Source organism: Nocardioides sp. (genome assembly GCF_014360585.1).
Taxonomy (GTDB): Bacteria; Actinomycetota; Actinomycetes; order Propionibacteriales; family Nocardioidaceae; genus Nocardioides.
The window spans coordinates 1-51115 of the sequence record NZ_JACIXG010000035.1 but is presented as its reverse complement, the minus strand read 5'-3'; the positions used below and the strand labels follow the sequence as shown (position 1 = coordinate 51115).

At 68.5% G+C, this 51115-nt stretch carries 58 protein-coding genes; 36 read left to right on the top strand and 22 right to left on the bottom strand.

The annotated features are described in order from the left end of the window. Positions 1-301: 301 nt before the first annotated feature. From H5T77_RS13525 to H5T77_RS13515, 3 genes are all read left to right on the top strand, one after another. A complete protein-coding gene (locus H5T77_RS13525) occupies positions 302-1564 on the top strand; it encodes an HNH endonuclease signature motif containing protein (protein WP_292650032.1) in 1263 nt (420 codons plus the stop codon). Positions 1565-1720: 156 nt separating this feature from the next. After that, a complete protein-coding gene (locus H5T77_RS13520) occupies positions 1721-1891 on the top strand; it encodes a hypothetical protein (protein WP_292650030.1) in 171 nt (56 codons plus the stop codon). Positions 1892-2129: 238 nt separating this feature from the next. Next, positions 2130-2870 (top strand): aspartate/glutamate racemase family protein, encoded by a 741-nt coding sequence (locus H5T77_RS13515; protein WP_292650028.1) that lies wholly within the window; start codon positions 2130-2132, stop codon positions 2868-2870. Here the strand turns inward: H5T77_RS13515 and H5T77_RS13510 are convergent. Together H5T77_RS13510 and H5T77_RS13505 are read right to left on the bottom strand one after the other, a co-directional pair. Then, positions 2828-3418: a GNAT family N-acetyltransferase gene (locus H5T77_RS13510; protein ID WP_292650027.1), complete on the bottom strand. Its 591-nt coding sequence runs from the start codon at positions 3416-3418 to the stop codon at positions 2828-2830. The genes H5T77_RS13515 and H5T77_RS13510 overlap by 43 nt on opposite strands. Then, positions 3415-5496 carry a HelD family protein gene (locus tag H5T77_RS13505; RefSeq protein WP_292650025.1) on the bottom strand — a complete coding sequence of 694 codons (2082 nt, stop codon included), beginning with the start codon at positions 5494-5496 and terminating at the stop codon, positions 3415-3417. Before H5T77_RS13505 ends, H5T77_RS13510 begins: the two co-directional genes overlap by 4 nt. A gap of 140 nt (positions 5497-5636) precedes the next feature. On the opposite strand from H5T77_RS13505, the gene H5T77_RS13500 reads away from it, so the two are divergent. From H5T77_RS13500 to H5T77_RS13450, 11 genes are all read left to right on the top strand, one after another. Continuing rightward, on the top strand, positions 5637-6011 hold the full coding sequence (locus H5T77_RS13500; protein ID WP_292650024.1) for a hypothetical protein: 375 nt from the start codon (positions 5637-5639) through the stop codon (positions 6009-6011). 57 nt (positions 6012-6068) lie between these two features. Continuing rightward, positions 6069-6998, top strand: a complete 930-nt coding sequence (locus tag H5T77_RS13495) for an ABC transporter ATP-binding protein (RefSeq protein WP_292650022.1) — start codon at positions 6069-6071, stop codon at positions 6996-6998. Further along, entirely contained in the window at positions 6998-7828 is an 831-nt protein-coding gene (locus H5T77_RS13490; RefSeq protein ID WP_292650020.1) for an ABC transporter permease, read from the top strand. Before H5T77_RS13495 ends, H5T77_RS13490 begins: the two co-directional genes overlap by 1 nt. Before the next feature lies 1 nt (position 7829). Continuing rightward, the gene (locus tag H5T77_RS13485) at positions 7830-8642 is read left to right on the top strand and encodes an ABC transporter permease (RefSeq protein WP_292650018.1); all 813 of its coding nucleotides are present in this window, start codon (positions 7830-7832) and stop codon (positions 8640-8642) included. Between the two features lie 158 nt (positions 8643-8800). Beyond that, entirely contained in the window at positions 8801-9067 is a 267-nt protein-coding gene (locus H5T77_RS13480) for a hypothetical protein (protein WP_292650016.1), read from the top strand. After that, a complete protein-coding gene (locus H5T77_RS13475; RefSeq protein ID WP_292650014.1) occupies positions 9048-9557 on the top strand; it encodes a DUF6879 family protein in 510 nt (169 codons plus the stop codon). Before H5T77_RS13480 ends, H5T77_RS13475 begins: the two co-directional genes overlap by 20 nt. Positions 9558-9568: 11 nt before the next feature. Then, positions 9569-10420, top strand: coding sequence for a helix-turn-helix domain-containing protein (locus H5T77_RS13470; RefSeq protein ID WP_292650012.1), 852 nt, complete (start codon positions 9569-9571; stop codon positions 10418-10420). Positions 10421-10543: 123 nt separating this feature from the next. After that, positions 10544-11230 (top strand): TetR/AcrR family transcriptional regulator, encoded by a 687-nt coding sequence (locus tag H5T77_RS13465; protein WP_292650011.1) that lies wholly within the window; start codon positions 10544-10546, stop codon positions 11228-11230. Positions 11231-11340: 110 nt separating this feature from the next. Further along, positions 11341-12507, top strand: coding sequence for a methyltransferase domain-containing protein (locus H5T77_RS13460; protein WP_292650010.1), 1167 nt, complete (start codon positions 11341-11343; stop codon positions 12505-12507). A gap of 25 nt (positions 12508-12532) precedes the next feature. Next, positions 12533-12727 (top strand): DUF3046 domain-containing protein, encoded by a 195-nt coding sequence (locus H5T77_RS13455; RefSeq protein WP_179658405.1) that lies wholly within the window; start codon positions 12533-12535, stop codon positions 12725-12727. A gap of 1 nt (position 12728) precedes the next feature. Continuing rightward, the gene (locus tag H5T77_RS13450) at positions 12729-13973 is read left to right on the top strand and encodes an MFS transporter (RefSeq protein ID WP_292650009.1); all 1245 of its coding nucleotides are present in this window, start codon (positions 12729-12731) and stop codon (positions 13971-13973) included. Positions 13974-14024: 51 nt separating this feature from the next. Here H5T77_RS13450 and H5T77_RS13445 read toward each other — a convergent pair whose 3' ends face one another. Continuing rightward, on the bottom strand, positions 14025-14666 hold the full coding sequence (locus H5T77_RS13445; RefSeq protein ID WP_292650008.1) for a DUF305 domain-containing protein: 642 nt from the start codon (positions 14664-14666) through the stop codon (positions 14025-14027). Positions 14667-14760: 94 nt separating this feature from the next. Beyond that, entirely contained in the window at positions 14761-15213 is a 453-nt protein-coding gene (locus H5T77_RS13440) for a DUF6153 family protein (RefSeq protein WP_292650007.1), read from the bottom strand. Positions 15214-15464: 251 nt separating this feature from the next. Between H5T77_RS13440 and H5T77_RS13435 the strand changes: the two genes are divergently transcribed. From H5T77_RS13435 to H5T77_RS13400, 8 genes are all read left to right on the top strand, one after another. Beyond that, entirely contained in the window at positions 15465-16052 is a 588-nt protein-coding gene (locus tag H5T77_RS13435; protein ID WP_292650006.1) for a DUF4396 domain-containing protein, read from the top strand. 248 nt (positions 16053-16300) lie between these two features. Further along, on the top strand, positions 16301-17362 hold the full coding sequence (gene recA, locus H5T77_RS13430; protein WP_292650005.1) for a recombinase RecA: 1062 nt from the start codon (positions 16301-16303) through the stop codon (positions 17360-17362). Positions 17363-17384: 22 nt separating this feature from the next. Continuing rightward, positions 17385-18134, top strand: coding sequence for a regulatory protein RecX (locus H5T77_RS25760; protein ID WP_472850346.1), 750 nt, complete (start codon positions 17385-17387; stop codon positions 18132-18134). Beyond that, complete coding sequence (locus tag H5T77_RS13420) at positions 18131-18631, top strand: phosphoribosyltransferase (RefSeq protein ID WP_292650003.1); 501 nt, start codon at positions 18131-18133, stop codon at positions 18629-18631. The genes H5T77_RS25760 and H5T77_RS13420 overlap by 4 nt, the downstream gene beginning before the upstream one ends. Positions 18632-18654: 23 nt before the next feature. Beyond that, the gene (locus tag H5T77_RS13415) at positions 18655-19428 is read left to right on the top strand and encodes a GNAT family N-acetyltransferase (RefSeq protein ID WP_292650002.1); all 774 of its coding nucleotides are present in this window, start codon (positions 18655-18657) and stop codon (positions 19426-19428) included. Between the two features lie 83 nt (positions 19429-19511). Further along, positions 19512-20354 (top strand): PPK2 family polyphosphate kinase, encoded by an 843-nt coding sequence (locus tag H5T77_RS13410; protein WP_292650001.1) that lies wholly within the window; start codon positions 19512-19514, stop codon positions 20352-20354. A 79-nt stretch (positions 20355-20433) separates the two neighbouring features. Beyond that, positions 20434-21294, top strand: coding sequence for a HipA family kinase (locus H5T77_RS13405; RefSeq protein WP_292649999.1), 861 nt, complete (start codon positions 20434-20436; stop codon positions 21292-21294). Continuing rightward, positions 21294-21704: a DUF3037 domain-containing protein gene (locus H5T77_RS13400; protein ID WP_292649997.1), complete on the top strand. Its 411-nt coding sequence runs from the start codon at positions 21294-21296 to the stop codon at positions 21702-21704. Before H5T77_RS13405 ends, H5T77_RS13400 begins: the two co-directional genes overlap by 1 nt. A 121-nt stretch (positions 21705-21825) precedes the next feature. Here H5T77_RS13400 and H5T77_RS13395 read toward each other — a convergent pair whose 3' ends face one another. From H5T77_RS13395 to H5T77_RS13380, 4 genes are all read right to left on the bottom strand, one after another. After that, complete coding sequence (locus H5T77_RS13395) at positions 21826-22569, bottom strand: sirohydrochlorin chelatase (protein ID WP_292649995.1); 744 nt, start codon at positions 22567-22569, stop codon at positions 21826-21828. A gap of 79 nt (positions 22570-22648) precedes the next feature. Further along, a complete protein-coding gene (locus H5T77_RS13390) occupies positions 22649-23392 on the bottom strand; it encodes a phosphoadenylyl-sulfate reductase (RefSeq protein WP_179658394.1) in 744 nt (247 codons plus the stop codon). Beyond that, a complete protein-coding gene (locus H5T77_RS13385) occupies positions 23389-23556 on the bottom strand; it encodes a hypothetical protein (protein ID WP_292649992.1) in 168 nt (55 codons plus the stop codon). The genes H5T77_RS13390 and H5T77_RS13385 overlap by 4 nt, the downstream gene beginning before the upstream one ends. Before the next feature lie 76 nt (positions 23557-23632). Then, the gene (locus H5T77_RS13380; RefSeq protein WP_292649990.1) at positions 23633-25357 is read right to left on the bottom strand and encodes a nitrite/sulfite reductase; all 1725 of its coding nucleotides are present in this window, start codon (positions 25355-25357) and stop codon (positions 23633-23635) included. Between the two features lie 464 nt (positions 25358-25821). On the opposite strand from H5T77_RS13380, the gene H5T77_RS13375 reads away from it, so the two are divergent. Together H5T77_RS13375 and H5T77_RS13370 are read left to right on the top strand one after the other, a co-directional pair. Beyond that, on the top strand, positions 25822-27279 hold the full coding sequence (locus tag H5T77_RS13375; RefSeq protein ID WP_292649988.1) for a glycine hydroxymethyltransferase: 1458 nt from the start codon (positions 25822-25824) through the stop codon (positions 27277-27279). Between the two features lie 4 nt (positions 27280-27283). After that, positions 27284-27820 (top strand): GNAT family N-acetyltransferase, encoded by a 537-nt coding sequence (locus H5T77_RS13370; protein WP_179658390.1) that lies wholly within the window; start codon positions 27284-27286, stop codon positions 27818-27820. Positions 27821-27876: 56 nt separating this feature from the next. Here the strand turns inward: H5T77_RS13370 and H5T77_RS13365 are convergent, their stop codons facing one another. From H5T77_RS13365 to H5T77_RS13350, 4 genes are all read right to left on the bottom strand, one after another. After that, positions 27877-27999 (bottom strand): hypothetical protein, encoded by a 123-nt coding sequence (locus tag H5T77_RS13365; RefSeq protein ID WP_292649984.1) that lies wholly within the window; start codon positions 27997-27999, stop codon positions 27877-27879. A gap of 102 nt (positions 28000-28101) precedes the next feature. After that, the gene (locus H5T77_RS13360; RefSeq protein ID WP_292649983.1) at positions 28102-28842 is read right to left on the bottom strand and encodes a class I SAM-dependent DNA methyltransferase; all 741 of its coding nucleotides are present in this window, start codon (positions 28840-28842) and stop codon (positions 28102-28104) included. 43 nt (positions 28843-28885) lie between these two features. Further along, positions 28886-29578, bottom strand: coding sequence for a response regulator (locus H5T77_RS13355; RefSeq protein WP_292649982.1), 693 nt, complete (start codon positions 29576-29578; stop codon positions 28886-28888). Further along, positions 29575-31179, bottom strand: a complete 1605-nt coding sequence (locus tag H5T77_RS13350; protein ID WP_292649980.1) for a sensor histidine kinase — start codon at positions 31177-31179, stop codon at positions 29575-29577. The genes H5T77_RS13355 and H5T77_RS13350 overlap by 4 nt, the downstream gene beginning before the upstream one ends. Before the next feature lie 143 nt (positions 31180-31322). Here H5T77_RS13350 and H5T77_RS13345 point away from each other — a divergent pair, with 143 nt between their 5' ends. Continuing rightward, positions 31323-32675: a cation:dicarboxylate symporter family transporter gene (locus H5T77_RS13345; RefSeq protein ID WP_292649978.1), complete on the top strand. Its 1353-nt coding sequence runs from the start codon at positions 31323-31325 to the stop codon at positions 32673-32675. 50 nt (positions 32676-32725) lie between these two features. Here H5T77_RS13345 and H5T77_RS13340 read toward each other — a convergent pair whose 3' ends face one another. Next, entirely contained in the window at positions 32726-33061 is a 336-nt protein-coding gene (locus H5T77_RS13340) for a hypothetical protein (RefSeq protein ID WP_292649976.1), read from the bottom strand. A gap of 257 nt (positions 33062-33318) precedes the next feature. On the opposite strand from H5T77_RS13340, the gene H5T77_RS13335 reads away from it, so the two are divergent. The 5 genes from H5T77_RS13335 to H5T77_RS13315 all read left to right on the top strand — a co-directional run bounded on the left by H5T77_RS13335 (position 33319) and on the right by H5T77_RS13315 (position 38185). Beyond that, positions 33319-34620, top strand: a complete 1302-nt coding sequence (locus tag H5T77_RS13335) for an ABC transporter substrate-binding protein (protein ID WP_292649974.1) — start codon at positions 33319-33321, stop codon at positions 34618-34620. Next, complete coding sequence (locus tag H5T77_RS13330; protein ID WP_292649972.1) at positions 34617-35612, top strand: carbohydrate ABC transporter permease; 996 nt, start codon at positions 34617-34619, stop codon at positions 35610-35612. Before H5T77_RS13335 ends, H5T77_RS13330 begins: the two co-directional genes overlap by 4 nt. After that, positions 35612-36457, top strand: a complete 846-nt coding sequence (locus H5T77_RS13325; protein ID WP_292649970.1) for a carbohydrate ABC transporter permease — start codon at positions 35612-35614, stop codon at positions 36455-36457. Before H5T77_RS13330 ends, H5T77_RS13325 begins: the two co-directional genes overlap by 1 nt. Before the next feature lie 158 nt (positions 36458-36615). Beyond that, positions 36616-37710 (top strand): potassium channel family protein, encoded by a 1095-nt coding sequence (locus H5T77_RS13320; RefSeq protein ID WP_292649968.1) that lies wholly within the window; start codon positions 36616-36618, stop codon positions 37708-37710. A 190-nt stretch (positions 37711-37900) separates the two neighbouring features. Then, on the top strand, positions 37901-38185 hold the full coding sequence (locus H5T77_RS13315; RefSeq protein ID WP_292649966.1) for a DUF3263 domain-containing protein: 285 nt from the start codon (positions 37901-37903) through the stop codon (positions 38183-38185). A 302-nt stretch (positions 38186-38487) separates the two neighbouring features. On the opposite strand, the gene map is transcribed toward H5T77_RS13315, so the two are convergent. From map to H5T77_RS13300, 3 genes are all read right to left on the bottom strand, one after another. Further along, the gene (map, locus tag H5T77_RS13310; protein WP_292649964.1) at positions 38488-39255 is read right to left on the bottom strand and encodes a type I methionyl aminopeptidase; all 768 of its coding nucleotides are present in this window, start codon (positions 39253-39255) and stop codon (positions 38488-38490) included. A 67-nt stretch (positions 39256-39322) separates the two neighbouring features. Beyond that, on the bottom strand, positions 39323-40603 hold the full coding sequence (locus H5T77_RS13305; RefSeq protein ID WP_292649963.1) for an RNA polymerase sigma factor: 1281 nt from the start codon (positions 40601-40603) through the stop codon (positions 39323-39325). After that, positions 40600-41043 carry a YciI family protein gene (locus H5T77_RS13300; RefSeq protein ID WP_292649962.1) on the bottom strand — a complete coding sequence of 148 codons (444 nt, stop codon included), beginning with the start codon at positions 41041-41043 and terminating at the stop codon, positions 40600-40602. Before H5T77_RS13300 ends, H5T77_RS13305 begins: the two co-directional genes overlap by 4 nt. 114 nt (positions 41044-41157) lie before the next feature. On the opposite strand from H5T77_RS13300, the gene H5T77_RS13295 reads away from it, so the two are divergent. Continuing rightward, on the top strand, positions 41158-41928 hold the full coding sequence (locus tag H5T77_RS13295; protein WP_292649961.1) for a GNAT family N-acetyltransferase: 771 nt from the start codon (positions 41158-41160) through the stop codon (positions 41926-41928). On the opposite strand, the gene H5T77_RS13290 is transcribed toward H5T77_RS13295, so the two are convergent. Together H5T77_RS13290 and H5T77_RS13285 are read right to left on the bottom strand one after the other, a co-directional pair. Further along, the gene (locus H5T77_RS13290) at positions 41929-42873 is read right to left on the bottom strand and encodes a D-2-hydroxyacid dehydrogenase family protein (RefSeq protein ID WP_292649959.1); all 945 of its coding nucleotides are present in this window, start codon (positions 42871-42873) and stop codon (positions 41929-41931) included. A 20-nt stretch (positions 42874-42893) separates the two neighbouring features. Then, complete coding sequence (locus H5T77_RS13285) at positions 42894-43610, bottom strand: hypothetical protein (RefSeq protein ID WP_292649956.1); 717 nt, start codon at positions 43608-43610, stop codon at positions 42894-42896. A 120-nt stretch (positions 43611-43730) separates the two neighbouring features. On the opposite strand from H5T77_RS13285, the gene H5T77_RS13280 reads away from it, so the two are divergent. Both H5T77_RS13280 and H5T77_RS13275 read left to right on the top strand, forming a co-directional pair. After that, positions 43731-44363: a ClpP family protease gene (locus tag H5T77_RS13280; RefSeq protein ID WP_292649954.1), complete on the top strand. Its 633-nt coding sequence runs from the start codon at positions 43731-43733 to the stop codon at positions 44361-44363. Further along, positions 44360-44965, top strand: a complete 606-nt coding sequence (locus H5T77_RS13275) for a ClpP family protease (protein WP_292649952.1) — start codon at positions 44360-44362, stop codon at positions 44963-44965. Before H5T77_RS13280 ends, H5T77_RS13275 begins: the two co-directional genes overlap by 4 nt. Positions 44966-44980: 15 nt before the next feature. Here H5T77_RS13275 and H5T77_RS13270 read toward each other — a convergent pair whose 3' ends face one another. The 3 genes from H5T77_RS13270 to H5T77_RS13260 form a co-directional block, all read right to left on the bottom strand. After that, positions 44981-45301, bottom strand: coding sequence for a helix-turn-helix domain-containing protein (locus H5T77_RS13270; protein ID WP_292649950.1), 321 nt, complete (start codon positions 45299-45301; stop codon positions 44981-44983). 328 nt (positions 45302-45629) lie between these two features. Further along, entirely contained in the window at positions 45630-45851 is a 222-nt protein-coding gene (locus H5T77_RS13265) for a hypothetical protein (RefSeq protein WP_292649948.1), read from the bottom strand. After that, positions 45852-46052 carry a hypothetical protein gene (locus H5T77_RS13260; protein ID WP_292649946.1) on the bottom strand — a complete coding sequence of 67 codons (201 nt, stop codon included), beginning with the start codon at positions 46050-46052 and terminating at the stop codon, positions 45852-45854. A 122-nt stretch (positions 46053-46174) separates the two neighbouring features. Here H5T77_RS13260 and H5T77_RS13255 point away from each other — a divergent pair, with 122 nt between their 5' ends. Continuing rightward, positions 46175-46687, top strand: a complete 513-nt coding sequence (locus tag H5T77_RS13255; protein WP_292649944.1) for a hypothetical protein — start codon at positions 46175-46177, stop codon at positions 46685-46687. Between the two features lie 16 nt (positions 46688-46703). Here H5T77_RS13255 and H5T77_RS13250 read toward each other — a convergent pair whose 3' ends face one another. Continuing rightward, positions 46704-47387 carry an MBL fold metallo-hydrolase gene (locus H5T77_RS13250; protein WP_292649943.1) on the bottom strand — a complete coding sequence of 228 codons (684 nt, stop codon included), beginning with the start codon at positions 47385-47387 and terminating at the stop codon, positions 46704-46706. A 149-nt stretch (positions 47388-47536) separates the two neighbouring features. Here H5T77_RS13250 and uvrA point away from each other — a divergent pair, with 149 nt between their 5' ends. Both uvrA and H5T77_RS13240 read left to right on the top strand, forming a co-directional pair. Beyond that, positions 47537-50506 carry an excinuclease ABC subunit UvrA gene (gene uvrA / locus H5T77_RS13245; RefSeq protein ID WP_292649941.1) on the top strand — a complete coding sequence of 990 codons (2970 nt, stop codon included), beginning with the start codon at positions 47537-47539 and terminating at the stop codon, positions 50504-50506. A gap of 76 nt (positions 50507-50582) precedes the next feature. Beyond that, on the top strand, positions 50583-51011 hold the full coding sequence (locus H5T77_RS13240) for a Rieske (2Fe-2S) protein (protein ID WP_292649939.1): 429 nt from the start codon (positions 50583-50585) through the stop codon (positions 51009-51011). Positions 51012-51115: the final 104 nt, after the last annotated feature.

Sequence of the window (51115 nt, the reverse complement as noted above, 5' to 3'; positions counted from 1 at the left end):
GGACGGCCTTCGGCCGCCGGCTACGCCGGCCGCTACGCGGTCCTTGACACCGGGCTCCCTCGAGAAAGAATTGGCTGGCTATCGGGGCGGCGGCCCGGGTGTGGCGCAGCGCATTCGTTCCTGGGAACGGTGGTGTTCGTGGGGTGGGAGGGTGGCCCTTCGGGCCACTTACCATCCACAGGTTTGGAGTCGTTCGCTGCACGCGAAAAATGGGTTTGACCTGGGCAAATAGGTGTTCAAGAAGGCGTGGTTGGAGTAGAATCAGAGGCACTACGACACGCCTTGAAGGGATGTGACAGCCATGAGCATCGACCACTGGGGCACCAACCCCGGAGACCTTGTCTCGTCTGCTCTTGCTGCCATCGAAACCTCCCTTGAAGAGCTCCTCGCGATGGACCCGATCTACTGGCGCACCAGCCAGAAGAAGGACTACCTCGCCAAGGCGGAGAAACTCCAAGCCCAACAGGCTGCGTTGACGCTGCGAGTGCTGGCCGTGTCGGGCGATATTGCCGCCGAGACCGGAGACAAGGACGCCTCCGCGTGGATGCGCGCAGAGCTGCTGGTCGACAAAGGCACCGCCCGGGCCCATATCAAGCTCGCCACTGCGGTGACGAAGTACGAGCTGGTCTCTGCCGGCCTCGCTGCCGGTGTCCTCTCCGAGGCGAAGGCCACCGTGATCACCAAAGCCCTGGACAAGATCGAGGCTGACCCGGTCGCCACGAGCGAGGACCTGGTCCTGGCCGAGAAACTGCTGGTCGAGTACGCCACCCTGGCCACGGCCAAGGAAGTCCAGACCGCCGGTAGACGGGTCCTGGCCAAGATCGACCCCGACCGGTTCGAAGAAGCCGAAGCCAAAGCCCTCCTCGCCGAAGAAGAACGAGCCCAGCAGAAGACCGCGCTGCGGGTGTGGGACAACCACGACGGAACCATCGGGTTCGACGGGGTTCTCCCGACATCGATCGGGATGAGGTTCAAGAAGCAGGTCGAGGCCTGGGCCCAGCCCCGTAAGCAGCAGCTCGTCGAGAAGGGTGCCCCGCTCCCGCCGTGGGAACGACTCATGGGCCAGGGCCTCGCCCGCCTGGTCGAGACCATCGACCCGACCGCGCTGCCCCGCCACGGTGGCGACGCGACCGTGGTCAACGTCGTGATCTCCCTCGAGGAGCTCCGCAAGGAACTCGGCACCGCCACGCTGGGGTTCGATGAGACCAACGGCACCACCATCACCGCAGCCGAGGCCCGGAGGATGGCATGCAACGCCACCATCATCCCGTGGGTGTTGGGTGGTGACAGTGAGGTGCTGGACATGGGCCGGGCCAGCAGGGTCTTCGTGCCGGTCCAGCGCAAAGCGCTCCGTTTGCAGCAGAAGTGCTGCCAAGCCGAGGGCTGTGACATGCCACCGGAATGGTGCGATGCCCACCACTTCAAAGCCTGGGCAGCAGGCGGGAAGACGGACCTGAAGGACGGGGTCTTGCTCTGTCCGCACCATCATCGTCTGGCGCACAGCCCTGCCTATGTTCATGAACGGTTGCCCGACGGCACCGTCCGGTTCACCCGCCGGCCCTAGACCGACGGGCTGAGACCGACCCACCAAGTTCCCGCCCAGCGGGCACTTTCTCCTGCCCTCGACCAGGGCGGCTCTGCTCGGGGCGTCGATACGGACCTGGGTGACATCGCGTCAACGGGTTCAGCCCCTCGTCGGCGCAGTTCGTCGAGACGCGAAATGACTCGCACCCTCCTGCAGGCGCCTACTGCGCTCGAGCTGGCCACGCGCAACCACGACGCGCTCATCGACACCGCGAAGAACGACGCCGACAAGATCGTCGGCGAGGCCCGCGCCAAGGCCGAGCGTCTCGAGGCCGAGTCGAAGGCGAAGGCCGTGATGACTCCCTAGGTTTGTGACCGCCTCCCAGGCCCGGTGATCCCGACCGAGGCGCTTCCTCGCCCCCAGCAGCACACCGGCCACGATTCCCACGCCTGCCCCCAACTGACGACGCTGCGCCAAACCCCGCCGCCGAAGGCCGTCGTCTCGATAAGCTCGATACATCGCCTTGACTCCGGGGTTCGGCGTACGCGTACGACCCCTGCGGCAGCGACCACGAACGGGTTGGCGGCACCGGGACACTGAGAGTATGCGACGGATCGGTTTGCTGGGCGGGATGAGCTGGGAGTCGACGGCGGAGTACTACCGCCTGCTCAACGAGATCGCCGCGAAGCGGCTCGGCGGGCTGCACTCGGCGGACCTCATCGTACGGTCGGTGGACTTCGCGGAGATCGAGGAGATGCAGGCCGGAGGGGAGTGGGAGCGGGCTGGGGCTCGCCTCGCGGCGGAGGCGGCCACGCTCAGCGACGCCGGGGCCGAGGTGATCGTGCTGGCGACCAACACGATGCACAAGGTGGCCGGGCCGCTGGAGGAGACGTACGGGGATCGGTTCCTGCACCTCGGGGACACGACGGCGGCCGCGGTCGGTGCGGCAGGGGTCGGGCGCGTGGGGCTGCTCGGGACCGGGTTCACGATGTCGCAGCCGTTCTATGCCGACCGGCTCCGCGGCCACGGTCTCGAGGTCACCGTTCCCGCCCAGCGTGACCAGGACACGGTGCACCGGATCATCTACGAGGAGCTGTGCCTGGGGACGTTCCTCGACAGCTCCCGGCAGGCGTACCTCGCGGTCATCGACCGGCTCGTCGCCGACGGGTGCGAGGGCGTCATCCTCGGGTGCACCGAGATCGAGCTGCTGCTGCCGATGGAGACGTACGCGGGGGTGCCGTTGTTCCCGACGACCCGGCTGCACTGCGAAGCGGCGGTCGAGATGGCCCTCAGCCCCCGGGATCAGCGCTGCGTCGCAGCCCACTCCTCGGCGAGGATCGCGTAGGAGAGGCCGTCGAGCCAGCCGCGGGTGCGGTGCAGCGAGTCCTTGATCGTGTGGGACTCGCGGCGCATCCCGAGGCGCTCCATGAGCCGCCAGGAGGCCTCGTTTTCGGCGAAGCACTCCGCGACGACGCGACGCAGACCCAGAGGGCCGAAGCAGACGTCCAGCACAGCGCGGACGGCCTCGGTGGCGTAGCCGTTGCCCTGATGGGCGGGGGCGATGGTCCAGCCGAGCTCGGCCTGGGTGCCGTTGCCCTGCTCGCGCACCTCGGTCTGTGACCAGGGGTCGGTGATCAGCAGCATGAGGTCGCCGACGATGACGCCGTCGTGCTCGATCACCAGGCCGGACTCGAGGACGTCGGGGCGCTCGAAGACCTTGCGATAGGCGTCGATGTCCGCGAACGCGCTCGTCACCCACTCGGACACCTCGGGGAGGCTCCGGAAAGCCCAGGTCGGCTCGATGTCGGCGAGAGTCATCCGACGGATCACGAGCCGTTCGGTGCGCAGCGGCCACTCGGCCTTTCCCCGCAGATCAGGACGCGTGTCGATCATGTGCCAACCTTGGCATCAACCGGCTCCAGGACGCCACCGAGTTCTCCGGGACCGAGTTCCTCGGGTAGGGCGTCGTGGCGTACGACCAGCGAGGTGACCGCGCGGGTGAGGCAGACGTAGAGGCGGCGCAGCCCGGTGCCGCGGTCCGGCTCGCCGGCGACGATCGCCGTGGGGTCGGAGACGACCACGTGGTCGAACTCGAGTCCCTTCGCCAGCGAGGCAGGGACCAGGTCGAGATGGGCGTCGAACTCGGTCTCCTCGTCGGCGGGCACCCCTATCTCGGCATAGGCTAGTCCGGCCTCGGTGAGCTCGGCGCGCACCTCCGGGAGCGAGGCGTCGGGCGCGATCAGGCCCACCGACCCGGGGCGTTCCAGGGCCTCGGCGAGCGCCGCCACCACCGACGAGGTGGTGAAGGTGAGGTCGCCGCGGGCCCGGCGCACCGCGACCGGCGGCTCCAGGTCGGGCGCGATGTGGGGGAGGAGCCGGGCGGCGTACGCGATCACGTCGGCCGGCACCCGGAAGCCGCGGGTCAGCTGCTCGACATGACCGTCCGGCTTTCCCAGATGCGCCAGCGCGTCGGTCCAGGACGACGAGGCCCACGGCGTGGTCGCCTGGGCGAGGTCGCCGAGGATCGTCAGCGACCCGGTGGTCGAGCGGCGGCCGAGGGCGCGCAGCATCATCGCGGAGAGGTCCTGGGCCTCGTCGGCGACGATGTGGGCCACCGATGGCGTGCGGTCGAGCAGGTCGGCGATCTCGTCGAGGAGCACCAGGTCGGCCAACGACCAGCGAGCCGCACCGGCCGAGCGGGGCGGCTTCGCCCACAGCAGCGTCTCCTGCTCTGCCTCCGAGAGCAGCCCGTCGGCGACCTCCGCCAGCCAGGTCGCGTCGGTGAACAGCCGGAACAGCACCTTCGCCGGTTTGAGGTCCGGCCACAGCGCGGCCGCGTAGTCCTTCACCGGCTTGGCCCGCGCCACCGCGTCGTGCACCCGGTCGTCGGGTGAGTCGCCCGACCGCTCCATCTGCACCAGCACCCGGTGGGCCAGGGCCCGCGGCAGGAGCGCCCGGCCCGCGGCGTACCGCAGATCGTTGGCGCGCAGCCCCTCCAGCGCCTCGCGCGCCTCGTACGAGGGCACCCGCCACCGCCGCGAGCCGCGCGGGATGACCAGGGCCTCCTCCGGCTCACCGACATGCGACCAGACCGCTCGGCGGAGCACCTCGGCCATGCGTACGTCGCCCTTCAGCGTCGCCACCGAAGCGGGCTCCTCCGCCCGGAGAGCGCCGTTGACGGCGACCAGCTCCGCGATCGTCGCCTGCTTGGCCTCGATCTCGCCGAGCGCGGGGAGCACGTCGCGGATGTAGCGCAGGAACGAGGCGTTGGGGCCGATGATCAGGACCCCGCGCCGGGTCAGCTGGTCGCGGTGCGCGTAGAGGAGGTACGCCGCGCGGTGCAGCCCCACCGCGGTCTTCCCGGTCCCGGGCGCACCCTGCACGACGATCGTCTGCGACAGGTCGGCCCGGACCAGGACGTCCTGCTCGGGCTGGATGGTGGCGACGATGTCGCGCATCGGTCCCACGCGGGGCCGCTCGATCTCGGCCTCGAGGAGTGCCGAGTGCTCCTGCTCGGGTCCGCCGCCGGTCAGCGACTCGTCCTCGAACCCCGTCAGATCGCCGTGGGAGAACCCGTAGCGACGCCTCCGCGCCAGCCCCATCGGCTCCGTCCGTGACGCCCGGTAGAACGGGACGCTGACCGGAGCGCGCCAGTCGACCACCATCGGGTCGCCCGCGCTGTCGGAGATGTGCCGCCGGCCGATGTGGAACGATTCGCCACCCGCAGCAGCGGCCCGGTCGACGCGACCGAAGAAGTGCGGCACGTCCGGATCGTCAGCGAGCTGCTCGAGCCGTCGGGCGAGGGTGGCGTCCAGGATCTCGGCGCTGACCCAGTTGCCGGCCGTGGAGGAGTCCAGCGACTCCACCCGCTGCCTCATCCGGGCCAGATCCTGCCGGGACGCGGCCAGGTGCGCTCGCTCCGCGTCGAGGTCGTCGAGGTCGTCGGGGGAGTAGGTCCCGTCTATGGACATGGCTGATTCATCGCTTCTCCGTCGGCAGCAGGGTTCGCTGGGGGCGCAGGGTCAAAGGCTCCAACATAGGCGACCGCGGAGCGGCGGCCCAACAGGTTTATCGGCACCCCTGTTGGGGGAGGGGATGCAACAATTGGCGCGTGAGCCTGTTCGATCGTTTCCGACGCCGCAAGACGCGCATGAGCCGTCCGACGGGCGAGAGCTACACCGGATCCACAAGGGTGCGCGCCGCGGACTCCACCGACCAGAAGCATCTCGTGCAGTTCGTGACGACCCGACGCGGTGTCGAGGGGTTCGTCGAGCCGCGCACCGTCGTCAGCGAGGTGACCCTGCTCCTGGTCGCCCACGATGGCGAGTGGACCAGGCGGCGCGTGCCGTCGGCGCAGTGGGCTCACAAGTTCGCCAATCAGCACCAGGTCCCGTCCTACGATGCCGCGGTGGTCGGCGTACCGCAGCGGATGCGCGACTACAACCGACGCCAGAAGCAGCAGAGCCAGAAGCAACAGGGTCAGTAGGCCCCGAGCCCGGACCTCGGTCGAAACTGTCGGCGCCGGCATCTAGTCTTTGCCGACGTGGGTGAAGACCTGATGATCTCGGCGCACGGGCTGCGCAAGTCCTTCGGCGACTTCGAGGCGGTGCGCGGCATCGACGTGACCGTACGGCCCGGCGTCGCCTTCGGTTTCCTGGGGCCCAACGGCGCCGGCAAGTCCTCGACGATGCGGATGATCTGCTGCGTCTCACCGCCGAGCGCGGGCGAGCTGCGGGTCTTCGGGATGGATCCTGCCAAGGACGGCCCGAAGATCAAGGCGCGCCTGGGGGTGTGCCCGCAGGAGGACACCCTCGACGTCGAGCTCAACGTCTACGACAACCTCTACGTCTACGGCCGCTACTTCGGGCTGCCGAGAGCCGAGGTGAAGGGCCGGATCGAGGAGCTGCTCGACTTCGTCCAGCTCACCGACAAGGCCAAGGCGAAGGTCGATGACCTCTCCGGCGGCATGAAGCGACGCCTCACGATCGCCCGGAGCCTGATCAACCGGCCCGAGATCCTGGTCCTCGACGAGCCGACCACGGGGCTGGACCCGCAGGCCCGCCACGTCATCTGGGACCGGCTGTTCCGGCTCAAGCAGGCCGGCGTGACCCTGCTGCTGACCACCCATTACATGGACGAGGCCGAGCAGCTGTGCGACGAGCTCGTGGTCATGGACCAGGGCCGGATCGTGGCCCACGGCACGCCTCTGGGGCTGATCCACGAGCACTCCACCCGCGAGGTCGCCGAGCTGCGCTTCGGCGTCGGCGAGCACGAGGCGCTGGCCGCCAAGGTCGAGGACCTCGCCGAGCGGATCGAGGTGCTGCCCGATCGGCTGCTGCTCTACAGCGACGACGGCGAGTCGGTCATCGAGGCCGTCCACAGCCGCGGCCTGGCGCCGGTGGCCACCCTGGTGCGGCGCGCGTCGCTGGAGGACGTCTTCCTGCACCTCACCGGCCGGACGCTGGTCGACTGATGGTCGACTACGCCGGTTCGGGGCCGGCCACCCCACCGACCGCGCCCTCGGGGCTGGTCTCCGGTGCGCTGCGGATGGGCGACTACTGGCTCACCGTCCTGGCGCGCACCTGGAAGGGCGGGGTGATCACGACCTTCGTGACACCGTTCTTCTACGTGCTGGCGCTGGGCGTGCTGCTGGGCGGCTTCGTGGAGGCCGACTCGACCACGCTGGAAGGCGCCGACTCCTATCTCGCGTTCGTCGCGCCGGGCATGGTCGCCGCCCATGCGATGACGATCGCCTTCTCCGAGATGACCTATCCCGTCTACGGGATGGTCAAGTGGCAGCGGATCTACTTCTCGATGATCGCCTCGCCGCTGACCGCCTCCCATATCGTGCTGGCCCAGCTCGGCTTCCTGATGCTGCGTACGCTGTTCGCCTGCGGTGTCTTCCTGCTGGTCCTGACCCCCTTCGGGGTCTTCGAGACGTGGTGGGGCGTGCTCGTGGCATGGCTGGTCCAGGGTCTGGTGGTGCTGGGCTTCGGGACACCGGTGATGCTGTTCTCGCTCTCGATCAAGGGCGAGGAGTCCTTCGCGCTGATCTTCCGGCTGGGGATGATCCCGCTGACGCTCTTCTCCGGCACGTTCTTCCCCGTCGCCAACCTCGGTCCGGTGCTGGAGAAGATCGCGATGGCATCGCCGCTGTGGCAGGGCGTGAACCTCACCCGGATGCTCGCACTGGGGGAGATCGACTGGGGCCTGGCCGCGATCCACGTCGGCTATCTCGGCGTGCTCGCTGGGGTGTGCTGGTGGCTCGCGGTGCGCCGCCTGGGCGAGAGGCTGGTGTCCTGAGATGGCGCTCTTCAACGCTGCCCTGGGGACCACCGTCGCCCGGCCGCTGCGGGGCGGCGAGGCCGCCCGGATGCTGCTGTGGCGCAACATCCTGGTCTATCGACGCGCCTGGCTGGTGTTCATCACCGGGTTCCTGGAGCCGGTCTTCTACCTGTTCTCGATCGGCATCGGCGTGGGCGCGATGGTGGTCGGCTTCGAGTACGCCGGGAAGCCGGTCGACTACCGCGAGTTCGTCGCCCCAGGAATGATCGCGGCCTCGGCGATGAACGGGGCGCTGCTGGATGCGACCTTCAACTTCTTCTTCAAGCTGAAGTACAACAAGCTCTACGACCAGATGCTGGCCACGCCGCTGCGCACCGCCGACATCGCGATCGGCGAGATCCTCTGGAACCAACTGCGCAGCGGGATCTACGTGACCGCCTTCCTGCTGATCATGGTGGCGATGGACCTGGTCCACTCGTGGTGGGCGCTCCTGGTGGTGCCGGCCGCGCTGCTCATCGGGTCGGCCTTCGGAGCCGTGGGCATGGCCCTGACGACCTACATGAGCTCCTGGCAGGACTTCGAGAAGGTCACCCTCGCGATGATGCCGATGTTCCTGTTCAGCGCCACCTTCTTCCCGGTCACGGCCTATCCGGAGTGGCTGCGCTGGATCGTGGAGTTCACCCCGCTCTACCGCGGTGTCGTGCTGTGCCGCGAGCTGACGCTCGGGGTGCCGTCCTGGGGATCGCTGCTCTCGGTGGTCTACCTGCTGGCGTTCGGCGCGATCGGCCTTGTCGTCGTGCGACGCCGCCTCGACTCCCTGCTGCTCACCTGATCTCAGGTCGCGATTACGGCTTGGAGTATTCGATGTACGGCTTGCGAATTCGAGAAATCTGGAGCAATTTTCTGGCAGCTGGCGCGTGAGCCGGACAAGACTGGTCGATCGAGCCCGCAAGGATGGGGCATCTCGGCAGTCCGACCAGGAGGAAGAACATGGACCACATCCCGGGACAGGGCGACGACCTGATCGCGACCTTCTACATCAAGGACCCGGACTCGACCGGCAGCGAAGGGTGTGAGACGTTCTACGAGACGGATCGCAGATCCTGGGTTGTGCAGGGCAAGAGTCGCGGCCCGCAGGTGGCCGAGCAGCTCGTGGCCCTTGCTGATGATGAGACCTACCTGGAAGTCTCCGGCCGGACCATGGATGCGTTCGTCCGTAAGTACGTGAAGGAGAACCATGGAGTTGATCTCGCGTGAGCAGCGTTCGGCCCTCCTCTGGGCTGGCCGTCCGTTCCTGAAACTGGAGTTGCGAGACAGCTACGCCATCGACGATGACCTGTTCGCCGCATGGCGACGAGGGGATGACCGGGCGGTTGCCGAGTCCATGGCCCCGTGGCTGAAGCAGGTTGAGACGGAGATTGCCGCGGGCCGCCGCCTCCGGAGAGTTCGGGTTGTCTCCGAGCCGCTCTCGGAGTACCAGCGAACACTCTTCGACATCAGTCAATTCGGCGTCGATGCCGGTGAGGAGCTGCGCTGGCTCTCGCGACGGCTGGTCTCTGGTCTTCCGCTCCCCGGCAACGACTGCTTCGTGATGGAAGACCTCGTGATGTTCAACGTCCACGGCGGCAACGACGAGCAAGTCGAGATTCAGCTGGACCGCGATCCGGACCTGGTGGAGTTCTGTCGGAACGCCTTCGAGTCAGCCTGGGACCTCGCCACGCCGCATCACGAGTACAAGCCCGCCTGACGGGCTCGGCCATGGCCGACATGACGCCGTCGAATGCGGCGAAGAGAGCGTTTGCCGTACGTCTCCGAGATCTCCGACTCGACGCCGGCCTCAGCGGCGCAGCGCTCGCCGAGCGCTGCAGCTGGGGCCGGTCGAAGGTCTCGAAGATCGAGCACGGCACCCAGAACCCAACTGATGCCGACGTCAGAGCCTGGGCGGTAGCGTGCAACGCCGAGGATCAAGTTGCGAACCTGATCGCTGCCCATCGCGAAGTCGAGCAGATGTGGATGGAGTGGCGCCGGGATCATCGCGCCGGTATGAAGCACATCCAGATCCGCAATATGCCGCTCTACGAGCGCACCAAACTGCTCCGCGTCTATGAAGCAGTGAACTTCCCCGGCTATCTCCAGACCTTCCGCTACGCCGCCACACAGGGCACGATTCATGCTCACCAATTCGGCCTTCCGGTCGACGACGTCGAGCAGGCTGCTCGGAACCGGCTGGAGCGGCAACGCTTCCTAGGAACGGGCACGAACTCCTTCGTGTTCGTCCTGGAGGCGGCGATGCTCTACACCAACGTCGGTGGCGCCGACGTGATGGGCGAGCAGCTCGACCGGCTGCTCGAGGTAGCCGCGATGCCGTATGTCTCGATCGGCATCATCCCGCTCGGACAGCCCCGGTCGCTCTTCCCTGGCGAAGGGTTCTACCTGTTCGACGATCAGCTGGTTGTGCAGGAATTCTGGTCGGGATCACTGCGCTCCTCACGCCCCGAGGACATCAACTACTTTCTTCGCACTTTCGAGGCGCAAAGGGATCAGGCGGTCTTCGGTGCCGCTGCTGTAGAGCAGGTCGAGACGGCACGGGCGCGACTTCAGGAAACCTGAAGCAACTTCCTGGCAGCGGGCCCGCGAGCCAGATGAAACTGGCAGAGCCCGGGGCGCCGAAGGGTTTCCACCGATTTCGGTCGCCCCGGGATCCAACTCGCCAACCACCTGCGACGGAGCACCATGAGTTCCGCAGACGACCGACGCCCTCGACCTGGACGACCACGGCACATCTCCGGGCCGAACAGCAGCCTCTCGCCCCGCGATCAGATCCTCGATGCGTCCGCCCGCCTGTTCGTGCACCAGGGATTCGCTGCCACGTCGACCAGGGAGATCGCAGAAAGGGTCGGCATCCGCCAGGCGTCGATCTACTACCACTTCCCCTCTGGCAAGGACGAGATCCTCGGAGAGCTCCTGGAGAAGTCCGTGCGTCCCACGGTCGACAAGGTGGCTCAGATCGAGGGCATGTGCCCGCCGGAGGCACCCGAGACGGCGCTGTACGTCCTGATGCTGCTCGACGTACGCACGTTGGTGTCGCTCCCTCACAACACCGGCTTTCTAGCCCAACTGCCCGAGGTCACCAGATCGCCCGCGTATGAGCAATACGACAAGACCCGTCGGGGGCTTGAAGATGCCTACGAGCGGCTGGGCTGTCAGGTCGTGCGCCCGGGTGTGATCGTTCCTGGGAGTGCGGGTGAGTGGCTGCTGAACCATGCGGAAACCGTGATCTTCATGCGCAGGTCAGGGGCCACGCTCGGCAGGGCCGCAGAGGCTGCGATCGCTGCTTCTGGGATCCGGATGTGTGGCGCCGGCCAGGACCAGATCGACCATGCGGGCCAGCGGGCAGCGGAGGTTCTCGCCAGCCTATGAGGTCCCACGTCCCCGGCCCGTGCGCGTAGCGCCTTCTGACTGGCGGCATCTCGCGTCTCAAGGGCAGGATCTCCCTCGTGGCGGCCTTGGTGGGCCGTCAAGATTGACGTATGACATATGAGGCGCCTGCCGGAGCGGAGCTCGAGACGATCGAGCCCGACACCAAGGACTGGACCTGGGTCCTCGATCGGGCCTGCCCCGAGTGCGGCTTCGTCGCCGGTGCCGTGACCGCGGACCGGCTCCCCGAGATCGTGCGGGACAACGCGACCTACTGGGAGGTCTACCTCGCCGCCGACAACGCGCGCGAGCGCACCCGGCCGGGGGTCTGGTCGGCGTTGGAGTACGCCGCACACGTCCGCGACGTCCACCGCATCTTCGGTGAGCGGCTGAGGCAGATGCTGACCGAGGACGAGCCGCGGTTCGCGAACTGGGACCAGGACGCGGCCGCTGTCGAGGGCGACTACGCCGGCCAGGACCCTGCGGTCGTGGCCGAGGAGCTGATGGACGCCGCCGACGAGGTGGCCACGATCTACGAGAAGGTCCCGCCGGACGCGTGGGGCCGTCGCGGGACGCGTTCCAACGGCGACGTGTTCAGCGTCGAGTCGCTGGGCCGCTACCACCTCCACGACGTCGTCCACCACCTGTGGGACGTACGCGCCGCCGCCAAGCGGGCGACGGTCGCCGCCTACGACGCCAGCGTCGCGACGTACGTCGAGAGCACCTCCTTCTCGGAGGAGAACCGTTCGCTCCTCGACCGGTTCCTGGCCGAGCTCGAGCCCGGCGACCACGTCCTCGAGATCGGCACCGGGCCCGGCCACGACGCGAAGGCGCTCGAAGCCGGGGGAGTGCGGGTGCGGCGTACCGACATCAGCGAGGGGTTCGTGGCGCACCTGCGGACGCAGGGCTACGCCGCGGCCTGCCTGGACCCGCTGACCGACGACCTGCGTGATCCGGTCCACCCCGACGTCCCCTACGCCGCGGTCTGGGCCTCGGCGACGCTGCTGCACGTGGCCCGCGACGACTTCGGGACCGTGCTCGGCAGGCTCGCCGAGGTCACTCGCCCCGGCGGTGCGCTGCACGTGTCGCTGAAGGAGGGCGAGGGAGAGGAGTGGATCAACCGCGGCCACGTCGAGGCTCCCCGTCTCTTCGTCTACTGGCGTGAGGCAGAGCTCCGGGCGGCGCTGGACGAGGCCGGCTGGGACGTGCTCGAGGTCGGGCACGCGGACGGGCCCCTCGGGGACGTCTGGCTCGATGTGCTCGCTCGTCGGCGCGGCTGAGAGCGGCTGAGTAGCATTCGGGGCGATGAGGCACACGGAGTTCTGGTCCCGGATGGAAGACGCGCTCGGCGCGGGCTATGCGCGTGCGTGGGCGCGCCAGTTCGTGATGGGCGAGCTGGGCGGCCGCACCGCGCAGGAGGCGCTCGACGACGGCGTCTCGCCCAAGGAGGTCTGGGCCGCGGTCTGGAAGACCCTGGAGCTGCCGGCGCGGGAGCGGTGAGGTGACCTCGGGCCTCGCCGCCCCGCCCTCGACCGCGGCGATCCAGAAGCGCACCATCCTCACCCTGGTCGCCACCCAGGCGGTCGGCGCGATGGGCATCACGATCGGGATCGCGACCGCCTCCCTGCTGGCGCGTGACCTGTCCGGCTCGGAGTCGATGGCGGGGCTGTCCCAGACGACCCAGGTGCTGGGCGCCGCGGTGGCCGCGTACGTCCTGGGGCGGGTGATGGACGCCCGCGGACGCCGGTTCGGGCTGCTGGCGGGATATCTGCTCGGTGCGGCCGGGAGCCTGCTGGCCGTCCTGGCGGGCGTGGTCGGCTCGATGACGCTGCTGCTGGTCGGCGCGGTGCTGCTGGGCGCGACCACCGCGGCGAACAACGGCGCCCGCTACGCGGCCACCGACCTGGCTCCTGCGGCCAGGCGCGCGCGAGCGCTGTCGGTCGTGGTCTGGGCGACGACGTTCGGCGCGGTCATCGGACCCAACCTGACCGGGGTCGCCGAGCTCTTCACCGATGCCGTCGGGATCCCGGTGCTCACCGGTCCGTTCGCCCTCGGTGCGGTCGCGATGCTGGCCGCCGCGCTGGTGGTCGGGGTCTTCCTGCGGCCGGATCCACTGCTGGTCGCCCGGGAGGGCGCTCCGCCCGCGGAGGCGCCGAAGGGAACGAGCTGGCGCCGGGCGCTCGCCATGATCCGGGAGCGTCCCGCGCTCGCGGCGGCGGTGGTCGGACAGGCCGCGGCGCACGCCACGATGGTCGCGGTGATGGTGATGACCCCGCTCCACATGGAGCACGGCGGCGCCGGGCTGGAGGTCATCGGTCTCGTGATCAGCGGGCACGTCCTCGGCATGTTCGCCTTCGCTCCGGTCGCCGGCTGGCTCGCCGACCGCGTCGGCCGAGCCGACGTGATGGCGCTCGGTGGAGGCGTGCTCCTGGTGGCCCTTGTCCTGTGCGCCGCTGCGCCACAGGGCAGCTCCGGGCGGATCTTCGTCGGGCTCTTCCTGCTCGGCCTCGGCTGGTCGCTGGCCACGATCGCGGCGGCCACCTCGGTAGCGGACCAGACCCCGCTCGAGGTGCGCGCCGACGTCCAGGGCACCGCCGACCTGATCATGGGGCTCGCCGCTGCCGCCGCGGGAGCGCTGTCCGGGGTCGTCGTCGACGTGGCCGGATATCCAGCGCTCGCGCTCTGCGCGATCCTGCTGGTCGTGGTGCTTTTCGGAGCTGCGTACGTGGGGCGTCGGTCGGCCTGACACGCCTGCGACCGTGGCAGGGCCGCGGGGCGGCCCTGCCCGTCAGCATCCTCAGCCGAGGAGCTTCTCCATGGTGTCGATCTCCTTCGTCTGGGACTCGATGATCGTCCCGGCCAGGTCGACCGCGGGCTTGAACCGACCCTCGTCCTGCTCGGTCTCGGACATCTCGACCGCACCCTCGTGGTGCTCGATCATCATCTCAAGCCACATGTCCCGGAACTCGGCGTCGGAGGCGTTCTCGAGGGCGTCCATCTCATCGGCGGACATCATCCCGGGCATGTCGTGGTCCATGCCCTCCATCGAGTCGGACATGCTGCTGTCCTCGCCGCCGTGGCCCTCGTGTCCGCCGTTGACGTGGTCGCGCATGGTCGACGGCACCTCCTCGCCCCACTCCTGGAGCCAGCCGGACATGGTCTCGATCTCGGGGCTCTGGGCCGCCCGGATCGCGTCCGCGAGCTCCTGGACCTCGGGCTCGAGCGTGCGGTCCATGGTCAGGTCGACCATCGACATCGCCTGGGCGTGGTGCTGGATCATGTCGGTCGCGAAGGTGATGTCGGCCTTGTTGTGCTCGGTCTCGGAGAGCTCCTGCGGCTGACCGGCCTCGTCTTCGCCGCCGCAGGCGGACAGCGTCAGCAGCACGGCCAGGCCGGCCGCGGCCAGGGTCGAGCGGGTGCGGGTACGTTGCGTACGCATCTGTTTTTTCTCCTTGTCAGGTACTGTTTGCGGGCATCATTGACCCAGCTTCGGCCCGCGGGCGCGGCCCGGGTCGCGGCTGGTTCGAGGCCGCTCAGCACCTGATGACGGAGTAGGCCCACGCGGAGGGCGGACCGGTCGCCAGGCGGGTGATCAGGGGCGTGGATCCGGGCGTTCGGGACCAGCTGCGGCCACGGCTGAACCACCAGACAGGAGTACGTCGCCACAACCTGCTCAGGAGCAGCGCGCCCGCGGCGAGCAGGAACGCAGCGCACAGCATCATCGCCGTGTGCCCCTCGTCTCCTGGGCCTCCGGCGTGGCCGGGCACTCCGGGGTCGGCATGGCGGGCGTGGTCGAGGGCGTGGGTGTGTTCCACGTGGACGGCCGGCAGGCTCAGTGAGGCGTGCTCGCCATCGGCGCGGGAGCCGTGGAGGCTCAGCGCATGCATGGCCAGCAGGCCGGCGACCGTGACGACGACCGCCGCGAGCAGACCGACGCGTACGACCATCCCGGTCGTCCGCTGCCGTCGTCGTGATGCCGTCCACACACAGCACACCCTAAGCAGTCGGTCGCCGGCGGACAAAGTGGGCTCTTAACCCGATCATCCCTTGTGATTCATACCCCCATGGGGTATGAATCACAAGGTAGAGATTCCGAACGAACGAGCAAGGGAGCGACATGACGTCGCATGACGGGCACCTGCACGCGGGGCGCGACCATGCAGGACATCAGCACTCGACGCATGAAGGTCATGGCGACCATGGGGGACACGCCGGGCATGGCGGTGGGGTGAACGCGATGGCGGCGAGCGCCACGCTGCACTGCCTCACCGGCTGTGCGATCGGTGAGATCGCCGGGCTGATGATCGGCACCGCGATCGGGCTCGGCACGGGTTGGACGATCGCCCTGGCGGTCTCGCTGGCGTTCGCCTTCGGCTACGCCCTCTCGACCCTGCCGCTGCTCAAGTCGGGCCTGGCCGTCGGCGCGGCGTTCAGCGTGGTGCTCGCGGCCGACACCCTCTCGATCGCGACCATGGAGCTGGTCGACAACCTGGTCATGGCGCTCATCCCCGGGGCCATGGAGGCCGGCCTGGTCAACGTGGTGTTCTGGCTCGCGATGATCATCGCCCTCTCGGTCGCCTTCGTGGCGGCCTTCCCGGTCAATCGATACCTGCTCCAGCGGGGCAAGGGGCATGCCCTGACGCACCAGTACCACGGTGTGGAGCCGGTCCAGGAGGGCTTCCGGCGCTACCTTCCGTCGTTCTCGAGCGGTGCCCTGGCCGCGGTGATCGTCGCCTTCATGCTCGGTGGGCTGGCGGTCTCCATCGCTGACGCGATGGCCGGAGAACCGACTTCCGCCGAGCAGGTCGAGATGCAGGGTCACTGAGGATCCGGCAGGCTCGACACGCCCGAACAGGTGTTCACATCGAACGCTTGTTCGGGCTACTGTGTGGTGGTAGGTGGAGTGTGTTTCGTGCTTTCGCCCCAGGCAGAACAGGGCTGTGAGACACCGTGCCGGAGGGTCCCGTTCAAAACTGTCGGTGGTCCCGTCTAGCGTCTGCCTTGATGACGACGAAGACACGTGGACAAGCGGCAGGCAAGGGGAAGAAGTCTGCCCCTCAGGAAGGAAAGAACATGGCGGCAGGTGACCGCGAGAAGGCATTGGATGCCGCTCTCGCCAACATCGAAAGACAGTTCGGCAAGGGCTCGGTCATGCGGCTGGGCGATGAGACCCGGGCTCCGCTGGAGGTGATCCCGACCGGTTCGATCGCGCTCGACGTGGCGCTGGGTCTGGGCGGCCTGCCTCGCGGGCGGGTCGTGGAGATCTACGGTCCGGAGTCCTCGGGTAAGACGACGGTGGCCCTCCACTCGGTCGCCAGCGCGCAGCGCGCCGGTGGCATCGTGGCCTTCATCGACGCCGAGCACGCGCTCGACCCGGAATACGCGAAGAACCTCGGCGTCGACACCGACGCCCTGCTGGTCTCCCAGCCCGACTCGGGTGAGCAGGCCCTGGAGATCGCCGACATGCTGATCCGCTCGGGCGCGCTCGACCTGATCGTCATCGACTCCGTCGCGGCGCTCGTGCCGCGGGCCGAGATCGAGGGCGAGATGGGCGACAGCCACGTCGGTCTGCAGGCTCGACTGATGAGCCAGGCGCTGCGAAAGATGACCGGAGCGCTCAACAACTCCGGCACGACCGCGATCTTCATCAACCAGCTGCGCGAGAAGATCGGCGTGATGTTCGGCTCACCCGAGACCACGACCGGTGGTCGCGCGCTTAAGTTCTACTCCTCGGTGCGCCTCGACGTGCGCCGGATCGAGACGCTCAAGGACGGCACCGACATGGTCGGCAACCGCACCCGCGTCAAGGTAGTGAAGAACAAGGTGGCCCCGCCGTTCAAGCAGGCCGAGTTCGACATCATGTACGGGAAGGGCATCTCCCGCGAGGGTGGCCTGATCGACGTCGGTGTCGAGGCCGGCCTGGTCCGCAAGGCCGGCGCTTGGTACACCTACGAGGGTGACCAGCTCGGTCAGGGCAAGGAGAACTCCCGCAACTTCCTCAAGGACAACCCCGATCTGGCCAACGAGCTGGAGAAGCGGATCCTGGAGAAGCTCGGCGTCCTGCCGACGGTCGACGCCCCGGCCGAGGGCGAGGCGGCGCCTGTGGCCGAGCCCGCCGGTGTCGAGGACTTCTAGGTCCACAGGCACTGACTGACCCGTGGCTTCGTCTGAGCGAAACCGTTCGTCCACCCAGGATCCCTGGGTGGACGAACGGCCCGCGCCCGACTGGCTTCAAGCGAGCCAGCCGTTCGCGACGGAGGAGCGAAGGGCTGAGCGAGACGAGGTTGAGCAAGCGTCACCGCTGAGCTCGCGAAGCGGTGTAAGCGCGTCGAAACCAACACGGTCCCGTCGGAGCAAACCTCGCCCCGCAGACCCCGCGGACCCCAAGAACGACCCCGAGCCCGACCACGAGGCGATCGCCCGCAAGATCCTCCTCGACGCCTTGACCGGGCAGGCGCGCAGCCGCAAGGAGCTGGCCGACAAGCTGGAGAAGAAGGAGGTCCCGCACGCCCTGGCGACAAGGCTGCTGGACCGCTTCGAAGAGGTCGGCCTGATCGACGACGAGGCCTTCGCCAGAGCCTGGATCGCCAGCCGACAGCCGGGCAAGGGCCTGGCCCGACGCGCCCTCGCCCAGGAGCTGCGCCGCAAGGGCATCGACGACGACGTCGCCCGTGAGGCGCTCGACGAGATCGACCCCGACGACGAGCGCGAGGCGGGCCGGCGGATGGTCCGGCGCAAGCTGCGGTCCATGGAGCGCTTCGACGACCAGACCAAGACCCGGCGACTGGTGGGGATGCTCGCCCGCAAGGGTTATGGCGCCGGTGTGGCCTACGCCATCGTCCGCGAGGAGCTCTCACTTGCCGATGAATATGACGCCGCTGACGTCGTGTCAGAATCCGGCCTGTGAGTGAGCAGCAAGAGCGCGAGATCCTGACCTATGACCTGTTCGGCAGTGCCGTACGCGACATCGCCCAGCAGGTGGTGGACAGCGGTTACGAGCCCGACCTCGTGCTCTCCATCGCACGCGGTGGCCTGGCCCTCGGGATGGGCCTGGGCTACGCCCTCGACGTGAAGAACCTCTCCGCGGTCAACGTGGAGTTCTACACCGGCGTCAACGAGCGTCTCGAGGTCCCGATGATGCTCCCGCCGACGCCTGCGGCCGTCGACCTGACCGGGATGAAGGTGCTGATCGCCGACGACGTCGCCGACACCGGCAAGACCCTGGAGATCGTGCACGACTTCTGCGAGGGCCACGTGGCCGAGGCCCGCACCGCGGTGATCTTCGAGAAGCCGTGGACGGTGATCAATGCCGACTACGTCTACAAGAAGACCGACCGCTGGATCGACTTCCCCTGGTCCTCCCTGCCCCCGCTCGTCGACCGCCGCGGCGGTCTGGCTCACTGACGCTTCGGCGCTAGCCTGTAGCCATGTTCACACCGGTCGCCGTCCACACCGGGACACAGCGCCTCGGCGGGGTGACGCGCCCGGGGGAGAGCTGGGCATCGGCGGCGGCGAGGATCGCCGGGCGCCCTGCGTATGCTCTGGACCTCTCTGGTGAGGTGAAGGAGTTCTCCTCCGACCCGATGCCCGTGGTGGCGCTGCGGCCGATGACCCGTGGCGATCTGCCGCACCTGGTCCGTTGGCTCAACGCGGACCACGTGCACCGGTGGTATGCCGCCGACGGTGAGCCGACGCCTGAGTGGGTGACGGAGAACTACGGGCCCGACATCGACGGCAAGACGCCGGTGACGTTCTGGGTGATCGAGGTCAACGGCCGCTCGGTCGGCTTCTGCCAGGACTATCGGATCAGCGACGAGACGACCGGAGTGAGGCCGATCGGCGAGCTTGCTCGTCCGTTCGCGCCGAGCGAGGGAGTGAGCGCGCGAAGCGCGCAGCCGGACTATGCGCTGCTCACCCCCGACCCGGACGCGATCGGCTTCGACTACGCGATCGGGGAGCCGGCCTTCGTCAGCCGCGGCATCGGGTCACGGATGGCCTGGGTCTGGCTCAGCTCGATCCCACGCCGTTACCCCGGCGCGACGGCCTGCTTCGCCGCCCCCGACCATCGCAACGCCGCCTCGCTGCGGATGCTCGCCAAGGTCGGCTTCGAGCAGGGGACCTGGTTCGACGAGCCCCAACCCGACGGCTCGACGACCACGATGGTCGGGTGCTCGCTGGATCTGCGGCGCGTCGTCACCTGAACCGCCGGGTCGGCGCGAACTCACACGTTTCCCCGTCGAGTCGGCTCGTCAGAACGAGCCGACTCGGCCGTATCGTCAACGGCATGAGCCTTCTTGACGAGCTGCGGCTGCCGGCCGGACCGGTGGACCTGCGGACGTACGACACCAACTCCGCGCCGGGTGTCGGCGCCGACAAGGAGACCGGCAGGCAGGTGCTCGCCGAGCTCGGCCCGACGCTGATCGAGCTGCAGACCAAGCTGTTCGCCTCCAAGGAGAGCGACGACCCCAAGCGAGTGCTGCTCGTCCTGCAGGGGATGGACACCTCTGGCAAGGGTGGCGTGCTCAAGCACACCGTCGGGCTCGTCGACCCGGTCGGCGTGAAGATCACCAGCTTCAAGGCGCCGACCGAGGACGAGCGAGCCCAGGACTTCCTGTGGCGGATCGAGAAGGCAGTGCCGGCGCCCGGCTACCTGGGTGTCTTCGACCGCTCCCACTACGAGGACGTGCTGATCGGCCGAGTCCGCGAGCTCGCCACCCCTGCGGAGATCGAGCGGCGCTACGACGCGATCAACGAGTTCGAGAAGCGGCTGGACGAGGACGGCACCGTCATCCTCAAGTGCATGCTCCACATCTCGCCCAAGGAGCAGAAGAAGCGGCTCCTGGCCCGGCTGGAGGACCCGGCGAAGCACTGGAAATACAATCGGGGCGACCTTGATGAGCGCCAGCTGTGGGACCGCTACCGGGAGGCGTACGAGATTGCGCTGGAGCGCACCAACACCGAGTACGCTCCGTGGTACCTCGTGCCTAGCGACAAGAAGTGGTATCGCAACCTGGCCATCGGCGAGCTGCTCCTGGAGACCCTGGACCGGCTCGACCTCGACTGGCCCGTGCCCCGCTTCGATGTCGCCGAGGAGAAGAGACGACTGGAAGAGGACACCATCTCGTGAGTGAGCGCCAGCGAGCGAGCCATCAAGGCATCACGTGGCCGCGTCCGTATTCTGGCGCTTGCGCAACGGAGGTGGCCGCGTGAGTCTGGCAACGGTGCGGGTGACGCGGTATGTCACGCCGCTCCGGGAGGGCGGCAGCCTGCCCGGGATCGTGGAGGCCGATGATCTCGGCACCTATGTCTGCAAGTTCCGTGGCGCCGGGCAGGGGCTTCGGGTGCTGGTCGCCGAGGTGATCGTCACCGGTCTGTGCCGGGCGCTCGACATCCCGACGCCGGACCAGGTGGTGCTCGACCTCGACCCCGAGATCGCTCGCTACGAGGCCGACGAGGAGGTCCAGGATCTCCTCAACGTGAGCGCCGGGCTCAACCTCGGTATCGACTTCCTGGCCGGAGCCTTCGGCTACGACGCCGCCTACTCACCCGACCCGTCACTGGCTGGCCGAATCCTGTGGCTGGACGCGCTGATCGCCAACGTCGACCGCTCCTGGCGCAACCCCAACATGCTGCTGTGGAAGACGATCGGAGCGAGGTCGAGCGGCGAGCTTGCTCGTCCGCTCGCGCCGAGCGAGAGAGTGACCGAGCGAAGCGAGGACGGCGCGCTCTACGTCATCGACCACGGCGCCTCGCTCTACTTCCACCACGTCTGGCCCGGCGGAGGCGGCGACCCGGCCCGCTACGCGGCGCAGCCGTACGACACCTCCGAGCACATCCTGCGGTCCTTCGCCGCCGAGGCGCTCGCTCAGAACGACGACCTGGCCGCGCGGCTCGACGACTCGGTGCTGGAGACCGTGCTCGCCGACGTTCCCGACGAGTGGCTCGAGCCCGTTCCCGGCTACGAGACCCCGGAGTCGCTGCGCGAGCGCTACGTCGCGTTCCTGCGGGCCCGCCTGGACGGCGGCCGTCCGTGGCTGCCCGTCGCCGAGCCCGCCCGGGAGGCGTGATGGACGCCTACCAGTACGTCGTGCTCCGCTGCGTACCCCGACCCGAGCGCGAGGAGTTCCTCAACGTCGGCGTCGTCGTTCACTGCCCCGAGCAGAAGTTCCTCGCCGCCCGCTGGGCCCTCGACGAGCTGCGCCTGGCGACGTTCGCCCCTGGCCTCGATCAGTCCCTGGTGCGAGCCGCGCTGGAGTCGGTGGACCTGATCTGCGCGGGCGCCGCCCACGCCGGCTTCGGCGCCGGCATCCGCTCCACGGCGTACGGCATCCGTGCGCTCACCGACAACGAGTCGGCACGCTTCGGCCTCCTCAAGGCCCCGAAGAGCACCGTCCTCCAGCCCGGCCCCGTCCACGGCGGCGTGACCGCCGACGCCACGGCCGAGCTCGACCGGATCTTCGCCCACCAGATCGCCTGAGGCCCCCGCTGGTCGAGCCGCGAGCGCCAGCGAGCGTGTCGAGACCAACACGGTCGCGTACCGTGTTGGTCTCGACACGCCTCCGCCTAGCGGCTCCGGCGGCTCGACCAGCGGTGAGACCTCAGACCGGGACGAGCTCGACGGCGCCGACGGCGTAGCGGGCCAGGATCGTGCGGGCGACCTCGGGGTGGGCGCCCATGGGGTCGCTGACCGCGACGGCCCCGGCCTCGAGGGCGAGCTCCTTGGCACGGTCGGGCAGCTGCCCGGGGGCCAGGAAGAGCATGCCGACGGCGATGTGGCGGCGGCCCTCGGCACGGAAGGCACGGACGGCCTCGCCGGTTGCCGGGGGAGCGGCCGAGGCGTACGCGGCCACGACCGGCAGCTTGTGGTGGGCGCCCCAGATTCGGGCGAGGCGGGCCACGGACTGGTTGGCCAGTGAGTCCGAGGAGCCGGCGGCGGCCAGGACGAGCGCGTCGAGCTCGCGCACCCGCGCTGCCTTCAACGACGCCCGCAGACGCTCGTCGAGCACCTGCAGGAAGACGCTCTCGAGACCGAGGATCTCGCTGGTGTGGATGCGCAGGCCGGAGTGGCGCGCGGTGGCCTCGGCGATGACCGAGGGCACGTCGACGCGGGCGTGGAACGCCTCGGTCAGTAGGAGGGGTACGACGACGATCTCGTCGTGGCCGGCCTTGACCAGCTTGTCGACGACCGCCTGGAAGCGCGGCCGGGAGTGGTCGAGGAAAGCGGCTTCGACACGGAGGTCGGGACGCAGGGCGCGTACCTCGGCGATCAGGGCGTTGATCGTCGCGGCCGACTGCGGATCGCGGCTGCCGTGAGCCAGGGCTACCAGAGCGGGAGCTGCCATTGTCTTCATCCTTCGGGGTGTTGCAGGGAAAGTCTGTGTTGTTCGGCGCCTTTCGGCGCGACTGTTCGGCGCAGGAGAGCTAGGCGTGGATGCCGCACTCGGTCTTGCCGGTGCCGGCCCATCGCCCGCTGCGCGGGTCCTCGCCGGGGGCTACCCGGCGGGTGCACGGCGCGCAGCCGATCGAGGGATAGCCGTCATAGACGAGCGGGTTCACGAGCACTCCGTTGTCCTCGATATATCGCTCGACCTGCTCGTCGGACCATCGCGCCATCGGGGACACCTTGACCTTCTGGCGTTTGGCGTCCCAGCCGATCACCGGGGCGATGACCCGGTTCTTCGTCTCCGCGCGACGCAGGCCCGTGGCCCAGGCGTCGTACGAGGCGAGCGAGTCGGCCAGCGGCTTGACCTTGCGCAGCGCGCAGCAGAGGTCGGGGTCGGTCCGATAGAGGTCCTTGCCGTACTCCGCGTCCTGCTCGGCGACGGTCTGCGCAGGCGTGATCGTCAACAGGTTGACCGGCATCGTCGCCTCGACCGCGTCGCGGGTGCCGATCGTCTCGATGAAGTGGTAGCCGGTGTCGAGGAAGACCACGTCGATGCCGGGCACGACCTTGGCGGCCAGGTGCGCGAGGACGGCGTCACCCATCGATGAGGTGATCGCGAACCGATCGCCGAACGTCGCGGCGGCCCACTCGATGATCGTCTCGGCCGGAGCGAGCTCGAGCTCGGCGCCCCAGTGGGAGACGATCTCGCGCAGCTCCTCGGGGGTACGGCCCTCGGTGTCGACCGCGCGGTTGGCCCGTGCGGCTGCAGTGCTGACACTCATGCCTGTGCCTCCTTCGTGACTCGAGAGATCTGACCCAGCGACTTCAGCTGGAAGGCCCGCAGGCAGGCGCGGCACTCCCAGGACCCGTGCGTGGCCTCGTGCGGCCACAGGTCGGTCTCCCCGCAGAAGGGGCAGTGGTACGGGGTGCTCGCGCGTTCACTCATGCCGCCACCTCCGTCGAGGAGAGCAAAGAGTACGGACGCGGCGGCCTGAGGCCGATTGTCGCTCGCTGGCGCTCACTCATGCGGGCACCTCGCTCAGGGCCTTCTCCCCGCGCAGCAGAACCTCGTCGGCCCGGGCGGTCCAGGCGGAGAAGGTCTCGCCCTCCTCGCGGTCGGCGAGGTAGTTGACCACCAGCGCGGAGATGTAGTCGTCGAGCCCGGCCGAGGTCACCTTGTGCGCCCGCAGCTTGCGGCCGAAGTTGGCGGTCAGCCCGGTCGCACCGCCCAGGTGCACCTGGAAACCCTCGACCTGGTTGCCGTCGTCGTCGAGGACCAGCTGACCCTTGAGCCCGATGTCGGCCACCTGCGTACGTGCGCAGGCGTTGGGGCAGCCGTTGACGTTGACGGTGATCGAGGCGTCGAGCTCGGGGAACCGCGACTCGAGCGAGGCGATCAGGTCGCGCGCCCGGTCCTTGGTGTCCACGATCGCGAGCTTGCAGAACTCGATCCCGGTGCAGGCCATCGTGTTCTGGCGCCAGTTGGAGGGACGGGCCGAGAAGCCGATGCCGTCCAGCTCGGTGACCAGCTCCTCCACGACCTCCGGCGAGACACCGATGAGCACGATCTTCTGGTACGGAGTCAGCCGAGCACCCTCGACGGCGAACTTCTCCATGACGCCGGCGAGCTCGACCAGGTGGGTGCCGGAGATGCGGCCGGCGACCGGTGCCAGGCCGACGTACTTCTTGCCGTCCTTCTGGTCGTGGATGCCGACGTGGTCGCGGTGGCCCAGGGGCGACTCGGGGGAGGGGTTGGAGACGAGCGGACGCTCCAGGTACTCGTTCTCGAGGACCTCGCGGAACTTCTCCTTGCCCCAGTCGGCGACCAGGAACTTCAGCCGCGCCCGCGAGCGGAGCCGGCGGTAGCCGTAGTCGCGGAAGATGCCGGCCACGCCGGCCCACACGTCGGCGACCTCGTCGAGCGGCACCCACACGCCGAGCTTCTCGGCCAGGCGCGGGTTGGTGGAGAGACCGCCGCCGACCCAGACGTCGAAGCCGGGTCCGTGCTCGGGGTGGACGGTGCCGACGAAGGCGATGTCGTTGATCTCCGGCGCCACGTCGTGCGAGGGGTGGCCGGTCAGCGCGGTCTTGAACTTGCGCGGGAAGTTCGAGAAGGCGGGGTCACCCAGGTAGCGGGACTCGATCTCTCGCAGCGCCGAGGTGCCGTCGATGATCTCGTCGGCGGCGACACCGGCGACCGGCGAGCCCAGGAACGGACGCGGCGAGTCACCGCACGCCTCGGTCGAGTGCAGCCCGACCTCCTCCAGGCGCGACCAGATCTCGGGGACGTTCTCGATGTCGATCCAGTGGTACTGGATGTTCTCGCGGTCGGTGATGTCGGCCGTGTCCCGCGCGAAGTCGACGCCGATCTGGCCCAGCGTGCGCACGGCGGCGGGGGAGAGGAGCTTGCCGTCGGAGCGCACCCGCATCATGAAGTAGCGGTCGTCGAGCTCTTCCTCGTCGAGGATCGCGGTCTTGCCGCCGTCGATCCCGGGCTTGCGCTGGGTGTAGAGACCGAACCAGCGGAAGCGACCGCGCATGTCGGCCGGGTCGATCGAGTCGAACCCGCGCTTGGAGTAGGTGTAGAGGATCCGGTCACGAACGTTGAGCGGGTCGTCGTTCTTCTTCGACTCCTCGTTCTTGTTCAGCGGCTCGGTGTAGCCGAGGGCCCACTGACCCTCGCCCTTCTTGGGGCGGGGGATCTCGGTTCGGGTGGCGCGCTTGGCCTGAAACCGGTTGTCGCTCATGGAAGAGTTACCTTTGCGTCGGTCGTGGACGCACGGCGGAGCAGAGACGTGCTCGCGGCGAGCGCCCGGGATGTCTGTCGGGCGGCGGGCCAGCGGCTCGACGCGTGAAAATGCGGAGCGCTGGGCGTCAGTGGCGCCAACAGATCGAGCTGCGGATGCGGCAATAGTCCACGTGGCGTCGAACCACGAGGTGCGCATGTGTTGCAGCAGTGACCATGTCAAGGAGTCTCAGGTAGCGGACGGTCTGTACGCAATCAGGAATCCCGTTATATGAGACGTTGGTCCGTTATGTGGGACGATCCCGCTTGTTCACGCGGCCGATGTGGCCGAGGTCACCATCTGGTCACGGTCTCTGAACCACGCCGAGCGGCCGACCATTCCCGTGGACGGTGGTAGAAGACGTACGCAACCCACCGGGGACCACGATGCTGCTCTCGCCCACACGGCTGACTACGCTGTCACCCATGAGCGATCTGTCTGCCCCGGCAAACGCAGGGACTGTGAGTTCTGCCTACAACCAAGCCCTCGAGGTCATCGCCTCCGTGGAGCCCCGCATCGCCGAGGCGACCAAGCAGGAGCTCGCCGACCAGCGAGCCAGCCTCAAGCTGATCGCGAGCGAGAACTACGCGAGCCCCGCCACGCTGATGACGATGGGCACCTGGTTCTCCGACAAGTACGCCGAGGGCACCGTCGGCCACCGCTTCTACGCCGGCTGCCAGAACGTCGACACCGTCGAGCAGATCGCTGCCGAGCACGCACGCGAGCTCTTCGGTGCGGAGTACGCCTATGTGCAGCCCCACTCCGGCATCGACGCCAACCTGACCGCGTACTGGGCCATCCTCGCCCACCGCGTCGAGGGTCCGTGGCTGGAGAAGATGGCCGTCAAGAACATGAACGAGCTCTCCGAGGCCGACTGGGAGACGCTTCGCGGCGAGCTCGGCAACCAGCGCCTGCTGGGCATGTCGCTCGACGCCGGCGGCCACCTCACCCACGGCTTCCGCCCGAACATCTCGGGCAAGATGTTCCACCAGAACCAGTACGGCACCGACCCGGAGACCGGGCTGCTCGACTACGACTCGCTGCGTGCCAAGGCGAAGGAGTTCCAGCCGCTGATCATCGTGGCGGGCTACTCCGCCTACCCGCGCCGGGTGAACTTCGCCAAGATGCGCGAGATCGCCGACGAGGTCGGCGCCACCCTGATGGTCGACATGGCCCACTTCGCCGGCCTCGTCGCCGGCAAGGTGTTTCAGGGCGAGGAGAACCCGGTTCCCTATGCCGACGTCGTCACGAGCACCTCGCACAAGTCGCTGCGTGGCCCGCGCGGTGGGTTCATCCTGGCCACCGAGGAGTACGCCCCGAGCGTCGACCGCGGCTGCCCGATGGTCCTCGGCGGCCCGCTGTCCCACGTGATGGCCGCCAAGGCCGTCGCCTTCGCCGAGGCGAAGCAGGAGAGCTTCCAGACCTACGCCCAGGACGTGGCCGACAACGCCAAGAGCCTCGCCGAGGGCTTCCTCAAGCGCGGCGCCAAGCTGGTCACCGGTGGCACGGACAACCACCTCGTCCTCCTCGACGTGACCTCGTTCGGCCTCACCGGCCGTCAGGCCGAGACGGCCCTGCTCGACTCCGGCGTGGTCACCAACCGCAACTCGGTCCCGGCCGACCCCAACGGTGCCTGGTACACCTCGGGCATCCGCCTCGGCACCCCGGCCCTGACCACCCGCGGCTTCGGCGCCGACGAGTTCGACCGCGTCGCCGAGCTGATCGTCGACGTGCTCTCCAAGACCACCCCGGGCACGACGAAGGCCGGTGGTCCGTCCAAGGCGTCCTACGCCATCGAGGACGGCGTCGCCGACAACACGAAGGCCGCCGCGGCGGAGCTCCTCGCGAAGTTCCCGCTGTACCCCGGTCTCGACCTCGCCTGATTCCGTGCCTGCTCCGAAGCGACCCAGCTCGATCCCCGGCGTCGGGGCCCCTGAGAAGGTGGTCCCGACGGCGGAGGTGCGTGTCGTCGTCGAGGACGAGTGGCCGGCGCTCAAGAAGGTGCGCCTCGCGGCTCTCCAGGACACTCCTCGTGCGTTCTGGGCGTCCTACGACGAGGTCGTCACCTGGCCCGACGAGCGCTGGCGGCTTTGGGCGGCCTCCGGTGCGGCCTACATCGCCTGGCTGGGCGAGAAGCCGTCAGGCCTCGCCGCCGGGATCATCCACGACGACGAGCACCACCTGATCAACATGTGGCTCGCGCCGGAGGCGCGTGGTCACGGTCTGGCCGAGGGCCTCATCCTGGCCGTCGCCGGCTGGGCGCGCCGTGACGGCGCCTCCGTGCTGACCCTGTGGGTCGTCGACGGCAACGAGTCCGGGCGCCGTCTCTACGAGCGCCTCGGCTTCGAGCTCACCGGTGAGACCCAGTCCTTCCCCGAGGGTGATCCGCGCACCGAGTCGAAGATGGCGCTGCGCCTCACCTGATGGCGGAGCCCCGCCGATGGCGGGCGGCGTACGCTCCAGCGGCCTGACGGCCGGTCTCAGCCGAGCAGCGCGTCGACGTCGACGGGCACCACGGTCTCGCCGTACGTCAACCGCGCCATGCCACCGGTGAAGCGACCGGTCTCCACGAAGTAGCCCTCGCGGAGATCGTGGGTGAGCACTGGCTGGCGATGCTCATCACACGCTCCCTTCTGGTGGTGATTTGGATAGGTGGATTCGTCGTCCACCTTCAGTCTCTCTGCTCCGTGAAAGCCGGTCCAGCACTATGCCGGCTTGCGCCACACGGAGACGTGGCTCGTGGAGTCGCTGGTGAACTGGGAACGGTCCCAGGCGCCGTAACGGGACTCCAGCGTCAGCCCAGCGAGCCGGGCCATCAGGTCGCACTCGGCCGGCCAGATGTAACGGTGGTTGGAAGCGCCGCGACGGTAGGAGTCGCCGTCCTTGGTGAAATGGTGCGAGGTCAGCCGCTGCGTGGCGGTGTCGATGGTGTCGAGGCCGACGTGACGGTCGGAGACGTCGAACGTCGTTGCCACCGACGTCGGCGGCAGCAGCCGAAGCGTCGGCACCCACAGCTCGATCACGAACCGGCCACCCGGCGCCAGATGCCGCGCTGCGTTGGCGAAGCAGGCGACCTGCTCGTCCTGGGTCAGCAGGTTGGAGATCGTGTTGTAGACCAGATAGACCAAGGCGTACGTCCCGAGCCCAGGCGCCTCGGCAGCGGCCATGTCGCCGACCACGACCGGGATCTCCTCCTCGCTGGCCTTGCGCCGCAGGACGTCGACCATCGGCTGGGAGAGCTCGATGCCGGTGACCGGGACACCGAGCTCCCGCAGCGGTACGCCGATCCGACCCGTCCCGATGGCGAGCTCGAGCGCCGGCCCGCCGTCGGCGACCTCGGCGAGGAACCGGGCGACCGGACCGGTCACCTCGGGTGAGTTCACCCAGTCGTTCGGGTCGTCGTAGCTCTCGGCCGTCTCGCGGGTCCACAGATCGCTGCTGGTCATGGGCATCGACTCTGCCCGCCCGAGGGCTCCGCGCGCGAACGATTTACCGCCAGGAGTAGCCGACCTCGGGCCGGCCGCCGCCGGGTCCGTAGCGGACCCCGCGCGCGGCCAGACCCTTGTCGGCGAGGTGCTCGAGGTAGCGCCGGGCCGTCACCCGCGAGGCACCGACCACGGCGGCGACCTCGCTCGCGGACAGGTCGCGATCGGCCTCGCGCAGCGCCGCCGTCACCGCCCGCAGCGTCTCCGGGCTCATGCCCTTCGGCAGCGGGGTGCTCGTGGTGGAGCGCAGCGAACCCAGGAGCTGGTCGACCTCGTCCTGGACGACCTCCTCGGGGGCGGCGTCCAACCGGGCCCGGTAGTCGGCGTACTGCTCGAGCTTGGCTCGGAAGGTCGCGAACGTGAACGGCTTGAGCAGGTAGAGCACGACTCCCTGGACGACGGCCTGCCGCACCACCTTCGTGTCGCGCGCGGCGGTCACCGCGATCACGTCGCACAGGTGCCCGGCGGCACGCAGCCTGCTGAGCAGCCCGAGCCCGTGCCCGTCGGGCAGGTTCATGTCGAGCAGGATCAGGTCGACCGGAGCCCCGGCGTCACGAGCCGCGTCGAGCGCGCGGACCGCCTCCCGTGCCGATCGCGCGATCCCCGCCGGCGCGAAGCCCGAGACCCGCCCGACGTACGCCGCGTGCGCCTCGGCGGCGAGCGCCTCGTCCTCCACCACCAGCACTCGCACCGTCATGCTGCGGCCTCCGTGGCGAGAGTGACCGTGAACTCGGCCCCGCCGAGGTGCGAGCGGCCGACGGTGACCGCCCCGCCGCGGCGCCGGGCGACCTGACCGACGAGGGCGAGCCCGAGGCCGCGGCCGGTGCCGGGCTCGGCCTTCGTGGTCCACCCGCGGTCGAGGACGCGCGCCGAGGTGACGTCGTCGAGACCAGGCCCGCTGTCACCCACGCGGACCGTGAGGGTGGTGTCGTCTCCGGTGAGGTGGACCTCGACCTGGCGGGACTCCGCGTCGGCGACGGCCTCGAACGCGTTGTCGACCAGGTTGCCGAGCACGGTCACCAGGTCGCGCGGCGCGACGCCCGTGTCGGACGGCAGCTCGCCCTCGATACGCAGCTCGATGGCCTGCTCGGCCGCCTCGGCCGACTTGCCGAGCAGCAGCGCGGCGACGACGGGGTCCTCGACGGCCCCGACGACCTGGTCGGTGAGGAGCTGGGCGACCTGCAGCTCCTCGGTGGCGAACTCGACCGCCTCGTGCGATCGGCCCATCTCGATGAGCGACACCACGGTGTGCAGCCGGTTGGCCGCTTCGTGGTTCTGCGACCGGAGCGACTCGGTGAGGCGGCGTACGACCTCGAGCTCACCGGTCACCGAGCGCAGCTCGGTGTGGTCTCGGAGGGTCACGACGGCGCCGACGTCGCGCCCGGCCCACCGGGCCGGTGCCGAGGAGACGACGAGGATCCGGTCACCGGCGAGGTAGAGGTCGTCGGTCTCGGGGGTGCGGCCGCGGGCGGCGGCGACCAGGCCGGGCGCCAGGTCTAGGTCCTCGATCCGGGTGCCGACCACGTCGTCCGGGAGCGCCAGCAGGCGTCGTGCCTCGTCGTTGACCAGCTGCACCCGCCCCTCGCCGTCGAGCAGCAGCAGGCCCTCGCGGACAGAGCTGAGGACCGCGGAGTAGTACTCGTACATCCTGGCCAGCTCGCGCTCGCCCATGCCGTGGGTCAGCCGGTGCAGGCGTCGGCTCAGCAGCCAGGCACCGAGCAGGCCGACTGCCAGCACGAGGCCGCCGCACAGCAGCACGATCCCGACGTCGCGCTTGAGCCCGCGGTTGATGTCGCTGAGCGTGATGCCGACGGAGACGAGCGCGACGACCTCGTCGCCGTCCTCGACCGGCACCACCGACCGCACCGACGGGCCGAGCGTGCCGGTGTACTGCTGGGTGAAGACCTTGCCGTCGGGGGCGCCGCCCAGGTCGCCGACGAACTTTCCGCCGATCTCGTCTGGGTCGGTGTGGGTGTGGCGGGTGCGGTCCAGGCCCATGACGACGACGAAGTCGGTGTCCGTGTCGCGGCGTACCTCCTCGGCCCACGGCTGGAGCGTCGCCGTCGGGTCGTCGCCGCGCAGCGCCGTGCGGACGGTGGGGGAGTCGGCGACGGTCTGGGCGACGGCCACGGCACGTTGGGTGGCGCGGCTGTAGGAGTCGCGCTGGGCGTCGTAGGCGGCCAGCAGGATCCCGGTGACGACGAGCAGGAACACCGTGCCGAGCTGCAGGAGCAGCACCTGCTGCGCCACCGGGCGATCGCGCAGAAGGTGGCGTCGGGCAGGTCGGGTGCGGGACATCTCGTCATTCTCACCCACATGAGCGTGGTTGTGACCCTGGCCACGAACACAACGAACACAACAGTGACCGTCGTCACGATCTGCTGGAGAGTTGCCGCGGTTGCCCGCCGGGGCGCCGGACACACACCGGACCAGGAGGAACGATGAGCACGATCACAAGCGGGGCGCCACCGAAGAAGGACCGGACCCACTATCTCTACATAGCGGTGATCGTGGCGGTGTGCCTGGGTATCGCCGTCGGATTGCTGTTCCCCAGCTTCGCAGTGCAGTTGAAGCCGGTCGGCACGGCGTTCGTGAACTTGATCAAGATGATGATCCAGCCGGTCATCTTCTGCACCTTGGTGATCGGTGTGGGCTCGGTGGCGAGCGCCGCGAAGGTCGGCAAGGTCGGCGGTCTGGCGCTGTTGTACTTCATCACGATGTCGACGGCCGCCCTGGCCATCGGCATGGTGGTCGGCAACCTGATCGATCCGGGCAGCGGGCTGCAGATCAACACCGAGTCGTCGCAGGTCGGCCAGGAGGCCGCCTCTGAGGGACACGGGAGCACCACCGACTTCCTCCTTGGCATCATTCCGACCAGCATGTTCTCGGCCCTGACCTCGGGTGTCGTGCTCCAGACCTTGTTGGTCGCGCTGCTGGTCGGGTTCGCACTCCAGCGCATGGGCGAGTCGGGCAGGCCGATCCTGAACGTGATCGTCTGGGCCCAGAAGCTCGTCTTCCGGGTGCTCGCGATGATCATGTGGGCCGCGCCCGTCGGTGCCTTCGGTGCCATCGCCGGCGTCGTCGGCGAGACTGGCGTCGACGCGCTCAAGAGCCTGGCCGTGATCATGGTGGCCTTCTACATCACCTGCGTGCTGTTCGTCTTCCTCGTGCTCGGCCTGCTCCTGAAGCTGGTCACCGGGGTCAACGTGTTCAAGCTCTTCAAGTATCTCGCCCGCGAGTTCCTGCTCATCTTCTCCACGAGCTCCTCGGAGTCGGCGCTGCCGCGTCTGATCGCGAAGATGGAGCACGCAGGCGTCGAGCAGGCGACGGTCGGCGTCGTTGTCCCCACCGGCTACTCGTTCAACCTGGACGGCACCGCGATCTACCTGACGATGGCCTCGATCTTCATCGCGGACGCGATGGGTGACCCGCTGAGCATCGGCGAGCAGATCGGGCTGCTGTTGTTCATGATGATCGCCTCGAAGGGCGCTGCCGGTGTCACCGGCGCCGGTCTGGCCACGCTTGCTGGTGGTCTGCAGTCGCATCGACCGGAGCTGGTCGACGGGGTCGGCCTGATCGTGGGGATCGACCGGTTCATGTCGGAGGCTCGGGCGTTGACCAACTTCGCGGGCAACTCGGTCGCGACCGTGCTCATCGGTCACTGGACCAAGACCGTCGACCGGCCTCAACTCGACCGGGTCCTGGACGGCAAGGATCCGTTCGACGAGACCAGGATGATCGACGACCACGCTGCCCCGCCGCCCGCGGCGGAAGGTGAGAAGTCACTGGTGTAGCCCCACCACGGGCCGTACGCAGCGCGTCGGGACGCTGCGTACGGCCCGTTTCATCTGTTGCGGTAGAGGATCCGCGCCAGCTCGAACGGCGCGACGCGCCACGACCCGATCGGCCCGTCGTCGAGCCCGATCCGGCCGAGTGCTGCGACGATCCACGAGAATGCGAAGCAGCCGATGCCGACGACGGTCCAGATCCCGACCATGCGCCAGGACAGGTCCCCGCCGAAAGCCCGGAAGATGCCGACGACGGCGCCGATGATGGCGATCGCTGCGATCAGCCACAAGACGGTCGAGCAGATGACGGCGGCCAACCGGCCGGCCACGGCCAGCGGGTCGCGAGGGTGCTCGTGATGAGGCCCCTGACGGGGAGCGTGGGGATAGTTCATTTGGTCGCTGATTCTGGCCTACGCGGTGCGTCGGAGTCACGCCGGGCTGGTGGGCCTCCCCGGCGCCCGGGCGCGTGAGCGGTATCGTCCTGCGCGTTCTCGGGTGAATGTTCGACAATTTGCCCGGGACATCGATGGACCGTAGCGACTAGTGTTACGGAGATCACATAACGAGGCGCTGCCTCGTGGACCCGACGCGGCCTGCGTGGCACGACTCCGTGGATCAAAACGACGATGGAGGGTGCAATCCAATGCACGTGCGCAAGTGGCAAATCGGAGCAGTAGCAGCAGGCCTGCTCGCCGTGACCGGCTGTGGGGTGCCGGGTGGCGGTGGCAGCAACGATGCCGGCGAGACCAAAGAGGGCGACGGCAGCATCCAGATCCTCGGTGCGATCCCCGAGGGCGAGGCGGTGGGGCTCAACGCGGCCCTCGACACGTTCACCAAGGAGACCGGGATCGAGGTGACGTACACGCCCTCGGCGGACTTCACCACCGAGATCCGCACCAAGGTCAACGGAAACGACGCGCCCGACATCGCGCTCTTCCCGCAGCCTGGTCTGGTCAACGACCTGACCGAGTCGGGCGACACGCTTCCCCTCGACGACCTCATGGACGTCGGCGCGCTCGAGGACACGATGATCCCGGGTCTGACGGACTCGGTGAAGATCGACGACAAGACCTACGGCGTGCCCGTCCGGGTCTCGATGAAGTCGCTGGTCTGGACGCCCAAGAACTTCGAGCAGTCCGGCTACAAGACGCCCACGATGTGGGGCGAGCTGATGACGCTCCAGGACCAGATCATCTCCAAGGGCCAGACCCCGTGGTGCCTCGGTGCCGAGGCTGGTGCTGACACCGGCTGGGTCTACACCGACTGGGTCGAGGAGATCGTCCTGCGCCAGGAGGGCCCGGAGTTCTACGACAAGTGGACCAGCCACGAGGTCCCCTTCAACGACCCGGCGATCGTCGAGGCGATCGAGACCATGGGCGAGATCATCAACAAGCCGAAGAACGTACGCGGCGGCGCCGACGGCACCCTGAGCGAGCCCTTCGGTGACTCGCCGTTGCCGCTGTTCAGCAACCCGCCGGGCTGCCAGATGCACCGCCAGGCCAACTTCATCACCACGTTCTTCCCGAAGGAGGTCCAGGCGGACCTGGCCGGCAACGTCGGCGTCTTCGCGCTGCCCGGCAGCATGGAGGGTGGCTTCGAGGGCAACCCGGTGCTCGGTGCCGGTGACATGGCGACCGCTTTCACCAACGACACCGACGTGGTGGAGCTGATGGAGTTCTTCGCCTCCCCCGACTTCGGCGTCGAGTGGGCCAAGTCCGGCGGCTGGCTCTCGCCGAGCGTCGAGTTCGACAACTCCAACTACGCCGACCCGATGCTCGGAGAGATCGCGACCCTGCTGCAGGACGCCGACACCTTCCGTTTCGACGGCTCGGACCTGATGCCCGCGCAGGTCGGCGCCGGCACGTTCTGGAGCGAGATGAACGCCTACGTCGGAGGTGAGAAGAGCGCTCAGGAGGCTGCCGACGCGATCGAGAAGAGCTGGCGAGGATGAGCGATGACCCTTTCCTGAAGATCGTCAACGGCCTCGTTGCGATCGTCCTGGGGGTCGGCGGCACCGCCGCGCTGTACTGGGTGCTGAACTTCCTGGTGGGTCTCCTGCCAGGCAAGTGGGACAAGCGGATCAAGCCGTTCGTCTTCATCGGCCCGGCCATCTTGGTGGTCACCGTCTTCCTGGTCTACCCGGCTCTGGTGACGGTGATGTACAGCTTCGCCGACGCCAACAGCATCGACTGGGTGGGCTTCCAGAACTACGTCGACCTGTTCCAGGACGACGAGTTCATCGGCACGCTGGTCAACAACCTGCTCTGGATCCTCATCGTCCCGGCGGGGAGCGTGATCGTGGGCCTGCTCGTGGCGGTGCTGGCCGACCGGCTCAAGGCGCTGCCGGAGCGGATCGCGAAGTCGGTCATCTTCATGCCGATGGCGATCAGCTTCGTCGGAGCGAGCACGATCTGGGGCTTCGTCTACGCGACCAGGTTCGCGCAGGGCGACCAGCAGATCGGGCTCCTCTCGGCGATCTCGACGAGCCTCGGGTTCGAGCCCGTCGCCTGGCTGCGGATCTCCGACTACAACCTCAACGACCTGCTCCTGATCATCATCATGGTCTGGCTGCAGGCGGGGTTCGCGATGGTGCTGCTCTCCTCGGCGATCAAGGGTGTCCCCGACGACACCGTGGAGGCGGCGCGCATCGACGGGGCCAGCGAGATCCAGATCTTCTTCAAGGTCGTCGTGCCGCAGATCTGGCCGACGGTGATCGTGGTCTTCGTGACCATCCTCATCTTGGTGATGAAGGTCTTCGACATCGTCTACGTGATGACCGGTGGCCGGGCCGGCACCTCGGTGCTGGCCAACACCTTCGTCCTCGAGCTCTTCGAGTTCGGTGACGCCGGTCGAGCGGCCGCGGTCGTCGTGGTCCTGATGGTCGCGGTGATCCCGGTGATGATCTATCAGATGCGCCAGTTCAAGAAGCAGGAGGCCCGCTGATGAGGAACATCACCTTGGGCAGCGTCGCTGTCCGTGTGGGCATCGTCCTGCTGTGTGTCCTGTGGTTCATCCCGACCCTGGGTCTGCTGATCTCGTCGTTCCGTGACGAGGCCGATGTGAAGTCGAGCGGCTGGTGGACGGTCTTCACCGACCCGTTCGACGTGTCCCAGTGGACGTTCGACAGCTATGCGCAGGTCCTGGAGAGCGGGATGGCCAACGCCTTCGTGAACTCGCTCGTGGTCTCCGTCCCCGCGACGGTGCTGCCGATCATGATCGCCGCGTTCGCTGCGTACGCGTTCACGTTCATGCGGTTCCCGGGGCGCAACGTGCTGTTCATGCTGATCGTCGGGCTGCTGGTCGTGCCCCTGCAGGTTGCCTTCGTGCCGCTGCTCAACCTGTTCGGCGACTACAACCTCAACGGCACCTTCCTCGCGGTGTGGCTGGCTCACACGGCGTTCGGGATGCCGCTGGCGGTCTACATCCTGCGCAACTACATGGCCAGCCTGCCGCAGGAGATCATCGAGTCCGCCGAGATCGACGGTGCCTCGCACTTCCAGACGTTCTGGAGACTGATCGTGCCGATGTCGGTGCCCGCGCTGGCCGCGTTCGCGATCTTCCAGTTCCTCTGGGTCTGGAACGACCTGCTGGTCGCCCTGATCTTCCTGGGAGCCGGCGACAACGAGGTCGTCACGATCACCCTGCGTGACCTGATCGGCGACCGTGGGCAGGAGTGGCACCTGCTCACCGCCGGTGCGTTCATCACGATGACGGTGCCGCTGCTCGTGTTCTTCTCGTTGCAGCGTTACTTCGTCCGTGGGCTCACGGCCGGGTCTGTGAAGGGCTGACCGAGGTCGAACAGCTCTACGCAACGGGCGCCGTGTCGATGACATGGCGCCCGTTCGTGCTCCACGTCCCCTGCCGACCCGGCGCTCGCCGGTGACACGGCGGATGTCGGAGCCACGCCTGCGACGGACGGCAGACGGTGACGGATAGGGTCTGTGACGTGTCCGAGACATCCGCGTACGCCCCCAAGTGGGCTGGGGCCGAGCAGGTCGCCCTTCCCGAGACGGTGCGGTCGCCGTGGTGGCAACTCGGACGACGGTTGTTGGCCGCCGTGGCGATCCTGGTCGGCACCACGCTGCTGGTCTACTTCGACCGTGACGCGTATATCGACAACGCTGACCCGACGGGTGAGGTCTCGCTGCTCGACGCGCTCTACTACACGACGGTCACGTTGAGCACGACCGGCTACGGTGACATCGCGCCCGTCGCCGATCATGCGCGGATGATCAACGCGTTCATCATCACGCCGGCGCGCATCGCGTTCCTGGTGCTGCTGATCGGCACCACGCTCGAGGTCCTCACCAAGCAGGGCCGTGACCTCATCCGAGTCGCTCGATGGAGGAAGAAGATGGCTCAGCACATCGTCGTCGTGGGCTACGGCACCAAGGGCCGCAGCGCCGTCGAGACGCTGCTCAGCAGCGGCCTGAGCCCGGAGGAGTTCGTGGTCGTCGACCCCGACCCGGTGGCGCGTTCCGATGCCCACTCCGACGGGCTGGCGGTCGTCACCGGCGACGCGACCCGGCGTGAGGTGCTGATGCGGGCCGGTGTCACCGACGCCGAGCAGGTCATCATCACCACCAACCGTGACGACTCCAACGTGCTCACGATCTTGACGGTGCGCCAGATCAACCCGGAGGCGTGGATCGTCGCCGCGGCCCGGGAGCGCGAGAACGCGCCGCTGATGAAGCAGTCCGGGGCGGATTCGGTGATCACCTCGGCCGACGCGGTGGGCCGACTGATGGGTCTCTCCACCATCTCGCCGACCTTGGGCGCGGTCATGGAGGACATGCTCAACTCCGGCCTCGGTCTGGAGGTCGCCGAGCGGGACCTGCTGGTCAACGAGGTCGGCAAGCAGCCCCAGCAGCTGTCCGACCAGGTGATCGCGGTCGTACGCGACGAGAAGGTCTTCCGCTACTTCGACCCGGTCGTCGGCACCCTGTCGCGAGGGGACCGGCTGATCGTCGTGCGAGCGGCGAAGGAGCTGCCTTGGGCGCCGCGTCCGGGGACACATGGCGAGGACACCGCAGACGCGTAAATAGAAGTCAGCCGCTGGAGTCTCGGGTCTCCAGCGGCTGACATGGAAGAGACTAACCGACCTCGCGGCGAGCATCAAAGAGTTGACCTGCACTTTTATGAAGATGGCCCAGATGGGCTATGCCGGATAGTCCGAGACGGTGGTGCGTGGCGGTTTCGGCGGCGTGCGTCACGCCTGGGATGATGTCCGCATGACCGAGGCGCCCCACAGCCCCGGGTCTGCCGACGAGCAGCCGGGTCTTTCCGAGAACGAGAAGCGACTGCTCGACTTCGAGCGCTCCTGGTGGTCGGCCGGCATCGGCCGCGACGAGGCGGTCCGGGAGCAGCTGAGCATGAGCGCGGCCGACTACCACCGTGCCGTCAACGACCTGATCGACAAGCCCGAGGCGCTCGCCTATGACGGCGTCCTGGTGCGCCGGCTGCGGCGGCAGCGCGACTCGCGGCGTACGCAGCGCTCGAAGAGCACGCGCCCGTAGTCCTCGCGAGGCAGCCGATCGGAACGTTTGCAGCATTCTGCAATGCGCGTACTTGCATGTTTGCCGACCCGTCGGCTAATGTTCTTCTTGTAAGCCGCTGGTGACCCGAGACGCCAGCGGCTTACTTCTATTTTCAGCGACCCGGTGCTCCGCGACGAAGGAGCGAAGGACCGAGGGAGACGAGATCGAGCAGCGGCACGGCTGAGCCTGCGAAGCCGTGACCCGCGTGTCTAGATCCAGCTTCCGTTGGAGAGCCGCCGAGACGGCTTCGGAAAGTCAGTCGTCCCGGCCGTGCTCGATGCTCAGTCGCGAGCGGTCAGGATGAGCGGGCCGTCCTCGGTGATCGCGATGGTGTGCTCCATGTGAGCACCGCGGGAGCCGTCGGCGCTGCGCAGGGTCCAGCCGTCGGGGTCGGTGAAGATCTCGTCGGTGGTGTGCAGGAACCACGGCTCGATCGCGATGACGAGTCCGGGCTGCAGCTTGAAGCCACGCCCGGGGCGGCCGTCGTTGGCGATGTGCGGGTCGCCGTGCATCGTGCGGCCGACGCCGTGGCCACCGAACTGAGTGTTGATCTTGAGGCCCTTCGCGCGCGCGACGCTGGCGATCGCGTGGGAGATGTCGCCGATCTTGTTGCCGACGCGCGCGGCGTCGATGCCGGCGGCGAGCGCCTGGGTGGTGGTCTCGATCAGGTCGAGGTCCTCCTGGCGGGGCGTGCCGACGACGACCGAGAGGGCCGAGTCGGAGACCCAGCCGTCGACGCTGACGGCGAAGTCGACGCTGAGGAGGTCGCTGTCCTGGAGGGTGTAATCGAAGGGCAGACCGTGCAGCACCGCGTCGTTGACGGACGTGCAGAGCACTTTGCCGAAGGGGCTCGCGCCGAAGCTCGGGTGGTAGTCGATGTAGCAGGACTCCGCGCCGCGGTCCTTGATCATCTTGTGCGCCAGCTCGTCGAGCTCGAGCAGGTTCACGCCCACGGCAGCGTGCTCGCGGAGTGCGGTCAGGACTTCAGCCACGAATCGGCCGGCAGGCTTCATCTGCTCGATCTGGGTCGGGGTGCGCAGTTCGATCACAGGCACAGCGTAGCCTGAGAACGGTTCTCAGTAGAACTCAGCGGTGCCTATCGCTTCCGGCCTCGCTTCAGCAGCGAGCGTCCCGCAGCGCAGCCGCCTTCGAGGTCAGGAAACGGCGTTCGGCGAGGTTGGTGGCCCGCGCCGAGGCGAGGTCGTACGCCGCGGCAGCACCGTCCAGGTCCCCGGCCAGCTCCAGCAGATGAGCGCGCACCGCGGGCACCCGAGGATGGTCGGCGAAGCCCGCGACCCCGTTCGCGGCGCAACCGCGAAGTAGGTCGTCGAGCAGCGCCAGCGCGGGGCCCGGCCCGTCGGCGTACCCGACCGCGACGGCCTTGTTGAGCGTCACGACGGGCCCGGGGGCAACCTTCTCCAGCAGCCCGTAGAGCGCGGTGATCTGCAGCCAGTCGGTCTTCTCCGCCGAGGGCGCGCGATTGTGGAGCGCGGCGATGGCGGCCTGGATCTGGTAGGTCCCCGGCCGTCCGGTGCCGATGGCGGAGTCGATCAGCGTGATCCCCTCACGGGTGGTCTCGTCCCGCCACAGACTCCGGTCCTGGTCGGCCAGCGGCACGATCGCCCCGTGTGCGTCGATCCGGGCAGGACGGCGGGCATCGAGCAGCAGCATCAGCGCCAGCAGCCCGACGAGCTCGCCATGGGCGCTCCCCGTCATCCGGGCGAGCGCGGCGCGGGCGAGGCGGGTCAGCCGGATCGCCTCGGCACACAGGTCGACGCGTTGGAGGTGGTCACCCTCGGTCGCGACGTACCCCTCGTTGAAGAGCAGGTAGAGCACCTTCATCATCGCCGGGATCCGCGCGGCGAGGTCGGCGGTGCCGTCGAGCCCGAGCGACCTCCCCCTGATCGTCGCCTTCGCCCGGGAGATTCGCTGCGCCATCGTCTTCTCCGGGACGAGGTAGGCGCGGGCGATCTCCCGGGTGGTCAGCCCGCCGACCGCCCGCAGGGTCAGTGCCACTGCGGAAGCCGGGGTGAGGCTGGGGTGGCAGCAGAGGAGGAGTACGTCGAGGGAGTCGTCGGTCGCCGAGGCGAGGCCCGAGGCGGTCGGATCTGCGTACATCTCCGTGCTCTCGGGTTCGGCGAGGTGGTCAGCGTGCTCGCGGTCGCGGCGACGCGACTCGCTGCGCTTGGCGTCGACGAGGCGGTGCATCGCGGTGGTGACCAGCCAGCCCCGGGGCTGGTCCGGAACGCCGCGTTCCGGCCAGGTGCGCACCGCTTCGACCAGCGCCTCCTGCACCGCGTCCTCGGCCGCGTAGAAGTCACCGGAGCGACGGGTGACGATGGCGACGACCTGCGGCGTGAGGTCGCGTAGCAGGTCGGCGGGCACCGCCTCGGTCACTCGATGCTCGCCTCGCCGAAGGCAATGGTGTCGTCGACCGAGGAGCCGTCGGTGCCGTGGTACATCCGGCGGACCTGGATCGGCTGCTCGACCGGCCGTCCGCCGGCACCGGGTGCGGCCGAGTAGAGCCCGGCGATCTCCAGCGCACGCTCCTCGGTCTCGGCGTCGACGATCATGTAGCCGGCGACCCACTCCTTGAACTCCTGGAACGGCCCGTCGGTGACGGTCCTGTCGGTGCCGTCGGAGGTCACCACGAACGCCTGGTCGGGTGGCGTCAGCGCCTCGACGTGGACCAGCTCGCCGGACTCGGACAGGGCCTTGTTGAGCGCTTCGTAGTAGCTCATGTGGCCCTGCAGCTCATCCGGCTTCCAACCGGCCATCCCGCCGGGAGTGTCGTCGGTGCCGCCTTGGTAGTCGAGGATCATCAGGTAGCGAGGCATGTCCTCACCCTTCCACTTCGGGCGCTCCCTGTAAGCGCCATTCACCTGAGGAACGGAGCCGACCGCCCGATAACTACATGCTTCCGCATCCGACTTCGGCGTAGGTTTCGCGCTGTGCTGAAAGCCTATGACGAGCAGCTGCGAACCGACGCCGAGACTTCCGGGGCGGTGTCGGTGGCCCGGCACGGGCCGCTGCGGCTGATCACCTTCGACGGTGAACGGGGCTTCATCTCCTACCAGGACCTCGACGGGGCCGACGAGGCCGGGATCGAGGCGCTGGTCGCAGCGGCGGTGGCGCACTTCGCCGCCGACCCGGCGATCGAGGAGATCGAGTGGAAGACCCGCGGTCACGACCACGCGCCGGGGCTGCACGAGACCCTGCTGCGACACGGGTTCGAGCCGGAGGAGCCCGAGTCGATCATGGTCGGCGAGGCCCGGCTGCTCGCTGTGGACGTCGCGGTGCCCCAGGGCGTCCGTCTGCGCTCGATCACCGACGTGGAGGACGTACGCGCCGCCGGCATCATGCAGGACGGCGTCTTCGGCTCTCCGACGTCTGCGGCGCGGCTCGAGGACCTGGTGCGTCGGCTCGCGGCGGGGGAGTGCGAGCTGTGGGTGGCCGAGGCGGACGGCGAGATCGTCAGCGCCGGCCGGATCGACCCGGTCGCAGGCACGGAGTTCGCCGGCATCTGGGGCGGCGCGACGCTGGAGAAGTGGCGCGGCCGCGGCATCTACCGGGCCCTGACCGCTGCTCGTGCCCGCACCGCCATCGCCCTGGGCAAGCGCTACATCCACAGCGACTCCACCGAGTTCTCCCGGCCGATCCTCGAGCGCTCGGGCCTGGTCAAGGTCGGCACCACCACGCCCTACGTACGCCGGTTCGGCTGATCAGTCGCTCTTCGGTGCCAGCCGGCGGATCGGGTCGCCGGCCAGCCAGGCGGCGACGTCCTCGACGGCGCCACCGTAGAAGCAGCGGTAGTTGTCCTCGGTGACGTAGCCGAGATGTGGGGTGGCGACCACGTTCGGCAGGTGTCGCAGCACGTCGTCGGCGGGGAGCGGCTCGACGTCGTAGACGTCCAGACCTGCGCCCGCGATGGTGCCGGAGCCGAGATGGGCGATCAGCGCCTCGGTGTCGACCAGCCCGGCACGCGAGGTGTTGACCAGGTACGCCGTCGGCTTCATCGACGCCAGCTCGGCATGCCCGACGATGTGCCGGGTGCTCTCGGCGAGGACGAGATGGAGCGAGAGGATGTCGCTGGTCTCGAACAGGGTGGCCCTGTCGACCGCGCGCACCCCGGCCGGCTCGGCGCGCTCGGCGGTCAGGTGAGGACTCCAGGCGATCACGTCCATCCCGAAGGCCTGTCCGACGGCCGCGACCCGGGCCCCGATCTTGCCGAGCCCGAGCAGACCGAGCGTCCGGCCGTGGAGGTCGCTCCCGACGGTCCGCTGCCAGGTGACGCTGCTCGCCTCGGTGACGATGTGGCGCGTCAGCGCGTGGATCAGCGCCCAGGTCAGCTCGACCGGCGGGTGCGGGCTCGACGGAGTGCCGCACACCGTGACGCCGAGCCGCTCGGCCGCGGCGAGGTCGATCGAGGCGTTGCGCATCCCGGTCGTGACCAGCAGCCTCAGGTTCGGCAGCCGCTCCAGAATGGCGGCCGAGAACGGCGTACGCTCCCGCATCGCCACCACGATCTCGACCCCGTCGAGCGCCTGGACCAGGGCGTCCGGGTCGAGATGATCGGTCACCGCGGTGACCTCGACCCCTTCGAGAGAGTCCCATGCGGCGTACGTCCTCGCCACGTCCTGATAGTCGTCGAGAATCACGCAGCGCACGGGGAGAGCCTACGAGGTGGTCAGTAGCGGTTCAGGAGGTGATCGGGTACGAGGTCGAGGAAGGCGGTCAGGGTGGCCAGACGTGGTTCGACGTCCTCCGGTCGCGCGGGTCCGTCGACGACCATGAGCACCCAGGTCCCGTCGAACTGATAGCGCGCCGGGTTGCGGAGGAGGTGGTCGCGCATCTCGTCGTGGAGCACAGCCGTGGCGAATGTCTTGCGGGTCGTCTCCACGGAGTAGGCGTGTTCGAAGGAGTCCTCGGTGCGGGAGAGCAGTTGCGATCCTCTGCCGGTGGAGGCCTTCGGCCGCACGAGCAGCCACGGGTGGAGATGCCCGAGGTCGATTCCGACCAGGTGAAGGTGCTCCGATCGATAACGGTGGAGGGTCGGGCCCGCGAGAGCCGTCAAGGGCTTGCGCGACCACGACCTGTGCTCGTAGGAGAGGAAGGGGCGGGCAGTATGGGTGCCGGTGACCACGTTGATCGCCTGTGGACCTGCGGGTAGCGCGGATTCCTCTTCCGTCGGCATCAGTTGGAATCTCGTCGGGGCGCTCCTGCCCTTGCTGGTGTAGGTCCAGCCGCGACTTGCGCACAGGGCCGCATACGCGGCGTCGGGGTGGGAATTTCGAGCGAGGCGGCGTGTCTTGACTGCCGTCGTTGTCGCGACCACGAGGGCGTAGAGGCCGCTCGCAGCCACTGCCGCGGCCAGGATGTGGATGAGTTCGATGTCCGCGAGCACGGGTGAGAGTGTGCCGCAGCCTCGACCGGAGCGGGGCCGGACCGCGGGATCTGCTGAGAGCAGATCTGCCCCCGGCAGATTCGCTGGAATGCTGCGTACGCCCGGAGCAGGCTCGACAGCATGACCCAGACACCCATCAGCGCAGGGCCGCTCGACGAGCAGTTGACGGCAAGACTCCAGAACCAGCGGATCATCGTGCTCGGCCAGGAGGTGGACGACGCGATCGCCAACCGGATCTGCGCGCAGCTGCTCCTGCTCAGCGCCGAGGACCCGCACCGCGACATCTCCCTCTACATCAACTCGCCCGGCGGCTCGGTGACGGCCGGGATGGCGATCTACGACGTGATGCACCTGATCCCCAACGACGTCTCCACGCTCGGGATGGGGATGGCTGCCAGCATGGGGCAGTTCCTGCTCACCGCGGGCACCCCGGGGAAGCGCTACGTCCTGCCGCACACCGAGGTGCTGCTCCACAAGGGATCAGCCGGAATCGGCGGTTCTGCGGCCGACATCGAGGTGCAGGCGGCGCGGCTGGCGCGGATGACCGAGCAGATGCTGAGGATCACCGCCGCTCATACCGGCCAGAGCGTCGAGCAGATCGACAAGGACTCGCTCCGCGACCGATGGTTCACCGCGGAGGAGGCGCGCGAGTACGGCTTCGTGGACGAGGTGCTCAACGACGTGAAGTCGGTGACGCCGGTGCAGCAACGCGGCGTCGCCTTCGGCCTTTCCCCTGCCGGTGGTGCCCGATGAGCTCGTACACGATCCCCTCGGTCGTCGAGAAGACCCGTAACGGCGAGCGTGCGGTAGACATCTACAGCCGGCTGCTCTCGGACCGGATCATCTACATCGGCACGCCGATCGACGACGGCGTCGCCAACGTCGTCATCGCGCAGCTGCTGCACCTGGAGTCGGAGTCCCCGGACTCCGAGATCAACCTCTATCTCAGCTCGCCAGGCGGGGACCCCACCGCGATGTTCGGCATCTACGACACGATGCAGTTCATCCGCGCCACGGTTGCGACCACGTGCGTGGGCCAGGCGGCGGGCTCGGCGGCGGTGCTCCTGGCCGCGGGGGAGCCGGGGCGGCGTACGGTCCTCCCGCATGCGCGGGTGGTGCTGCAGCAGCCGGGACAGGGCGGTCAGCGGGGCGATGTCACCGACCTGCAGGTCGCGGCGAAGGAGATCAGCCGGGTGCGTGCCGAGATGGACGCGCTGCTCGCGCGCCACACCGGCCACAGCTCGGAGCAGGTCCACACCGACACCGAGCGCGACCTCGTCCTGGGCGCCGAGGAGTCGGTGGCGTACGGGCTGGCGGACGCGGTGCTGGAGAGCCGCAAGCTCGCGGCGCTCTGAGCCGAGCCGGCGGGGTCAGGCGGCGAGAGCCAGCGGGCCGGAGAGACGGGCGCCCGCGCGCAGCGTGCGGGTGACCCGCTCGGTGAGGTCGACGAGGCCGAGACCGAGGGCGCCGCCGACGGCCTCGAGCATCTCGGAGCTGGGCTCCTTGCGGCCGCGCTCGATCTCGGAGAGGTATTGCGTCGAGACACCGGCGTCGCCGGCGACATCGGCGAGCGTACGCTCCTGGCGGGATCGCTCCTCGCGGATCACCTGGCCCGCTGCCTCACGCCACAGCGGCGCCGGCTTGTCCTCGTCCGGCGGCGGATGGCCGGGAAACCTGATCAATTCGCCCATGACCTCACCTTAGCGCTGTGTGGATGGGCCGAGCGGGCCGTTCGCCCGGGGCGAACAGACCTCTTACCAGGGGTTATATCGGTCGAACGATAGATGACGAGGACTTGCCAGGGAGGCCCGACACTCCGATAGTGGTCGCACAGTTTCGATCTTTGTGGGTCTACTGTGCACGACCAGAGAACTTGTCGAGTCGTTGGTATCACGGGGGAATCGTGTCGCACCGCAAGCAGATCGCCTTGGCCGGAATGGCTACAGGGCTGGCCATGACGAGCATCGGGATCGGTGGGTTGATCGTCGGAAACGCCGGAGCCGAGGAGCCAGGCCACAGCTACGCCACAGACGAGTCCGGGGTCAGCCTGATCTCACCGGTCTCGCCGGTCGGACCGCTGGAGAAGTCTTCATCGACGCCGTCGCAGAGTGGGCCGTTCAGTCGCGCTCCCGGGAGCGAGGCGCCGGAGACGCCGGAGACGCCCGGGCCGGTTCCGGGGAGCCCACGTTCGATCGAGGAGTCGGCGCAGGGCTCGACGACCCCGGCCCCGGCACGCCCCACTCAGATTCCGTCGGAGCCCAGGCCGACGCGCAGCCCGGGCGGACCAGGCGGGTCGCCGAGCGTGCCGGATGAGTCGCCCAGCGAGCCCAGCCAGTCGCCCAGCGAGCCCAGCGAGTCGCCGAGCCAGCCGACCGAGTCGCCCAGCGAGCCGACCGAGTCGCCGAGCGAGTCGGACACCGGTGAGCCCGACCCCTCGGGCACGCCCACTGACTGATCTCGGCTCCGGGGTGCCGGTCGCGATGCCCCGGGGCGGGTAACGCTCGACGCCTCGCTGTCCTACGCTGTGCCCCACACCACGCGCGGGGCGGGTACAGGGAGTCGAGTTGCACATCAAGCAGGTCGCCATGGCGGGCATCCTGGCCGGCGCGGTCATGACCGGTCTCGGAGCAGTCGTCCTCGTCGCCGGTCTGGCAGGCGGCGAGCGCCCTGATCGTGACCCGCTCACCGGGTACGAGGGCGTCGAGGACACCTACCCCGATGTGGACCGGCTGCCGCCGATCCCTGCCGCAGAGCCGTCCGCGGAGCCGTCAGCCGGCGCGCCCACGCGTCCGGGTGGTGCCGCCGAGGATCGCCACGGCACGATCGACCATCCCGGCGAGCCCAGCCCGACGGCGACGGCTGTGGACTCGAACCCTCCGAAGGCTCCGCGCGTGCCGGCCGAGCCCGACCAGACCGCTGGCTCGACGCCGACCTCGGGCCCCACGCGCACTTCCGAGCCGGAGCCGACCGCCGAGCCGACCCATTCCGAGGAGCCGACCGAGACCCCGACGCCGACCGAGACCCCGACTCCGAGCGAGGAGCCGCAGTCCCAGTCGCTCGCCCGCACCGGGGGCTAGTCGCTCGGAGCAGGGGTCACCACCCCCGCGCGCGCCACTCCGCGAGATGGGGCCGCTCCGCGCCGAGCGTGGAGTCGTCGCCGTGGCCCGGATAGAACCAGGTGTCGTCGGGCAGAGCTGCGAAGATCCGCTCCTCGACATCGTCGAGCAGCTGGGCGAAACGTACGGGATCCTGCTGGGTGTTTCCGACGCCCCCAGGGAAGAGACTGTCGCCCGTCCACAGGTGAGGCGTGCCCTCGGGGTCGCGGTAGACGAGAGCGACCGACCCGGGCGTGTGACCGCGCAGCGCGATCACCTCGAGGTCGCAGCGGCCGACAGTGACGGTGTCGCCGTGGGAAAGGGAGCGAGAGACGGGTACGCCGGTGGCCTCCGTGATCGCGGCGGCGTCGGGCTCTCCGGCCAGGACCGCGGCGCCGGTCGCGGCGTTGACGTCCGCCAGGGCTCGATGGTGATCCCAGTGCTGGTGGGTGGTGACGACGGTGGCCAGCTCCTCTCCGACGAGGGGGAGCAGGGTCTCGGGCTCGGCCGCGGCGTCGATCAGGAGCTGCTCGCCGGTGGAGCGGCAGCGCAACAGGTAGCAGTTGTTGGACATCTGCTCGTCGACGGCCACCTTCGTGACGGTCAGGCCGGCGAGCTCACGCACGTCGGCCGGGCCGCCCGGTTTCACGGCGCCTGTATAAGTGGAAGGGACATCGCTCATGCCCCCATGCAAGCACGTCCGGCGCCAGCACAAGCAAAATTGTCGGTGCTCCGTGAGAGGGTGCAATCTGGAGTCTTCTCGCCGTCGTATGATGCGAACATCAGTTCGACGCGGTAGCGCGATGCGATAGCACTGAACGAGGAAAGAACGTGGCGGAGCAGCAACTGATCATCCGGGGAGCCCGGGAGCACAACCTCAAGGACGTCTCCCTTGACCTGCCCAGGGACTCGATGATCGTGTTCACCGGCCTGTCCGGGAGCGGCAAGTCGAGCCTTGCGTTCGACACCATCTTCGCGGAGGGACAGCGTCGCTACGTCGAGTCGCTTTCTGCGTACGCTCGACAGTTCCTCGGCCAGATGGACAAGCCCGACGTCGACTTCATCGAGGGGCTCTCCCCGGCGGTCTCGATCGACCAGAAGTCGACCTCGAAGAACCCGCGATCGACGGTCGGCACCATCACCGAGGTCTACGACTACCTGCGACTGCTCTACGCCCGCGCCGGCCGTCCGCACTGCCCGACCTGCGGGGCGCCGATCGAGCGGCAGACGCCGCAGCAGATCGTGGATCACGTGCTCACCCTGGAGGAGGGGCGCCGCTTCCAGGTGCTCAGCCCGGTGATCCGGGCGCGCAAGGGGGAGTACGTCGAGCTGTTCAGCCAGCTGCAGCAGCAGGGCTACTCCCGCGTGCGGGTGGACGGTGAGACCCACCAGCTCGACGCGCCGCCCAAGCTGGAGAAGCAGAAGAAGCACACCATCGAGGTGGTCATCGACCGGCTCTCGGTCAAGGAGTCCTCCAAGCGGCGGCTGACCGACTCGGTCGAGACCGCGCTGGAGCTGGCCGGCGGTCTGGTCGTCTTCGACTTCGTCGACACTGGCGAGCAGATGAAGTTCTCCGAGCGGATGTCGTGCCCCAACGACCACCTGCTCGACACCGACGAGCTCGAGCCGCGCTCGTTCTCGTTCAACTCGCCCTTCGGCGCGTGCCCGGCCTGCACGGGGCTCGGCACCCGGATGGAGGTCGACCCCGAGCTGGTCGTTCCCAACCCTGCCGCCACGCTCGCCGAGGGCGCCCTGCAGCCCTGGTCGCAGGCCCACGTCGCCGACTACTTCCTCCGCCTCCTGGAGGCTCTCGGTGGTGAGCTGGGCTTCGACCTCGACACCCCGTGGGACGCGATCCCGGCCACTGGCCAGAAGGCGATCCTCGACGGTCACGCACGCAAGGTGCACGTGGTCTCGGTCAACCGCTACGGTCGCCGCCGCTCCTACGACGCGGAGTTCGAAGGCGTACGCCGCTGGGTCGAGCGCCGTCACAAGGAAGCGGAGTCCGACACCACTCGTGAGCGCTTCGAGGGCTACATGCGCCAGGTGCCGTGCCCGACCTGCAAGGGCACCCGGCTCAAGCCCGTCTCCACCTCGGTGACGCTGGGAGAGCGGAGCGAGGGCGGTCTCAACATCGCCGAGCTGTGCGCGATGCCGATCAACGAGGCCGCCGACTGGCTCGACCGGGTCGAGCTCAGCGGCCGTGAGCGGCAGATCGCCGAGCAGGTCCTCAAGGAGATCCAGGCGCGGCTGCGCTTCCTCCTCGACGTCGGCCTCGACTACCTCTCCCTGGAGCGGCCCTCGGGGTCGCTCTCCGGCGGTGAGGCCCAGCGGATCCGGCTGGCGACCCAGATCGGCTCCGGCCTGGTCGGCGTCCTCTACGTGCTGGACGAGCCTTCCATCGGCCTCCACCAGCGCGACAACCATCGCCTGATCGAGACCCTCGAACGGCTCAAGCGTCTCGGCAACACCTTGATCGTGGTCGAGCACGACGAGGACACCATCAAGGTCGCCGACTGGGTCGTCGACATCGGCCCCGGCGCGGGCGAGCACGGTGGCCAGGTGATCCACTCCGGCACGGTCGAGGACCTGCTCGCCAACGAGCAGTCGCTGACCGGCCAGTATCTGGCCGGCCGTCGTGAGATCGCCGTCCCGGCCGTGCGCCGCCCGCGCACCGCAGGTCGCGAGCTGACCGTCCACGGCGCCAAGGAGAACAACCTCAAGGACGTCGACGTCACCTTCCCGCTGGGTCTCTTCCTCGCGGTCACCGGCGTCTCGGGCTCGGGCAAGTCGACGCTCGTCAACGACATCCTCTACACCGCGCTGGCCAAGGAGTTCTACCGTTCCCGCACGGTCCCGGGCCGGCACACCAAGATCTCCGGCCTGGACAACGTCGACAAGGTGATCCACGTCGACCAGTCCCCGATCGGGCGTACGCCGCGGTCCAACCCGGCCACCTACACCGGCGTCTTCGACCACATCCGCAAGCTCTTCGCCTCCACCCCGGAGGCCAAGATGCGGGGCTACCTGCAGGGTCGGTTCTCGTTCAACGTCAAGGGCGGCCGCTGCGAGGCGTGCTCGGGCGACGGCACGATCAAGATCGAGATGAACTTCCTGCCCGACGTCTACGTGCCGTGCGAGGTCTGCCACGGTGCGCGCTACAACCGCGAGACGCTCGAGGTGCACTACAAGGGCAAGTCGATCGCCGAGGTTCTCGACATGCCGATCGAGGAGGCGGTCGAGTTCTTCGCGGCCGTGCCCGCGATCGCGCGCCACATGAAGACCCTGGTCGAGGTCGGTCTGGGATACGTGCGTCTCGGACAGCCCGCGACGACGCTGTCCGGCGGCGAGGCGCAGCGCGTCAAGCTCTCCGCCGAGCTGCAGAAGCGCTCGACCGGCAAGACGCTCTACGTCCTCGACGAGCCCACCACCGGCCTCCACTTCGAGGACATTCGCAAGCTCATCGGTGTGCTCTCGTCGCTGGTCGACAAGGGCAACACGGTGCTGGTCATCGAGCACAACCTCGACGTCGTCAAGACCGCAGACTGGATCATCGACATGGGCCCGGAGGGCGGCAACCGCGGTGGCACCGTGGTCGCCGAGGGCACGCCCGAGGCCGTCGCCGCGACTCCCGGCAGCCACACCGGCGGCTTCCTCGCCCCGCTGCTCGACGGCAAGGCCGCCGAGCAGCCGCCGGACAAGCCGGTGAAGGCTAAGGCGGAGCCGGTCGCGAAGACAGCGGCCAAGAAGTCGGCAGCCAAGAGGAAGCCGGCGGCTCGCAAGAAGGTCAGCGCGACCTGATCCGAGTCCGAGAATTGCCTGAGGGTTTGTGCTCCGCGAGCGACGCGGCCCGCCGAGCGCGCCTATCCTGGGCAGTATGAGTGAATCTCGAATCACCCGACGCAAGATCGTCACCGGCACTGCGGTGAGCGCAGTCGGCGTGCCTCTTCTGGTCGCGTGCGGCAGTGGTGACAGCGACTCAGGTGCCGGCTCCTCGGGTGACACCGAGTCAGCTGGCGGCGGTCCGCTGGTCGCGACCAGCGAGGTCCCGGTCGGCGGGGGAGTGATCGTCGCCGACCGCAACCTGGTGGCCACCCAGCCCACCGAGGGCACGTTCAAGGTCTTCTCTGCCATCTGCCCCCATCGCAACTGCCCGGTCTCGAAGGTCACCGGCGGCAGCATCGACTGCCCGTGCCACGGCAGCCGCTTCTCGATCGAGGACGGCTCGGTCATGCAGGGCCCGGCGACGAGTCCGCTGGAAGAGGTCACCTTCGAGGTCACCGACGGCGAGATCGTCCCCAGCTGACCCTCCCCTCCGAGCCCTCACCCACTTCCCGCCGAAACCGTAGATATGGCGAGCCGAGTCTGTAGTTGTGGGGGGGGGCAGTAGGCAGTGGGGAACCCCCAAAA

Excerpts from the sequence above, each read along its gene's own strand:
- H5T77_RS13515 (WP_292650028.1), top strand. The coding sequence starts at position 2,130 with ATGCGACGGATCGGTTTGCTGGGCGGGATGAGCTGGGAGTCGACGGCG.
- H5T77_RS13250 (WP_292649943.1), bottom strand. The coding sequence starts at position 47,387 with ATGAGCGATGTCCCTTCCACTTATACAGGCGCCGTGAAACCGGGCGGC.
- H5T77_RS13400 (WP_292649997.1), top strand. The coding sequence starts at position 21,294 with ATGGACGCCTACCAGTACGTCGTGCTCCGCTGCGTACCCCGACCCGAG.
- recA (WP_292650005.1), top strand. The coding sequence starts at position 16,301 with ATGGCGGCAGGTGACCGCGAGAAGGCATTGGATGCCGCTCTCGCCAAC.
- H5T77_RS13460 (WP_292650010.1), top strand. The coding sequence starts at position 11,341 with ATGACATATGAGGCGCCTGCCGGAGCGGAGCTCGAGACGATCGAGCCC.
- H5T77_RS13455 (WP_179658405.1), top strand. The coding sequence starts at position 12,533 with ATGAGGCACACGGAGTTCTGGTCCCGGATGGAAGACGCGCTCGGCGCG.
- H5T77_RS13300 (WP_292649962.1), bottom strand. The coding sequence starts at position 41,043 with ATGCCTCGCTACCTGATGATCCTCGACTACCAAGGCGGCACCGACGAC.
- H5T77_RS13395 (WP_292649995.1), bottom strand. The coding sequence starts at position 22,569 with ATGGCAGCTCCCGCTCTGGTAGCCCTGGCTCACGGCAGCCGCGATCCG.
- H5T77_RS13325 (WP_292649970.1), top strand. The coding sequence starts at position 35,612 with ATGAGGAACATCACCTTGGGCAGCGTCGCTGTCCGTGTGGGCATCGTC.
- H5T77_RS13415 (WP_292650002.1), top strand. The coding sequence starts at position 18,655 with ATGTTCACACCGGTCGCCGTCCACACCGGGACACAGCGCCTCGGCGGG.
- H5T77_RS13385 (WP_292649992.1), bottom strand. The coding sequence starts at position 23,556 with ATGAGTGAACGCGCGAGCACCCCGTACCACTGCCCCTTCTGCGGGGAG.
- H5T77_RS13360 (WP_292649983.1), bottom strand. The coding sequence starts at position 28,842 with ATGACCAGCAGCGATCTGTGGACCCGCGAGACGGCCGAGAGCTACGAC.
- H5T77_RS13505 (WP_292650025.1), bottom strand. The coding sequence starts at position 5,496 with ATGTCCATAGACGGGACCTACTCCCCCGACGACCTCGACGACCTCGAC.
- H5T77_RS13410 (WP_292650001.1), top strand. The coding sequence starts at position 19,512 with ATGAGCCTTCTTGACGAGCTGCGGCTGCCGGCCGGACCGGTGGACCTG.
- H5T77_RS13315 (WP_292649966.1), top strand. The coding sequence starts at position 37,901 with ATGACCGAGGCGCCCCACAGCCCCGGGTCTGCCGACGAGCAGCCGGGT.
- H5T77_RS13465 (WP_292650011.1), top strand. The coding sequence starts at position 10,544 with ATGAGTTCCGCAGACGACCGACGCCCTCGACCTGGACGACCACGGCAC.
- H5T77_RS13520 (WP_292650030.1), top strand. The coding sequence starts at position 1,721 with ATGACTCGCACCCTCCTGCAGGCGCCTACTGCGCTCGAGCTGGCCACG.
- H5T77_RS13275 (WP_292649952.1), top strand. The coding sequence starts at position 44,360 with ATGAGCTCGTACACGATCCCCTCGGTCGTCGAGAAGACCCGTAACGGC.
- H5T77_RS13270 (WP_292649950.1), bottom strand. The coding sequence starts at position 45,301 with ATGGGCGAATTGATCAGGTTTCCCGGCCATCCGCCGCCGGACGAGGAC.
- H5T77_RS13485 (WP_292650018.1), top strand. The coding sequence starts at position 7,830 with ATGGCGCTCTTCAACGCTGCCCTGGGGACCACCGTCGCCCGGCCGCTG.
- H5T77_RS13480 (WP_292650016.1), top strand. The coding sequence starts at position 8,801 with ATGGACCACATCCCGGGACAGGGCGACGACCTGATCGCGACCTTCTAC.
- H5T77_RS13345 (WP_292649978.1), top strand. The coding sequence starts at position 31,323 with ATGAGCACGATCACAAGCGGGGCGCCACCGAAGAAGGACCGGACCCAC.
- H5T77_RS13355 (WP_292649982.1), bottom strand. The coding sequence starts at position 29,578 with ATGACGGTGCGAGTGCTGGTGGTGGAGGACGAGGCGCTCGCCGCCGAG.
- H5T77_RS13475 (WP_292650014.1), top strand. The coding sequence starts at position 9,048 with ATGGAGTTGATCTCGCGTGAGCAGCGTTCGGCCCTCCTCTGGGCTGGC.
- H5T77_RS13350 (WP_292649980.1), bottom strand. The coding sequence starts at position 31,179 with ATGTCCCGCACCCGACCTGCCCGACGCCACCTTCTGCGCGATCGCCCG.
- H5T77_RS13375 (WP_292649988.1), top strand. The coding sequence starts at position 25,822 with ATGAGCGATCTGTCTGCCCCGGCAAACGCAGGGACTGTGAGTTCTGCC.
- H5T77_RS13445 (WP_292650008.1), bottom strand. The coding sequence starts at position 14,666 with ATGCGTACGCAACGTACCCGCACCCGCTCGACCCTGGCCGCGGCCGGC.
- H5T77_RS13280 (WP_292649954.1), top strand. The coding sequence starts at position 43,731 with ATGACCCAGACACCCATCAGCGCAGGGCCGCTCGACGAGCAGTTGACG.
- H5T77_RS13330 (WP_292649972.1), top strand. The coding sequence starts at position 34,617 with ATGAGCGATGACCCTTTCCTGAAGATCGTCAACGGCCTCGTTGCGATC.
- H5T77_RS13390 (WP_179658394.1), bottom strand. The coding sequence starts at position 23,392 with ATGAGTGTCAGCACTGCAGCCGCACGGGCCAACCGCGCGGTCGACACC.
- H5T77_RS13525 (WP_292650032.1), top strand. The coding sequence starts at position 302 with ATGAGCATCGACCACTGGGGCACCAACCCCGGAGACCTTGTCTCGTCT.
- H5T77_RS13240 (WP_292649939.1), top strand. The coding sequence starts at position 50,583 with ATGAGTGAATCTCGAATCACCCGACGCAAGATCGTCACCGGCACTGCG.
- H5T77_RS13380 (WP_292649990.1), bottom strand. The coding sequence starts at position 25,357 with ATGAGCGACAACCGGTTTCAGGCCAAGCGCGCCACCCGAACCGAGATC.
- H5T77_RS13435 (WP_292650006.1), top strand. The coding sequence starts at position 15,465 with ATGGCGGCGAGCGCCACGCTGCACTGCCTCACCGGCTGTGCGATCGGT.
- H5T77_RS13510 (WP_292650027.1), bottom strand. The coding sequence starts at position 3,418 with ATGATCGACACGCGTCCTGATCTGCGGGGAAAGGCCGAGTGGCCGCTG.
- H5T77_RS13490 (WP_292650020.1), top strand. The coding sequence starts at position 6,998 with ATGGTCGACTACGCCGGTTCGGGGCCGGCCACCCCACCGACCGCGCCC.
- H5T77_RS13470 (WP_292650012.1), top strand. The coding sequence starts at position 9,569 with ATGGCCGACATGACGCCGTCGAATGCGGCGAAGAGAGCGTTTGCCGTA.
- H5T77_RS13340 (WP_292649976.1), bottom strand. The coding sequence starts at position 33,061 with ATGAACTATCCCCACGCTCCCCGTCAGGGGCCTCATCACGAGCACCCT.